The organism is Pseudomonas syringae CC1557 (genome assembly GCF_000452705.1).
Classification (GTDB): Bacteria; Pseudomonadota; Gammaproteobacteria; order Pseudomonadales; family Pseudomonadaceae; genus Aquipseudomonas; species Aquipseudomonas syringae_F.
Map to the genome: position 1 here is coordinate 3,597,501 of NZ_CP007014.1, position 57,671 is coordinate 3,655,171.

At 58.9% G+C, this 57,671-nt stretch carries 50 protein-coding genes (2 of these 50 cut by a window edge); 19 read left to right on the top strand and 31 right to left on the bottom strand.

All coding sequences use genetic code 11. The features are described 5' to 3' along the window. Together rhtA and N018_RS15830 are read left to right on the top strand one after the other, a co-directional pair. Nucleotides 1–661: the 3' portion of a threonine/homoserine exporter RhtA gene (gene rhtA, locus N018_RS15825; RefSeq protein WP_024645491.1), read on the top strand. 227 nt of this gene lie to the left of the window's left edge; only the last 661 of its 888 coding nucleotides appear in the window; the start codon falls outside the window, past its left edge; it ends in the stop codon at nt 659–661. A 165-nt stretch (nt 662–826) separates the two neighbouring features. Then, complete coding sequence (locus tag N018_RS15830) at nt 827–1,141, top strand: hypothetical protein (protein WP_024645492.1); 315 nt, start codon at nt 827–829, stop codon at nt 1,139–1,141. A gap of 26 nt (nt 1,142–1,167) precedes the next feature. Here the strand turns inward: N018_RS15830 and N018_RS15835 are convergent, their stop codons facing one another. Continuing rightward, nucleotides 1,168–2,976, bottom strand: a complete 1,809-nt coding sequence (locus tag N018_RS15835; RefSeq protein WP_025390178.1) for an aminopeptidase P family protein — start codon at nt 2,974–2,976, stop codon at nt 1,168–1,170. 57 nt (nt 2,977–3,033) lie between these two features. Next, nucleotides 3,034–4,227 (bottom strand): cysteine desulfurase family protein, encoded by a 1,194-nt coding sequence (locus N018_RS15840; RefSeq protein WP_025390179.1) that lies wholly within the window; start codon nt 4,225–4,227, stop codon nt 3,034–3,036. Between the two features lie 438 nt (nt 4,228–4,665). Here N018_RS15840 and ssuE point away from each other — a divergent pair, with 438 nt between their 5' ends. Further along, nucleotides 4,666–5,247, top strand: coding sequence for an NADPH-dependent FMN reductase (ssuE, locus tag N018_RS15845; RefSeq protein WP_024645495.1), 582 nt, complete (start codon nt 4,666–4,668; stop codon nt 5,245–5,247). A 37-nt stretch (nt 5,248–5,284) separates the two neighbouring features. On the opposite strand, the gene N018_RS15850 is transcribed toward ssuE, so the two are convergent. From N018_RS15850 to N018_RS15860, 3 genes are all read right to left on the bottom strand, one after another. Further along, a complete protein-coding gene (locus N018_RS15850; RefSeq protein ID WP_024645496.1) occupies nt 5,285–5,893 on the bottom strand; it encodes a LysE family translocator in 609 nt (202 codons plus the stop codon). A 123-nt stretch (nt 5,894–6,016) separates the two neighbouring features. Beyond that, nucleotides 6,017–6,298: a hypothetical protein gene (locus tag N018_RS15855; protein ID WP_024645497.1), complete on the bottom strand. Its 282-nt coding sequence runs from the start codon at nt 6,296–6,298 to the stop codon at nt 6,017–6,019. 88 nt (nt 6,299–6,386) lie between these two features. Then, a complete protein-coding gene (locus N018_RS15860) occupies nt 6,387–7,277 on the bottom strand; it encodes a LysR family transcriptional regulator (protein ID WP_024645498.1) in 891 nt (296 codons plus the stop codon). A gap of 128 nt (nt 7,278–7,405) precedes the next feature. Between N018_RS15860 and N018_RS15865 the strand changes: the two genes are divergently transcribed. From N018_RS15865 to N018_RS15875, 3 genes are all read left to right on the top strand, one after another. Further along, entirely contained in the window at nt 7,406–8,107 is a 702-nt protein-coding gene (locus N018_RS15865) for a CoA transferase subunit A (RefSeq protein WP_025390180.1), read from the top strand. Nucleotides 8,108–8,152: 45 nt separating this feature from the next. After that, nucleotides 8,153–8,809 carry a CoA transferase subunit B gene (locus tag N018_RS15870; RefSeq protein WP_024645500.1) on the top strand — a complete coding sequence of 219 codons (657 nt, stop codon included), beginning with the start codon at nt 8,153–8,155 and terminating at the stop codon, nt 8,807–8,809. Nucleotides 8,810–9,044: 235 nt separating this feature from the next. After that, nucleotides 9,045–10,463, top strand: coding sequence for a short-chain fatty acid transporter (locus tag N018_RS15875; protein WP_025390181.1), 1,419 nt, complete (start codon nt 9,045–9,047; stop codon nt 10,461–10,463). A 2-nt stretch (nt 10,464–10,465) separates the two neighbouring features. Here N018_RS15875 and N018_RS15880 read toward each other — a convergent pair whose 3' ends face one another. The 3 genes from N018_RS15880 to N018_RS15890 form a co-directional block, all read right to left on the bottom strand. After that, complete coding sequence (locus N018_RS15880) at nt 10,466–10,795, bottom strand: antibiotic biosynthesis monooxygenase family protein (protein ID WP_025390182.1); 330 nt, start codon at nt 10,793–10,795, stop codon at nt 10,466–10,468. Further along, nucleotides 10,792–11,529: a CTP synthase C-terminal region-related (seleno)protein gene (locus N018_RS15885; protein ID WP_025390183.1), complete on the bottom strand. Its 738-nt coding sequence runs from the start codon at nt 11,527–11,529 to the stop codon at nt 10,792–10,794. The genes N018_RS15880 and N018_RS15885 overlap by 4 nt, the downstream gene beginning before the upstream one ends. Before the next feature lie 106 nt (nt 11,530–11,635). Next, complete coding sequence (locus N018_RS15890; RefSeq protein ID WP_024645504.1) at nt 11,636–12,568, bottom strand: 2-hydroxyacid dehydrogenase; 933 nt, start codon at nt 12,566–12,568, stop codon at nt 11,636–11,638. Between the two features lie 258 nt (nt 12,569–12,826). Here N018_RS15890 and N018_RS15895 point away from each other — a divergent pair, with 258 nt between their 5' ends. Continuing rightward, nucleotides 12,827–13,969: a glycerophosphodiester phosphodiesterase gene (locus N018_RS15895; RefSeq protein WP_024645505.1), complete on the top strand. Its 1,143-nt coding sequence runs from the start codon at nt 12,827–12,829 to the stop codon at nt 13,967–13,969. Nucleotides 13,970–14,014: 45 nt separating this feature from the next. On the opposite strand, the gene N018_RS15900 is transcribed toward N018_RS15895, so the two are convergent. Then, the gene (locus N018_RS15900) at nt 14,015–16,201 is read right to left on the bottom strand and encodes a TonB-dependent receptor (RefSeq protein WP_025390184.1); all 2,187 of its coding nucleotides are present in this window, start codon (nt 16,199–16,201) and stop codon (nt 14,015–14,017) included. An 806-nt stretch (nt 16,202–17,007) separates the two neighbouring features. Here N018_RS15900 and pssA point away from each other — a divergent pair. Then, nucleotides 17,008–18,351 (top strand): CDP-diacylglycerol--serine O-phosphatidyltransferase, encoded by a 1,344-nt coding sequence (pssA, locus tag N018_RS15905; RefSeq protein WP_024645507.1) that lies wholly within the window; start codon nt 17,008–17,010, stop codon nt 18,349–18,351. A gap of 75 nt (nt 18,352–18,426) precedes the next feature. On the opposite strand, the gene ligD is transcribed toward pssA, so the two are convergent. Further along, on the bottom strand, nt 18,427–21,018 hold the full coding sequence (gene ligD, locus N018_RS15910) for a DNA ligase D (protein ID WP_025390185.1): 2,592 nt from the start codon (nt 21,016–21,018) through the stop codon (nt 18,427–18,429). Nucleotides 21,019–21,054: 36 nt separating this feature from the next. Further along, complete coding sequence (locus N018_RS15915) at nt 21,055–21,966, bottom strand: Ku protein (protein ID WP_024645509.1); 912 nt, start codon at nt 21,964–21,966, stop codon at nt 21,055–21,057. A 291-nt stretch (nt 21,967–22,257) separates the two neighbouring features. Here N018_RS15915 and ssuD point away from each other — a divergent pair, with 291 nt between their 5' ends. Both ssuD and N018_RS15925 read left to right on the top strand, forming a co-directional pair. Further along, entirely contained in the window at nt 22,258–23,397 is a 1,140-nt protein-coding gene (ssuD, locus tag N018_RS15920) for an FMNH2-dependent alkanesulfonate monooxygenase (RefSeq protein ID WP_024645510.1), read from the top strand. Next, the gene (locus tag N018_RS15925; protein ID WP_024645511.1) at nt 23,397–24,503 is read left to right on the top strand and encodes a sigma-54 interaction domain-containing protein; all 1,107 of its coding nucleotides are present in this window, start codon (nt 23,397–23,399) and stop codon (nt 24,501–24,503) included. The genes ssuD and N018_RS15925 overlap by 1 nt, the downstream gene beginning before the upstream one ends. Before the next feature lie 601 nt (nt 24,504–25,104). Here the strand turns inward: N018_RS15925 and N018_RS15930 are convergent. After that, nucleotides 25,105–26,517 (bottom strand): FAD/NAD(P)-binding protein, encoded by a 1,413-nt coding sequence (locus N018_RS15930; RefSeq protein ID WP_025390186.1) that lies wholly within the window; start codon nt 26,515–26,517, stop codon nt 25,105–25,107. A 68-nt stretch (nt 26,518–26,585) separates the two neighbouring features. After that, nucleotides 26,586–27,155 (bottom strand): helix-turn-helix domain-containing protein, encoded by a 570-nt coding sequence (locus N018_RS15935; RefSeq protein WP_025390187.1) that lies wholly within the window; start codon nt 27,153–27,155, stop codon nt 26,586–26,588. 111 nt (nt 27,156–27,266) lie between these two features. Between N018_RS15935 and N018_RS15940 the strand changes: the two genes are divergently transcribed. From N018_RS15940 to N018_RS15970, 7 genes are all read left to right on the top strand, one after another. Then, a complete protein-coding gene (locus N018_RS15940) occupies nt 27,267–28,190 on the top strand; it encodes a DMT family transporter (RefSeq protein ID WP_025390188.1) in 924 nt (307 codons plus the stop codon). A gap of 163 nt (nt 28,191–28,353) precedes the next feature. After that, nucleotides 28,354–31,272 carry a monovalent cation/H+ antiporter subunit A gene (locus N018_RS15945; RefSeq protein WP_025390189.1) on the top strand — a complete coding sequence of 973 codons (2,919 nt, stop codon included), beginning with the start codon at nt 28,354–28,356 and terminating at the stop codon, nt 31,270–31,272. Next, nucleotides 31,272–31,616 (top strand): Na+/H+ antiporter subunit C, encoded by a 345-nt coding sequence (locus tag N018_RS15950; RefSeq protein ID WP_007251310.1) that lies wholly within the window; start codon nt 31,272–31,274, stop codon nt 31,614–31,616. The genes N018_RS15945 and N018_RS15950 overlap by 1 nt, the downstream gene beginning before the upstream one ends. Then, nucleotides 31,613–33,298 (top strand): monovalent cation/H+ antiporter subunit D, encoded by a 1,686-nt coding sequence (locus tag N018_RS15955; protein WP_024645516.1) that lies wholly within the window; start codon nt 31,613–31,615, stop codon nt 33,296–33,298. Before N018_RS15950 ends, N018_RS15955 begins: the two co-directional genes overlap by 4 nt. Continuing rightward, complete coding sequence (locus N018_RS15960) at nt 33,295–33,783, top strand: Na+/H+ antiporter subunit E (RefSeq protein WP_025390190.1); 489 nt, start codon at nt 33,295–33,297, stop codon at nt 33,781–33,783. Before N018_RS15955 ends, N018_RS15960 begins: the two co-directional genes overlap by 4 nt. After that, complete coding sequence (locus N018_RS15965) at nt 33,780–34,058, top strand: K+/H+ antiporter subunit F (protein ID WP_024645518.1); 279 nt, start codon at nt 33,780–33,782, stop codon at nt 34,056–34,058. Before N018_RS15960 ends, N018_RS15965 begins: the two co-directional genes overlap by 4 nt. Next, nucleotides 34,055–34,435: a Na+/H+ antiporter subunit G gene (locus N018_RS15970; RefSeq protein WP_024645519.1), complete on the top strand. Its 381-nt coding sequence runs from the start codon at nt 34,055–34,057 to the stop codon at nt 34,433–34,435. Before N018_RS15965 ends, N018_RS15970 begins: the two co-directional genes overlap by 4 nt. 18 nt (nt 34,436–34,453) lie before the next feature. Here N018_RS15970 and N018_RS15975 read toward each other — a convergent pair whose 3' ends face one another. Beyond that, on the bottom strand, nt 34,454–34,921 hold the full coding sequence (locus N018_RS15975) for a hypothetical protein (RefSeq protein ID WP_024645520.1): 468 nt from the start codon (nt 34,919–34,921) through the stop codon (nt 34,454–34,456). Between the two features lie 460 nt (nt 34,922–35,381). On the opposite strand from N018_RS15975, the gene N018_RS15980 reads away from it, so the two are divergent. Next, nucleotides 35,382–35,618 (top strand): DUF2789 domain-containing protein, encoded by a 237-nt coding sequence (locus tag N018_RS15980; RefSeq protein ID WP_024645521.1) that lies wholly within the window; start codon nt 35,382–35,384, stop codon nt 35,616–35,618. A gap of 3 nt (nt 35,619–35,621) precedes the next feature. On the opposite strand, the gene N018_RS15985 is transcribed toward N018_RS15980, so the two are convergent. The 15 genes from N018_RS15985 to N018_RS16055 all read right to left on the bottom strand — a co-directional run bounded on the left by N018_RS15985 (nt 35,622) and on the right by N018_RS16055 (nt 55,165). Further along, a complete protein-coding gene (locus N018_RS15985; protein WP_025390191.1) occupies nt 35,622–37,106 on the bottom strand; it encodes a T6SS phospholipase effector Tle1-like catalytic domain-containing protein in 1,485 nt (494 codons plus the stop codon). Between the two features lie 258 nt (nt 37,107–37,364). Next, entirely contained in the window at nt 37,365–38,978 is a 1,614-nt protein-coding gene (locus N018_RS15990; protein ID WP_024645523.1) for a methyl-accepting chemotaxis protein, read from the bottom strand. Between the two features lie 183 nt (nt 38,979–39,161). Continuing rightward, nucleotides 39,162–39,566 (bottom strand): TraR/DksA family transcriptional regulator, encoded by a 405-nt coding sequence (locus N018_RS15995; RefSeq protein WP_024645524.1) that lies wholly within the window; start codon nt 39,564–39,566, stop codon nt 39,162–39,164. 314 nt (nt 39,567–39,880) lie between these two features. After that, nucleotides 39,881–40,906 (bottom strand): ABC transporter permease, encoded by a 1,026-nt coding sequence (locus tag N018_RS16000; RefSeq protein ID WP_024645525.1) that lies wholly within the window; start codon nt 40,904–40,906, stop codon nt 39,881–39,883. Nucleotides 40,907–40,966: 60 nt separating this feature from the next. Continuing rightward, complete coding sequence (locus N018_RS16005; protein ID WP_024645526.1) at nt 40,967–42,514, bottom strand: sugar ABC transporter ATP-binding protein; 1,548 nt, start codon at nt 42,512–42,514, stop codon at nt 40,967–40,969. A 68-nt stretch (nt 42,515–42,582) separates the two neighbouring features. Next, nucleotides 42,583–43,512 carry a sugar ABC transporter substrate-binding protein gene (locus tag N018_RS16010; RefSeq protein ID WP_024645527.1) on the bottom strand — a complete coding sequence of 310 codons (930 nt, stop codon included), beginning with the start codon at nt 43,510–43,512 and terminating at the stop codon, nt 42,583–42,585. A gap of 481 nt (nt 43,513–43,993) precedes the next feature. Next, nucleotides 43,994–45,013, bottom strand: coding sequence for a Gfo/Idh/MocA family protein (locus N018_RS16015; protein WP_025390192.1), 1,020 nt, complete (start codon nt 45,011–45,013; stop codon nt 43,994–43,996). 58 nt (nt 45,014–45,071) lie between these two features. After that, nucleotides 45,072–45,932, bottom strand: coding sequence for a sugar phosphate isomerase/epimerase family protein (locus N018_RS16020; RefSeq protein ID WP_024645529.1), 861 nt, complete (start codon nt 45,930–45,932; stop codon nt 45,072–45,074). 52 nt (nt 45,933–45,984) lie between these two features. Beyond that, a complete protein-coding gene (locus N018_RS16025; protein ID WP_024645530.1) occupies nt 45,985–46,995 on the bottom strand; it encodes a Gfo/Idh/MocA family protein in 1,011 nt (336 codons plus the stop codon). A 62-nt stretch (nt 46,996–47,057) separates the two neighbouring features. After that, nucleotides 47,058–48,995 carry a 3D-(3,5/4)-trihydroxycyclohexane-1,2-dione acylhydrolase (decyclizing) gene (iolD, locus tag N018_RS16030; RefSeq protein WP_025390193.1) on the bottom strand — a complete coding sequence of 646 codons (1,938 nt, stop codon included), beginning with the start codon at nt 48,993–48,995 and terminating at the stop codon, nt 47,058–47,060. Nucleotides 48,996–49,039: 44 nt separating this feature from the next. After that, nucleotides 49,040–49,870: a TIM barrel protein gene (locus tag N018_RS16035; protein ID WP_025390194.1), complete on the bottom strand. Its 831-nt coding sequence runs from the start codon at nt 49,868–49,870 to the stop codon at nt 49,040–49,042. Nucleotides 49,871–49,922: 52 nt separating this feature from the next. After that, nucleotides 49,923–51,425 (bottom strand): CoA-acylating methylmalonate-semialdehyde dehydrogenase, encoded by a 1,503-nt coding sequence (locus N018_RS16040; RefSeq protein WP_025390195.1) that lies wholly within the window; start codon nt 51,423–51,425, stop codon nt 49,923–49,925. 27 nt (nt 51,426–51,452) lie between these two features. Next, a complete protein-coding gene (iolB, locus tag N018_RS16045; RefSeq protein WP_025390196.1) occupies nt 51,453–52,262 on the bottom strand; it encodes a 5-deoxy-glucuronate isomerase in 810 nt (269 codons plus the stop codon). Between the two features lie 13 nt (nt 52,263–52,275). Beyond that, nucleotides 52,276–53,181 carry a myo-inosose-2 dehydratase gene (gene iolE / locus N018_RS16050; protein ID WP_025390197.1) on the bottom strand — a complete coding sequence of 302 codons (906 nt, stop codon included), beginning with the start codon at nt 53,179–53,181 and terminating at the stop codon, nt 52,276–52,278. Nucleotides 53,182–53,227: 46 nt separating this feature from the next. Beyond that, nucleotides 53,228–55,165, bottom strand: coding sequence for a bifunctional 5-dehydro-2-deoxygluconokinase/5-dehydro-2-deoxyphosphogluconate aldolase (locus N018_RS16055; protein WP_025390198.1), 1,938 nt, complete (start codon nt 55,163–55,165; stop codon nt 53,228–53,230). Nucleotides 55,166–55,435: 270 nt separating this feature from the next. Between N018_RS16055 and N018_RS16060 the strand changes: the two genes are divergently transcribed. After that, nucleotides 55,436–56,344, top strand: coding sequence for a MurR/RpiR family transcriptional regulator (locus tag N018_RS16060; protein WP_025390199.1), 909 nt, complete (start codon nt 55,436–55,438; stop codon nt 56,342–56,344). Nucleotides 56,345–56,469: 125 nt separating this feature from the next. Here N018_RS16060 and N018_RS16065 read toward each other — a convergent pair whose 3' ends face one another. Both N018_RS16065 and clsB read right to left on the bottom strand, forming a co-directional pair. Beyond that, nucleotides 56,470–57,468 (bottom strand): lysylphosphatidylglycerol synthase domain-containing protein, encoded by a 999-nt coding sequence (locus N018_RS16065; protein WP_024644077.1) that lies wholly within the window; start codon nt 57,466–57,468, stop codon nt 56,470–56,472. Next, nucleotides 57,465–57,671 carry the 3' portion of a cardiolipin synthase ClsB gene (gene clsB / locus N018_RS16070; protein WP_025390200.1) on the bottom strand. The gene runs 1,041 nt beyond the window's last position, so the window shows 207 of its 1,248 coding nt (coding positions 1,042–1,248); the start codon falls outside the window, past its right edge — the gene reads right to left on this strand; its stop codon occupies nt 57,465–57,467. Before clsB ends, N018_RS16065 begins: the two co-directional genes overlap by 4 nt.

Sequence of the window (57,671 nt, forward strand, 5' to 3'; positions counted from 1 at the left end):
TATATACGGCGTTGCGTTGGGCAGCATGAATCTCCTCTTCTATATGTCCTTGCAGACCGTCCCCCTGGGTATTGCAGTAGCGCTCGAATTCACCGGCCCGCTGACAGTCGCGCTGCTCTCATCACGCAAGCCCATCGACTTCCTGTGGGTAACACTCGCGGTAATCGGCCTTCTTCTGTTAATACCTCTGGGCAACTCCAGCGCGTCGATCGACCTGCTCGGCGCGAGTTACGCGCTGGGTGCCGGTGTGTGCTGGGCCATCTACATCATGTTCGGACACAAGGCCGGGGCAGACAACGGCGTTCAAACTGCGGCTCTGGGGGTAATCATTGCAGCAATCTTTATCGGACCTGTCGGCGTGGTTCACGCAGGCTGGGCGTTGCTGGACATTTCACTGATACCCGCCGCACTCGGTGTTGCCATCCTGTCGACTGCCCTCCCCTATAGTCTGGAGATGGTCGCTTTGACGCGTATGCCAGCGCGAACGTTCGGCACACTGGCTAGCCTGGAGCCGGTCTTCGCAGCGCTATCAGGATTGATCTTTCTGCACGAAAACCTGTCATTGACCCAGTGGCTGGCAATCGGCGCGATCATCATCGCTTCCATTGGCGCGACACTGAGCTCGGCACAAGAGAAACCTCAGTTGGTTCCGGCTGACTGAACGACGACTGGGGGCAAGAAACGACATGGCACTAGCATTTGTCACGCGCTTGAGCCATGTTAAACACCTGATTGATCTGTTTAAGATTTTTGCGTTGGGGTCTCATCGGCTTGCGAGTCACCCTCGGAGGGGACCGCAACCCCTATTGACCGTCTAAGGACAGGAATGAAATTCATTTTTATCGTATTGGCCATGCTTGTTATGGCCGGCTGTGCGGCGACATCCAAACCGGTCATGCAAGGCAAGCGCGGTATTCATATCAATTGCTCGGGACTTTCATCGTCGTGGGCAAAATGCTACGAGTTGGCGACCAATGCCTGCACATCGAAGTCCTTCAAGGTCATCGCCAAATCCGGCGACGTCGTAGAAGAGCCCGAGGATTATCCGTTCGGGCTCAATCCGGCAGGCTACACCAGTCGCAGCATGATCATTGTCTGCAGAAAACGCGCGCCACTGGCTGATCCACTGCCGCAGGACTGAAGCTGCGGCAATGTCAAAAGCCTTTTCTAGACCGCTATGGTGCGCGCCTGCAGCCAGAGTAATGCAGCGCCCTGCAGAAGCGGGCTCAGTCTGGCCCTGACGTGAGCATGGTAACTGTTCAGCCAGTTGCGCTCCTCTTCGTTCAACAGTGATATCTCAATGCAGCGTGTATCGATCGGGCACAAAGTCAGGGTTTCGAAGCGCAGAAACTCGCCGAACTCGGTGCTGCCTGCCGGTTGATTGATCACCAGGTTTTCAATCCGTACACCCCAGCGACCCGGCCGATAGGTCCCAGGCTCTATGGACGTAATCATTCCCGGTAACATCGCTGTCTGAGGCGTCGCGGGTGCCTGATAGGCGATGACTTGCGGACCTTCGTGGACGTTCAGGAAATAGCCTACGCCGTGCCCGGTGCCATGCCCGTAATTGACGCCTTCCGTCCACATGGGAGCGCGCGCGATCGCATCCAGCAACGGCGAAAGAATACCCTTCGGAAAATGCGTTCGAGACAAGGCAATTACGCCCTTGAGCACCCGCGCGCAATCCTGCTTCTGTTCAGCGCTTGGCGTTCCTATTGCGACCATGCGGGTGATATCGGTTGTGCCGCCCAGGTATTGCCCACCTGAATCGATCAGCAAAAGTCCATCACCCTCGATGCGCGCGTGCTCTGCCTCGGTCGCGCGATAATGCGGCATCGCCCCGTTGGCATTGAAGCCTGCGATGGTGGCAAAACTGGGTGATACGTAGCCCGGACGTCGCTCCCGCGCTTGCGTCAGCATTTCATCGATGGTCAGTTCGCTGACGGGCTGGCGACCCAGGGCACTGTCCAGCCAGGCGAAGAACTCGCACAGCGCCGCGCCGTCCTGTTCCATCGCCTCTCGGATATGAGCCGTGTCGGTTTCAGTCTTCTGCGCTTTCAGAAGTGTGCTCGGGTTCAGCCCTTCGACCAGCGTAACTTCACTGTCCAGATAATCGAGCAGACCACAGGTGACTCGCGCCGGGTCGACCAACAGCCGGGCTTCTTTCGGCACCTTGCGCAGGGCTGAGCCTATCTGCGTGTACTCGGCGATGTTGACCCCGTCACGTTGCAGGCTGGAACGGACGACTTCCGGGACTTTCTTCGAATCGACGAACAACGTGACGCCGGTAGGCCCGATGACAGCGAAGGATATGAACACGGGATTGTAGGAAACATCAGAGCCACGCAGATTGAACAGCCAGGCAATGTCATCCAGTGTGGCGATGAAGTGCCAGTCAGCATTGCGTTCGGCCATGATCGTGCGCACCTGAGCGAGCTTTTCAACTCGCGCCAGGGAGGCCTGCGGCGGCAAGTGTTCATACACCGGAAGCGTCGGCAACGCAGGACGATCCTGCCAGAGTTCGATCAGCAGATCGATGTCTGTACGCAGCCGCGCACCACGCTCATAAAGCTTGCTGGCCAGCGTGCGCGAAGAAGCGACCGCCAGAACGGCGCCGTCAACAGCAACCACGCTTTCGGCCTGAGCCTGCTCAGCCAGCCATTCCAGAGGGCCTGGCTGACCGGGTAACAGCTTGACCAGCTCAATACCGCTGCCAGCCAGTTCCTTGGTGGCCTGCTCCCAGTAACGACTGTCAGCCCATACGCCTGCGAAGTCATGGGTGATGATCAGCGTACCGACCGAGCCGTGAAAGCCGGACAGCCATTGGCGACCCTGCCAGTAACCGGGCAGGTACTCGGAGAGATGAGGGTCCGCTGACGGTACCAGCCAGGCATCGATGTGCTCCCGCTTCATCAAGGCGCGGGTTTGCGCCAAACGTTCTGCCACGTCTGAACTGGCACTGGATTGCGTACTCATTGAGTCTCCTGCTGAACCGGAAATTGACGGCTGTCGTGGGTTCAGATAATGGAGCACTCATCGAGCCTGAGCAACCGCCCAGAACGATGGCTGGGCAAGACAGTCCCGAACAGACTGGGCGGCATGCTCTATATCCTGATCTCGCGTGAAGCGCCCAAGGCTCAGGCGAATGGTCTGACCCGCCTCCTGCGGGCTGAGTCCCAGAGCCAGGAGGACATGGGATGGTGCGTTTTTCGCCGAATTGCAGGCCGAGGTGGACGAAAACGCAAGCCTGTCGCCCAACGCCTTCACATCCAGATCACTGTTACCAAACGTGAGGCTGAGTATGTTGGCAATCCGCTGCGCGGGACTGCCGTTGATACACAATCCGGGGATATCAGCGAGGCGTTCGCATAAAAGCCGGTTCAGCCGTTTTGTTTCAAGAATCTCCTCGTCAAGCGCATCGGCAGCCAGCGCAAAGGCTGCGCCCATTCCAGCAATCTGGTGCGTCGCCAGCGTGCCCGAACGCAGGCCGCATTCGTGCCCGCCGCCATGTATCTGAGCCAGCACACGTTGTTGAGCACGCGGCCCGACGTACAGAGCACCGATCCCCTTGGGCCCGTAGATCTTGTGTGCCGAGAACGACATCAGGTCTACCGCAAGCTGGCTCACGTCGATCGGCAACTTGCCAGCACCCTGCGCTGCATCCACATGCAACAGCGCGCCGTGTTCACGTACCCGCTTACCGGTCTCGACGATGTCGTTGACCGTGCCCAATTCGTTGTTGACCAACATCAATGAAACCAGAAATGTATCGTCACGCAATGCAGCACTGACAGCATCGGGGCTGATCAGACCTTCGCTGTCCGGGGCAAGCCAGGTGACGTCGATACCCTCCTCTTGCAATTGACGGGCAGTATCAAGTGTTGCCTTGTGCTCGATCTGGCTGGTGATGATATGACCGGTTACGCGTCCACCGCCTGCCGCAAGGCGCCTTGCGCGTTCGTGAGCCACGCCCTTGATTGCCAGATTGCTGGATTCGGTAGCGCCTGAGGTCCAGATAATCTGCGTAGCCTGCGCACCGACCAGGTTCGCAACCTGCTGGCGAGCCTGCTCTACCGCCAGGCGGGCTCTTTGTCCGAACGAATGAGAACTGGAAGCAGGGTTGCCGAAGTTGCCCGACATGCCCAGGCAATCAACCATCACCTTGATGACTCGCTCGTCCACCGGCGTGGTGGCCGCATAATCAAAGTACAGCGCTGACTCTTTCATGAGATTTCCTCTGAATGGCACAGTATGGATGCCCTGCTCGCATCAATGGACATTGATCTGAGCGTGCGCAAACGGCGCCTGGACGCAGTGCCATCACTAACGGACCATGAGCAGATAGTGCATCAGTCGACATAGAACTAAAAATTCTGATTTAGAATTTATATATATCATTATCGAATATATGGACCAATCGAGAACAGGCCTGAAGAGTGTGTCCGATGTTCCCATCGCTACCGGCCAGGATCTGATAAAACAGCAATCGACTGTTGCTACAGCAACAGCCGTTCAACAGTTATCAGCTGGGGCATCAGTTATTTGGGTCATCAGAAGTTTGCTAGCACACACCTGGCGCCCGGAGCACCGGGCGATCTGGAAGGTTCTGTGAGGCTGGCACACTAGCTGCTTGGCAGGGTGACGCTTATCGCAAGGAATTCCCGCATGCTCGTTGTTTCACTTTCCGGCAGTCCGTCCCTCAAATCCCGCTCGGGTGTTGTTCTCGCCCACGCCGCCAGTTGGTTGCAAAGCCACGGCGTTGCAGTAACCACATTGCGCATTCGCGACTTCAATGCCGAAGACCTGCTGTTCGCTCGCTTCGACAGCCCACAAGTGATGGAGTTTGTCGAAGCCGTCAGGCAGGCTGACGGTCTACTGATCGGGACGCCGGTGTACAAGGCATCATTCTCCGGCGCGCTGAAAACCCTGCTCGACCTGCTGCCGGAACGTGCCCTGCACGGCAAAGTGGTGTTGCCACTGGCAACCGGCGGCAGCATTGCTCACATGCTGGCGGTGGATTACGCGCTCAAACCGGTGCTTTCAACCCTCAAATCCCAGGAAGTGTTGCATGGCATCTTTGCTATCGATACGCAGATCAGCTACGGCGACAACGAAGAAGGCGGGACACTGGACGAGGTCCTGATCGAACGCTTGCACGAAGGGCTGGAACACTTCTATCACGGCCTGCAACGCCGATTGCAGGCGCGTCATAAACAGGCAGGCGGACATTTGCAATTGGCGCTATAGCATCGGGCGGGCCTCTAAGGATCCGTTAATGCCAGATTTAGTGCTCGACAAACAAGGGATACAGCGATGCCACCAGCAATGCGGCCATCACACCGTTGAAAATCCTTAGACCGACGGGATCGCGCAATACGTTGCGCAGCAGACTGCCGAAACCTGCCCATACGCCGACGCTGGGCAGGTTGATCAATGCGAATACCGCCGAGATCACCACCACGTTGTAGAAATAGCCCTGCATCGGCGTGTAGGTGCTGATTGCCCCGATCGCCATGATCCATGCCTTGGGATTGACCCACTGAAAAAGTGCAGCGCTCATAAAGCTGAAAGGCTTGCCTTTGCTTTCAACGTTTTCGGCGGCAGGGCCTGACGTGGCGATCTTCCAGGCAAGGTACAGAAGATAGGCGGCGCCCACATAGCGCAGGACGGCGTAAAGCATCGGCCATGCCTTGAACACGCTGCCGAGCCCGAAGCCGACGGCCAGCACCAGAACAAAGAAACCGACGCTGATGCCCAGCATGTGCGGAAGGGTGCGACTGAAACCAAAATTGACGCCTGACGCTAGCAGCATCATGTTGTTCGGACCTGGCGTGATCGAGGTCACGAAGGCGAACAGCGCGAACGCCAGCAGTAAATCAAATGAAAGCACCATCAAGACTGTCCAGATCAATGAGTCAGGCACTCACCCTATCGAACGCTCGACAGGAAACACACGGACAGTTGGACGAAACTTCAAGCCATACAGTTCGGCGAAAAATGCAAATGACGCAGACTGTCAGCCTTGTGGCTGCAATGTTTGCGAACCCAGATCAACGCTGACTTCACCGTGCGCGTCGAACTCATGTGCCTGCTGAATCTGCGGATCTGCCAGCAGTTGCGCTTTGCGTGCCTGGTACTCATCAAACGAGAGACCACGACGGTTCAGGTCTTCGAGGGCCAGTTGATGGCTTTCCTGAGTACTGAACGGGCGCTGCTCCGCTGCGTGATGGGTGGAACAGCCAGAGAGCAGCGCTACGCTGAATGTCAGGACGAGCGCAAAGGCGAACAACTGGTTCATGTGGGGGCTCCGGGCGGGCTTCATGTCGGGAATGAAGCAAGGTTACGCTCGCCCCTGCCGCAGCAAAAATCAACCGCCGTGATAGTGGCTATCGACTTGCCCGAGCATTTTCGATCAACACCTCACGCAACGCCTGCGCGGCTGCCGACAGCTTGTGATCGGCCAGCATCATCAAACCGATACGACGTTCAATGCGCGGTTCGACCAGCCCGATGCAACGCGCACCCAGCTCCTGCATCTGCCTGATGCACAGCGACGGCACGGCGCTGACGCCCAGACCGTTGGCGACCATGCGGCCCACCGTAGAAAGCTGATGACTTTCAAACGCCACCGAAAGCTTGCCATGCCGAGGCTCGATGGCCTGCTCCAGCAACAGGCGCACAGCGGAAGGTCGTTGCAGGGCAATGAAATCTTCGCATAGCAAATCCTCCCATGACACTTCACTGCGTTCGGCCAAGGGCGAATCCTGCGCAACCACAGCCACGAAGCGATCCATGTAAAACGGCGTAAACAGCAAAGCACTGCTGGACTCGGGTTCGAAGCCGATCCCCAGTTCAACACGCCGATGACGCACCATCTCCAGCACCTGCTCGTTGACCACGTCATGCACCGCGACATTGACCCGTGGGTAACGTCCGCGAAAAACCTTCAGCGCTGCGGGCAGCAGGTTGCCTGCAAACGACGGCATCGCTGCGATGGAGACCCGGCCCATTTGCAGGGTGAAGCGCTGGCGCAGCAGTTCCTCGGTGTTGTCCCAGTCCGCCAACAGCTGGCGCGCCAGGGGCAGCAGGGTTTCTCCTTCGGGCGTCAGGCCAACGTTGCGCGTCGTGCGTGTCAGCAACTGGCCACCCAAGTCTTCCTCCAGCGCCTTGATCGTCAGGCTCAGCGCCGGTTGCGACACATTCAGCCGCTCGCCAGCCTGAGCAAAACTCAGGTACTGCGCGACAGCCAGAAAAGCCCGAAGCTGCTTGACGTTCATATATTCGTTTTTCTTATCAATTATTCAGAAAAACAAAATTAACAAATCATTGATATCAAGAGAAGATGCAGCCGTACGATCCTTCGGCGATACGACTGCCGGTTAACAACTATAAAAGGCGGATCATCATGGCTGGCATCGACAAACGCGTAGCGACCTACGAAGAAGCCCTCGCCGGGCTCACTGACAACATGACCGTGCTTTGCGGCGGTTTTGGCTTGTGCGGTATTCCCGAGAATCTGATCGCGCAGATCAAACGCATGGGCATCAAGGGCCTGACCGTAGTTTCCAACAACTGCGGCGTCGACGGTTTCGGTCTGGGCATCCTCCTCGAAGACCGACAGATCCGGAAAATGATTTCGTCCTATGTCGGCGAGAACGCTTTGTTCGAGCGGCAACTGCTCAGCGGCGAACTGGAAGTCGAACTCACCCCGCAAGGCACCCTTGCCGAAAAACTGCGCGCAGGCGGCGCAGGCATTCCAGCGTTCTATACCGCGACCGGTTACGGCACCCCCGTGGCAGAAGGCAAGGAAACCCGCCAGTTCAATGGCCGCAATGTGATTCTGGAAGAAGCCATTACCGGAGATTTCGCACTGATCAAGGGCTGGAAAGCCGATCATTTCGGTAACGTGATCTATCGTCATACAGCGCAGAACTTCAATCCAGTCGTCGCGACGGCGGGCAGAATCACAGTGGTCGAAGTCGAAGAAATCGTCGAGCCGGGCGTGCTGCTGCCGACCGAGATTCACACGCCGGGCATCTATGTGGACCGCGTGATTCAGGGCACCTTCGAGAAGCGCATCGAACAGCGCACCGTCAGAAAATCGTGATTGCGAAACCTCTTCTGACCTACAACAACAAAGAGATTTCAGACCATGGCACTTTCCCGCGAACAAATGGCTCAACGCGTCGCTCGTGAACTCAAGGACGGCTATTACGTCAACCTCGGCATCGGCATTCCAACGCTGGTCGCCAACTACGTGCCGGACGATATCGACGTCATGCTGCAATCGGAAAATGGCCTGCTGGGCATGGGAGCGTTTCCGACCGAAGACACCATCGACGCCGACATGATCAACGCGGGCAAGCAAACGGTAACCGCACGTATCGGCGCATCGATTTTCTCATCGGCTGAATCCTTCGCCATGATCCGCGGCGGCCATGTCGATCTCACGGTACTGGGCGCTTTCGAGGTGGATGTCGAAGGCAATATCGCGTCGTGGATGATCCCCGGCAAACTGGTCAAGGGGATGGGCGGCGCGATGGACCTGGTGGCGGGTGCCGACAACATCATCGTGACCATGACCCATGCGTCAAAGGACGGCGAATCCAAATTGCTGCCGCGCTGCACCCTGCCACTGACCGGCGCAGGCTGCATCCGCAAGGTGCTGACCGACCTGGCGTACCTGGAAATCGAAAACGGCGCCTTCATCCTCCGTGAACGCGCACCGGGTGTCAGCGTGGAAGAAATCGTCGCCAAAACCGCAGGCAAACTGATCGTGCCGGATGACGTGATCGAGATGAGTTTCTGAGGGGTTGCGCCTCTCGATCCTATGCCACCGCAGCGTTGTGACGCAGAGCGTCACCCAATGCGTTCCGACGCGGAGCGTCGGAACGAGAAATGTATCTGAGTACGACTCTCGCTCCCACGCTCCAGCGTGGTAGCGCTGTTCCGGACGCTCTGCGCCCGATCTGCAGTGCACGGCTGCGTGTCAACACCGCTTTGTGATCTCCCCCACTAATAATTACAAAAAAGAGGTGCCTCTGATGGCCGCCAACATCGAAGAAAGTCGTTCTGCCCGATTTGCCCTGCGCTGTGCCGCCTGGGCTGAGCGCTGGTTTCCTGATTCCTGGGTGTTCGCCGCACTGGCAGTTGTCATCGTCACGCTGGCAACGCTGGCCATCGGTGCACGTCCGGCCGAGGCTGCCAAGGCGTTCGGCGATGGTTTCTGGAGCCTGATTCCGTTCACCATGCAGATGGCGTTCGTGGTCATAGGCGGTTACGTGGTCGCCAGCTCGCCGCCTGCCGTGCGGCTGATTGACCGCCTGGCCAGGGTGCCACGCAACGGCCGCTCGGCAGTGGCCTGGGTGGCGCTGATTTCCATGCTCGCCTCGCTGTTCAACTGGGGGCTGTCGCTGGTGTTCGGTGGTTTGCTGGTTCGCGCCCTCGCCCGCCGCACTGACCTGCGCATGGATTATCGCGCTGCCGGCGCCGCTGCCTATCTCGGGCTGGGTGCTGTGTGGGCACTGGGGCTGTCATCTTCGGCAGCGCAGTTACAAGCCAATCCGGCCAGCCTGCCACCGTCGATCCTCTCGATCACTGGCGTGATCCCGTTCACTGAAACCATCTTTCTCTGGCAGTCCGGTGTCATGCTCGCGGCGCTGGTGGTCATTTCGCTGATCGTCGCTTACGCCACCGCACCCGGTCCCAACAGCGCCCGCGATGCGAAAGCCTGTGGCATTGACCCGGCGTTCAATCTACCGCCGCTACCAGCCCGTACCCGTCCCGGCGAATGGCTGGAATACAGCCCGCTGCTGATTATCCTGATGGTCCTGCTGGGCGCCGGCTGGCTGTTCAGCGAGTTTTCCAGCAAGCCGGCGATCACGGCCATTTCCGGACTGAACACCTACAACTTCCTGTTCATCATGCTCGGCGCACTCCTTCACTGGCGGCCACGCAGTTTTCTCGATGCCGTGGCGCGTGCCGTGCCGACCACTACCGGCGTGCTGATCCAGTTTCCGCTGTATGGCTCGATTGCCGCGTTGCTGACCACCGTCAAAGGTGGCGACGCGCATACCCTCGCGCATTACATCTCGACCTTCTTCACCAGCATTGCCTCCCACGACACCTACGCGATCCTGATGGGCGTCTACTCGGCTATTTTGGGTTTCTTCATTCCGTCAGGCGGCGGCAAGTGGATCATCGAAGCGCCTTATGTCATGCAGGTGGCCAACGACCTGCAATATCACCTCGGTTGGGCCGTGCAGATCTACAACGCCGCCGAAGCCTTGCCGAACCTGATCAACCCGTTCTACATGCTGCCACTGTTGGGCGTGTTGGGCCTGAAGGCCCGGGACCTGATCGGCTTTTCGTTCGTGCAATTACTGGTCCATGCACCGCTGGTGCTGTTTCTGCTGTGGGCGTTGGGCACGACGCTGACGTACACGCCACCGGTCATGCCCTGACGTTAAAGCTGGCCGAACGAGTAGTCGCGTTCGACCTTGCAGACCCGCGTGGTAAACGCCTGATACCAGCGCACGCGGCCCTGTTCGCGGACCGTAGCGTGTTCGGCCTGCTGTTTCCAGGCCAGAATCGCGGCTTCGTCGGTCCAGTAAGACACAGTCACCCCCAGCCCGTCGTTGTCGCGCACCGACTCGACACCGAGAAAGCCGGGTTGCTGGCTGGCCAGCTCGACCATTTGCTGTGCAGCCTCGCCATACGCCTGGTAGTCATCAAGCGAGCGTAGCGAGGTGAACACTACTGCGAAGTAAGGCGTGGGAAAGCGTGCGGCGATCACGATTTGTCGCTCTGAACAGGCGAGATGCAAGCGCGCAGAAACGCCTTGACCACAGGCGGAATTATGCCCGACAGCGCAGCACGCTCCGGCTGGAACAGTGAGGCGACAAAGAACGGGTGACCCTGTAATTCCATGCAGCGCACTTCGCCTTCCGGCCCACGCCCGCTGATTCTCAGTGCAGCACCGAACAGCGACGCTTCCAGCTCGCGGCGCAGGCCATAGCGACAGTGATAACGCTCTTCGATGTTCAACGTGCCATAAGCGCGAGCGATCAGCGTATCCGGCAATAAATGAATGGGCGCCAGCGCATCGACCAGCGAGCAACTGAGCGGCTCGATGATCACGTTGGCTGCGTCGGGGGCGGTTTCGCCATGCTCGGCGTCCGCCCAGCCCAGGCAATTTCGTGCGTACTCGACCAAGGCATGCTGAAAACCACCGCACGTCCCCAGAAACGGAACATGCTTTTCGCGGGCGAAACCAATGGCTGTCAACGCACCTTGCATGTCCAGATACGGACTGCCCGGAACGCACCACAAGCCGTCGAACTCGCCAAGACGCGCACCGTCGCCAATCTGAGCCGTCGGTAACCAGGTAACCTCAACCCGCGCCTGCAACGCGTCGGCGGCCATCTGCAATGCCAGCGGAATCGCCTGATGGGCTGGCACCTCAGCGATGAAATCCCCTACCAGCCCGATGTGCAACTGCTTTACCGCTACCTCTGCTACTGCGCCCATGCCCTGCTCCCTGTCCGGTTTTTGTGAAATCCGACCGGACTATAAACAGGCAGAAACGCAATCAGAATGGGCGACCAGGCAAGTCATAGATGCAACGCCGCACTGTTTATTCGTTGACCGGCGTCAGTACCGGCTGCCCGGCAAAGAACGCCAGCAGGTTCTCGTTGACCATTTGCACGCTGTCTCTCGACGCCTCGGGCGACAGACCTGCAACGTGCGGCGTAAGCACGACATTGTTCAGGGTCTTGAGCACGTCCGGCACGTTGGGCTCGTCGTCGAATACGTCCAGCGCCGCCCCGGCAATCTGCTGGTTCTCAAGCGCCCTGACCAACGCATGAGTATCCACGACGCTGGCGCGAGCGATGTTGACCAGAAAACCTTCCGGGCCCAACGCTTCGAGCACCTGTGCATCGACCAGATGTTGCGTGCTGTTGCCACCGGGCGTGGCGATCACCAGCACATCCGACTCGGCCGCCAGCGCCTGCGCCGTGGCATGCCAGGTGTAGCTGCAGTCGTTGCGTGGCTTGCGGTTGTGATAACCGATGACGATGTCGAACGCGGCCGCCCGTTTGGCGATGGCCAGCCCCACAGCACCCAGACCGATGATGCCGAGTCGCTTGCCTGCCAGTGACGGGCGCACGGCCTTGCGCCATTCGCCGCGCCGCACCGATGCATCGGCCTGCGGAATATCGCGCACCAGGGACAGCAAAAGCGCCAACGCATGATCAGCCACTGTGGCGGCGTTGACCCCGGCGCCATTGGTGACCGTGATGCCTCGCGCTCTGGCGGCAGACAGATCGACCTTCTCGTAACCCGCCCCGCTTACGCAGATGATGCGCAGATGCGGCAGAGCATCCATTTCCTCGGCAAAAAACCCCAACGGGCCCCGCGTGACAACCGCGCTGATGCCTTGACCATGAGTGGCAATAGCCTCGGCACGCTGCTCGGCCGTCGGCGCACGAATCAGCTGGAAACCGCTGCTTTCAAGAATTGGCAGATACGTGCCCAGGTTTTCAACCAGCACCAATACCGTTGTCATGTACGCTCCCATTCGATCCGTAAAATACTGACAGTAACGCGAGTCGACGCGCTTGTGCAGCGCCAATGGCGCTCGCTTTAAAAAAAGCCCCCACGATAAGGCCAGTCGTTCATAAAGTGGACGCATTTGCCGGACAGACTAAGACTCAAACGACCTCGACAACACAATAGTGCGTTATCGTTGCTCGCATCGACGCGACCAGTGGCACTCTCGGCTGGCGCAACCGAACGCACTCTGCAAACAAGGAACCACCCGCCCATGCAAGGATTTTCCACCACGCTGTTAAAACGCACGCTCTTGGCCGCAGCTGTCATGTCGAGCTTGATGTTGTCATCGGGCATGGCATCGGCAGCGGAAGCGCCGGGCAAGCTGTTGAGCGAGAAATACGGCCTGCCATGGCCTGCCGTAATCGCCCATCGCGGCGCCTCGTTCGATGCCCCGGAAGAGACCATCCCGGCATACACCGTGGCGCGGGATCTGGGCGCGGACTATCTGGAAATGGACATCCAGCGCACCAGGGATGGCGTGCTGATTGCGCTGCACGATGACGTGCTGGAGCGCACGACCAACATCGCTCAAGTGTTCCCGACACGGGTCAAGGACCCGGTCAGTTCCTTTACTCTGGCAGAGCTCAAGCAGCTGGACGCAGGCTCATGGTTCAACAAGGCCTACCCGGACCGGGCCCGCGCCAGCTACGCCGGGTTACAAATCCTCACGCTCGACGAAGTCATCGACATCGCTGAGGGCGGCGCCAACAAACCGGGGCTGTACATCGAAACCAAGGTGCCGAACAAGTTTCCGGGTGTCGAAGCCGACCTGAAGAAGGCACTGGCCAAGCGCGGCTGGCTGACCGAACGCCCAGCCGCCGCAGCGGGACACGTCAACGTCGCGCATATGCCCGGGCGTGTGGTCTTGCAGACCTTCGAGAAACAAAGCCTGGAACTGCTGCAGAAAGAAATGCCGAACGTGCCCAAGGTCATGCTGTTGTGGATTGGCGAAGGCTCGATCGAGCCCAAATCCAGCGTCGCGTTCAAGGATTCCGGCTTCAAGGATAAAGCCAGCTATTACGGGGCGCAGGAAGTCAAATCCCCGGAGGAATTCGCGCAGTGGATTGACTGGGCAAAAGCCCACGGGGCCATCGGCACCGGCCCTTCGTCAAAACTGGCGCAAGGCGGCGACCAGAGCTACATGGACCTGGTCAAGCCCTGGATGAACAACCTGACGCATGAAAAAGGCATGGTGATCCACCCTTATACCGTGGACGACGAAGCCGACTTCAAGCGGATCAGCAAAGACGGTGCCGACGGTTTCTTCACCAACCGTACCGCCGAACTGTTGAAGTTCTACGGCCGGCCAGCCAAAGAAAGCATCGACGCGATTCTGAAGCGTAACGGCTACTGACCGAATGACAGGCCGCATCCCGCGATGCGGCCTGTTATCGATTCATCAGAAATCGATGGTGCCCGACAGTTTCAAAGTGCGTGGCTCACCCTGAGTCAGGTAGCCGCCATTGGCTGATGCCCAGTAGTCCTTGTTCATCAGGTTCTCGACGTTGGCACGCAGGGTGACGTCCTTCTGCGCAACGTTGAAGGTGTACCGTGCGCCCAGATCGAAGCGGTTCCAGGTCGGAATGCTCAACTCGTTGGCGGCGTCGACGTACTGCCCACCTGTACGCAGCATGCGCGCGCTGACCGCAGCGCCCGCGATGCCAGGCACGTCCCAATCGGCACCTGCGTTGAACTGGAAGGTCGGCACGCCGATGGCCCGGTTGCCGTCGTTGCTGCCGCCCGAGGTGCCGCTCACCTCGGTGTCCATCAGGGTCAAACCGGCCAGCAGGCGCAGGCCGCTGACAGGCTCGCCAAAGACGTTCATCTCCACGCCACGGTTACGCTGCTGACCATCGCGGACATAACGAGAATCGGTGCCTTCCAGCACCTGGTAGCCGTCAGCCGGTTGCTCGATGCGGTACACGCCCAGGCTCGCGCCAAACGTGCCCATGTCCAGCTTCACGCCCGCCTCTAGCTGCTTTGAACGCGATGGAGGGAAAACCTCACCGGGGTTGACAGTCACTGTATCGGGAGCCGTCGGCCCTTGCGCCAGACCTTCGATGCGGTTGGCGTAGAACGACACATGCTGCCAAGGCTTGAACACCACCCCATAGACCGGCGTCGTGATCGCCTCGTCATACAGGGCATTGCGCGGGCCACTGCCGTATTGATAACCCTGCACACGCAATTGCTGACGACGCAGGCCTGCGGTCAACAGCAGTCGATCATCGAAGAAACCCAGCGTGTCGGAAAACGCGACACTGCGCATACGGCTCTTGCCAACGATGCCGGGGTCATTCAGGTCGCCTGCGGTGAAACTGTCGAGTGCCGGACGCTCCTGCGAAACAGGGTCGTAAAGGTTGTTGCTGGAGGTGCCGCCGAAGAGATACGCACTGCGCTGCTCGGTCCAGATCCCGGACAGCCCGAAGTTGACCTTGTGGCTGACCGCGCCAGTCTGCAACTTGCCATTGATACCGGCCATGGCCGTCTTGTTGTCTTCGCCGTGCGGGATGAAAGACGGTGCGGCCGTGGTGTTACCTGCGGCATCGTGGACGGTCGGCGAGCCATAAACGCCCACCTCGCGCGTGTGCTTCGCGCCCACTGCGGCATACAGCGTCCAGTCTTCGTTGAGGTCGTACTCGGCACGGCTCATGCCGAAGGTGTCTTCGGTTTCGGTCCAGGTCCAGTTCGGGGCGTAATTGGTATCCGAGTCCGGAGCGTGCGGCACGCTGGTCAGGGCGCTGTCGACAAACACCGTGTTGCGGCTCTGATTGATACGTTGTTTCTGGTAAGCGAAGTCGCCGGAGATGCGGAAGTTATCACCCCGATAATCAAGCCCCAGGGCGAACAGCTTGCTGCGATGCTCTTCGTCCTCGACCCCGGTTTCGCCTTCGCGCTGAGACAGGTTCAGCCGTGCGCCGAAACGGTTGTCTTCGCCGAAACGCTGACCGAGGTCCAGGTGCTCGCCGACCCGGCCGTCGCTGCTGATGTCGGTGCTGAAACGACGCGTCGGTGTGTCCTGGGCACGCTTGGGCTGCAGGTTGACGCCACCGCCGATGCCCGAGCCGGTTGGCGTTACGCCGTTGATGAACGCATTTGGCCCTTTGAACACCTCAACCCGTTCCAGCGCGTCGGTGGATATGAGCTGACGTGGCAGTACGCCGTACAGGCCGTTGTAGGAAATATCATCGGTGGTCAGTTTGAAGCCGCGAATCACGAATACTTTCGAGGCGTTGGCATAACCGGATGACTGGCGCACCGATGAATCATTGAACAGTACATCGCCGACGTCTTCGGCCTGCTGATCTTCGATCAGTTGCTCGGTGTAGCTGGTCATGGTGAACGGCACGTCCATGATGTCGGCATTCCCCAGAACGCCGAGCTGTCCGCCACGTGCCACTTGCCCGCCTGCATAGACGGGTGGAAGGGCATGCGGGTCGGCCTTGTCGGCACTGATATCGGTCTCTCCCAGCACCATCGGGCCGTCCTGCTGGCTGGCAGCAGCGGTAGCGGCCCAGGCCGGAGAACCAATGGAACAGCAAAACGCGAGCAACGTGAGGCGCATCGGAAACGATGGGGTGTGCATGAAGAGATCCTGCTAACGGGGTAAGCGAGATCGGATGAGACCTTCCTGGAGATGACCGACTCAGTGGATGCGAAATGCTATCAGATGTTACTGGGAATGGTTATCGTTTATTTTTCTGCGAGATGTTACAGCGTGGAACTTGCGACTATTCTCGCTCCCACGCTTTTACGGCCATAAGCCTGAGAACCCGATTTTTCGGGCTCTTCAAGACTTGTGTATAACGATGAGTGCTTTGCGTGGCGATGCATTTCGTGACGTTCCGCGTCACAGAGTTCTGCGATATCAGGGAGATTCAGGTTCGACTCAGGTCACCTTTTCGCCCCTCGGCGACTCACTTTGAAAGGGCCAAAGTGAGCAAAGCCCCTGGCTCCGTTTCCGGCCCGACTTCGTCGGGTTCCTTCGTCCTGCCCCTGATCCGGGGGTCGCCGCAACGGGCCATCCATGGCCCGGTGCGGCTAACTCGGCGTCCTTGCCGAGTTACCCCCGGATCAGGGTCAGGACTCAGCCGTCACTTACGTCGCAATCGGTGTCGTCAGGGCTATCGCGATCGAAAAAGCAAATCTAAAGCACATCTAAAGCGCATCTAGAGCAGTGGCTTCAGGCGAAACATGACGTTTTGACGTGACGGGGATTTGGGAGGCGGAACGTCGTGCACTGCCTGTCGATGCACAGTGGCATGGGGGTTGAGCATTTGTTTGGCGCGATAAGCACCCACCCGGCAATGCTTTGAAACAGGTCGGCGACAGCCACCTGCCCCCTACTCTCGTGTAAGCTCACACGCTATTGGTTTTCCCATCGAGAGGCCTATGCAGTCCACTTTCCGACGCTCGACCCTGGCAGCGCTTCGCGGTTTTGCCTTGCCGAGTGATGCTATCTCCATTGTTTCTTCCGCGGCCGATTATCGGCGCTGTCTGCTGGAGAAGATTGCTTCGGCCACGCGCCGTATTTACATCACTGCGTTGTACCTGCAACAGGATGAGGCAGGCCAGGAGGTGCTCGATGCCCTGTATGCCGCCAAAGCAGCTCGGCCAGAGCTGGATGTGGCGGTGCTGGTGGACTGGTTTCGTGCGCAGCGGGGCCTGATCGGGGCCGGACGGCAGCCGGGCAATTCGACCTGGTATCAGGCGCAAAACCTCGAATATGACGAAGAAGTGCCGATCTATGGTGTGCCCGTGCAGACCCGCGAGCTGTTCGGCGTATTGCACCTCAAGGGCAGCGTGGTCGATGACTGCGTGCTTTACACTGGCGCGAGCATCAACAATGTCTATCTGCACAAACTCGATAAGTACCGCCTAGACCGTTATCACCTGATCGAAAGCGCACCGCTGGCCGACTCGTTTGTGAATCTGGTGCAGCAGGAAATTCTGCCGTCGCCAGCAGTGCATCGTCTGGACCTGCAATCGCCACCGAGTTCGCGCAGCCTGCGTAGCGAGATTCGCGCGTTTCGCGGTGATCTGAAGCGCGCTGCCTATGACACCTCGGTGGGCGACAAGGAAAACGGCGCGTTGCGAGTGATCCCGTTGCTGGGCGTCGGCCCACGCAACAAGCTCAATCGCGTTATCTGCGACCTGATCGCTTCCAGCAAGATTCAACTGACCATCTGCACGCCGTATTTCAACCTGCCAGTGGCCGTGACTCGCGAGATCAACAGGGCACTGAAGCGTGGGGTACAGGTCGACATCATCATTGGCGACAAAACCGCCAACGACTTTTTCATCGACCCGGACGAGCCGTTCAAGGTGATCTCGGCCCTGCCCTATCTGTATGAGATCAGCCTGCGACGCTTTGCGCAAAAACACCAAAAGGCGATCGCCCAGCAGCGCCTGAACGTGCATTTGTGGAAGCACGGCGATAACACCTTCCACCTCAAGGGTATCTGGGCTGATCAGCGCTATACCTTGCTGACCGGCAACAACCTGAACCCGCGCGCGTTCAATCTTGACCTGGAAAACGGTCTGCTAGTCGATGACCCGCAGGGCCAGTGGACTGATCCCCGCGAGGCAGAGATCGCGCATTTGATGCGCAACACCCAGCGCGTCAACCAGTACGATGAACTCGACACTCTGGCCAACTATCCCGAAGGCGTGCGCAAGTTCCTGCGCAGGGTCAGTCGGGTCAGGGTCGAACGCCTGCTGTACCGGATTCTATAGGCGTTCACTTCAGCGGGTGCCCAGCTCTTCTTCAGACCTGAGCGCCCGCTGACGGCACTGTTCACCAACCCGCCCTCAAGGCTGTTTGGCACCCAACTGCTTCCACATCTTTTGCGTGATTTTTCGGCGGTTGCTGTAGCCCGCCCAAGGGTCATCCTTGAGCGTGCTTAAACGCTGCTCAAGCGTGGTGATGTCCCACTGCGCCGACGACGTCAGACCCGCCAGCTCATCCAGTGCAATCGGCACCGAGACCGGTAAACCCGGCCGGGCGCGTACCGAATAGGCGGTGACTGTACTGCCGCCGCGACTGTTGCGCAGGTAATCGACAAAGATCTTCCCGACCCGGTTTTTCGGCCCCATGGTGGCCGTAAAGCGCTCGGGCAGTTGCCGACTGACAAACTCGGCAATCGCCTTGGAAAACGCCTTGACGGTGTCCCAGTCGGCCTGCCGCGCCAACGGCACGATGATGTGCATGCCCTTGCCGCCACTGGTCTTCAGAAAAGCTTCCAGGCCCAGCTCATCAAGCACGGCAAGTACCATCTGGGTGGCCTCGATCATGCTCCGCCAAGGCAGCGCCGGGTCCGGATCGAGGTCGAGTACCAGGTGATCAGGCGTCTCGATTTTGTCGCGGGTCGCGCCCCAGGTATGCAATTCGATGGCACCCATTTGCGTCGCACCGACCAGCGCCTGCACCGAGTCGATTTCCATCAGCGCGGCATGACCGGGGTCCAGTGCGCGATCAAGCTGCTTGATATTTGGAATGGCCAGATGCTCGGCGTGCTTCTGGAAAAACTGCTCGCCATCGATGCCTTCAGGACAGCGCAAGAGTGCCACCGGACGCTTGTTCAGATAAGGCAGAATCCATTCGGCAATGGACGCGTAAAACTGCGCGAGTTCAATCTTCTGCGTACCGGTCTTGCTGTCGATGACCCGATCCGGATGGCTGATGCCAGTTCCTGATACGTCGACTTTGCCCTGAGCGGTTTTTTTACCCGTTTTGGGAGCGGCTGAAGCGACCTTGGTTTTGCTGACAGCCTTCGCCGGCTGGGCCTGTTCATGCACCACATCGCTTGCAGGCTTGTCAGTGCGCAAGCCGACGAATGCGGCCTGACGCAGAATACCCTCGCGGGTCCACTGGGCAAACTCTGCTTCGCAGACCAGCTGTGGCTCCAACCATTGCACACCTCGCGCCTGCGCTGCGCTCAGTTTTTTTGCCAGCGGCGAGGTCTCGCGCTGCAACGGCTGTAACTGTTTGTGCAATTGCTTGAGTGTCGCTTCGTTGAAGCCAGTGCCGACCCGCCCGGCGTACACCAGGCCTTGCTTGGCGTCATTGACCGCCAGCAACAACGCGCCGAACGCCGAGCGGCTGCCCTGCGGCGCGGTATAGCCGACGATCACAAACTCCTGACGCAAACGGCATTTGAGCTTGATCCAGTCGGGATTGCGCTTGCTCACATAGGCGCTGCCGGCACGTTTGCCGATCACCCCTTCGAGGCCCATTGCAGCGGCGCTGGCAACAATGTCCTGATGCCCGGCCTGAAACGCATCGGAGTAGCGCAGCACGCGGCTGCGCTGGCTGCCGAGCACCTGTTTCAAGGCGTCACGACGCTGTTCCAGTGGCACTTCGCGCAAATCTTCGCCACTCAGAAACGGCATGTCGAACAGGTAATACAGGATGTTCTTGCTTTGCCCCTCATCAAAGGCATTCTGCAGGCCCTGAAAGTCGGGCAACCCTTGTTCGTCGAGCACCACCACTTCGCCGTCGAACCAGCTGTCCTGCAACTTCAAGCCTTTAAGGGCCTTGACCAGTTCAGGCAGTTGATCGGTCCAGTCATTGCCGTTACGGGTGAACAGACGCACTTCGTCATCCTGGATGCGCGTGAGCATGCGGTAGCCGTCGAACTTGATCTCGTACAGCCACTCACCTGCGGGCGGGGCATCCACCAGCGTTGCCAGTTGTGGCGACAACGCATCCGGGATCGCTGTTTTGGCTCTTTTCGGCTCGGCTTTTGATGCTGCAACTTTTGGCGTTGCAGCCTTGGCCTTACTGGTTGCATTGCCGGGCTTGGGCTTGGGCTTGGCAGACGCTGCACGCCCGGCCCCGACATGCGCGCCGCTGATCACGCTTTGTGGTTGTTCCTGGGTGATGTCGTACTCGTCGGCGGGTCGGGCAATCGAGTCCTTTTCCTTGATCAGCAGCCATTGTTCCTTACTGCCGCTGCCTTTGAGCCGCGTGCGTACCAGCGCCCACTCGCCGCTGAGCTTCTCGCCGACCAGCGTGAACTTGAGCTTGCCTTCCTCGTAAGTCTTTTGCGGATCGCCATGGGGCTGCCAGATGCCCCGATCCCAGACAATTACGTCGCCTCCGCCGTATTGCCCTTGCGGAATGCTGCCCTCGAAACCGGCGTAATCCAGCGGATGATCCTCGACATGCACCGCCAGACGCTTTTGCTTCGGGTCCAGGCTTGGACCTTTAGGAACCGCCCAGCTCTTGAGCGTGCCATCCAGTTCCAGGCGGAAGTCGTAGTGCAGATTACGCGCATCGTGTTTTTGAATCACAAAGCTCAGCGCGCTGGACCGCGCCTTGCCTTTGCGTTTGCTCTCGGCAGGCTCTGAGGTGACATTAAAATTGCGCTTGCGTGTGTATTCACTGGCTGGCTTGGCCATGGCCGGTTTCTCCAGAAGGATAAAGGGGCTTTTGGCTCAAGACGCTTTGCCGGTTTTCTTGCGCGGGGCGGGCCGCTTGGGTTTGCTCTCGTCCTTGGCCGCAGTCTTGCCAGCAGCTTTGCCAGCGGGTTTACTCGCCCTTGCCTTGCCAGCGCCGCCCTTGCCCGCCAGGCTGCGGCGCAGCAGATCGGTGAGGTCGATGACATCGGCACTTTTGCGTTCTTCCTCTCCCGGATCGGTCTCGACATCTTCGATCTTGCCTTCGCTGGCCTTGGTTGCGACCAGTTTCATGATCTTCTCCTGGAAGGTATCGCGGTATTTTTCCGGCTCCCAGTCTGCGCTCATGTCCTTGACCAGCCGCTTGGCCATGTCGCGCTCGCTCTTGTTCAACTGCGCATCAGTCACTGCTTCACTCAGCTCCAGCGCATCGAGCTCGCGCACGTCGGCGGGCCAGCGCAGGATCACCATCACCAGCGCCGATTCCAGCGGCATGACCGCCGCCAGGTGCTCACGGGTGTGCAGCACAACGTTGGCCAACGCGACCTTTTTGGTTTCCATCAGGGTTTCGCGTAACAGCGCGTAGACTTTTTCACCACGCTTGTCAGGGGTCAGAAAATAAGGCGTGTCGATGTTCTGCAAGGGAATCTGCTGACTGTCGACGAAGGCGAATATGTCGATGGTCTGCGTCGACTTGGGGTGCGAAGAGCGTATTTCCTCTTCGCTGAGCACCACATAACGATCTTTCTCGTGCAGTACACCCTTGACGATATTTTCCTTGGTAACTTCCTTGCCGGTGACCTTATTGATCCGCTTATAGCCGACCGGGTCCATGCTGCGTTTGTCGAGCCAGTCGAAATCCACGCTGTTCGACGTCGTCGCAGACACCAGCGCGACGGGAATATGCACCAGTCCAAAGCTGATCGCGCCTTTCCAGATTGCCCTTGCCATGGTCTGACTCCTGTTGATCGTGAACAGGTGACCGGACAGGCCCGAGAAAAGTTTCGGCAGCCTGACGAGCGCTGCCAAACGCTTGCACCAGAAGGCTCTACACGCAATTACCGAGTGCCAGCCAAGCTGACATATTCCTTAACGATCTAAAAATATGGTTTAACGATCTTTTGCGGAATAAATCAGACGTTCTATAAATGGCCCCACCTCGAACGCTGTTGGCAGACTGTCTGCACTCCAACAGTAGGTCCCGTCAGCTCTGACCGAGCTGATCACTCCCAAGGATTTGTCATGAACGTTTTCTGGTTTCTTCCGACTCACGGCGACGGCCACTATCTGGGCACCACCAAGGGCGCGCGCCCGGTCACCCTGAATTACCTGAAGCAGGTGGCGCAGGCTGCCGACGATCTGGGCTACTACGGGGTGCTGATTCCTACGGGCCGCTCCTGTGAAGACTCATGGGTGATCGCTTCGGCACTGGTGCCGCTGACCGAGCGTTTGAAGTATCTGGTAGCGATCCGTCCGGGGATCATCTCGCCAACTGTTTCGGCGCGTATGGCCGCCACGCTGGATCGTTTGTCGGGTGGCCGCCTGCTGATCAACGTGGTGACCGGTGGCGATCCGGACGAAAACCGGGGTGACGGCAGCTTTCTTGATCACAGCGAGCGCTATGAAGTCACCGACGAGTTCCTGCAGATCTGGCGTCGCGTATTGCAAGGCGAAGCAGTCGACTTCGAAGGCAAGCACTTGCGCGTAAAAAACGCCAAGGCGCTGTACCCGCCGATCCAGAAACCTTACCCGCCGCTGTATTTCGGCGGTTCTTCGGATGCAGCACATGATCTGGCCGCTGACCAGGTGGATGTCTACCTGACCTGGGGCGAGCCGCCAGCAGCCGTCGCGCAGAAGCTGGCCGATGTGCGGGAACGTGCAGCACGCAAGGGCCGTACCGTGAAGTTCGGCATTCGTTTGCATGTGATCGTCCGGGAAACCAGCGAAGAAGCCTGGAAAGCCGCCAGCACGCTGATCGAGCACATCAGCGACGAAACCATTCAGGCGGCGCAGAAGTCCTTCTCGCGCTTTGACTCGGAAGGCCAGCGACGCATGGCGGCACTGCACGACGGGCGCCGCGACAATCTGGAAATCGCCCCTAATCTGTGGGCGGGTGTGGGCCTGGTTCGTGGCGGCGCGGGCACAGCGTTGGTCGGCAACCCGCAGGAAGTGGCGGAACGCATCAAGGAATACGCGAACCTGGGCATCGAAAGCTTCATCTTTTCCGGCTACCCGCACCTCGAAGAAGCCTACCGTTTCGCCGAACTGGTGTTCCCGCTGCTGCCTGAGCCTTACGCCAGCCTGGCCGGGCGTGGCATCACTAATCTGACGGGGCCGTTTGGCGAAATGATCGCCAACGATCTGCCCCCGCAGGCCAAGTGATGTCAGGGCAACTGCTGACCTTACCGCACTCGCCTGCGCTGGCGACCTCGATCAGGGCCACTGCGCAGGTGTTCGAAGACCCGAAGTCGAGGGCCCTGCTCGCCCACGTACGCCAGGTTGCACCAAGCGATGCCAGCGTGCTGATTATTGGTGAGACCGGCACCGGCAAGGAGCTGGTCGCAAGGCATGTCCATGAGCTGAGCGCCCGGCGTGACAAGCCGTTTGTGGCCGTTAACTGCGGGGCCTTTTCCGAGAACCTGATCGAAGCCGAGCTGTTCGGCCACGACAAAGGGGCTTTTACCGGCGCAATCAGCGCCAAGGCCGGCTGGTTTGAAGAGGCCAACGGCGGCACGCTGTTTCTTGACGAGATTGGCGACTTGCCCATGACCCTTCAGGTCAAGCTGCTGCGTGTGCTTCAGGAACGCGAAGTGGTGCGGCTGGGCTCGCGCAAAAGCATTCCGATTGATGTGCGCGTGCTGGCGGCCACCAATGTACAACTGGAAAAGGCCATCAACGCAGGACATTTTCGCGAGGATCTGTATTACCGGCTGGACGTGGTCAACCTGGAATTGAGCCCGTTGCGCGAGCGGCCCGGCGATATTCTGCCGCTGGCCCGACACTTCATCGAGGTCTACAGCCAGCGCCTGCGGCATGGCCCGGTACGGATAAGTCCCGAGGCCGAACACAAGCTCAAGACCTACAGCTGGCCGGGTAACATTCGTGAGCTGGAAAACGTTATTCATCACACCTTGCTGGTCTGCCGTGACGGCATCATCCAGCGTGATGATCTGCGCATGTCCAACCTCAGAATCGAGCGTCAGGACGAATACAGCCAAGCTGACGAATCCGCCGAGCAGTTGCTCAATCGCGCGTTCCAGAAGCTGTTCGAGGAACAGGCAGGCGCCTTGCACGAGAAGGTCGAGGACACGCTGCTGCGAACGGCCTATCGCTTCTGCCATCACAACCAGGTGCACACCGCCAGTTTGCTGGGCCTGACGCGGAACGTGACGCGCACGCGTCTGATCAAGATCGGTGAACTGGCGGTCAACAAGCGCAGGCCGGGTGAGAATGTGCAGGGTGACCGGATGCTGCATGTGTCGGTGTGAGCGTGGGAATGCAGTTCTTAACGCTCAGCGTCACACAGAGGTTTTGCGAGGTCGGTTAGATATGTTTTCGACTCAAGGCACCTTTTCGCCCCTCGGCGACCTACTTTGATGGGGCCAAAGTAGGCAAACCCCCAGGCTCCGTTTCCGGCCCGACTTCGTCGGGTTCCTTCGCCCTGTCACTGATCCGGGGGTCGCCGCAACGGGCCATCCATGGCCCAGACTGTGTAAAAACGATTTTCGGCGAGATAGGCATCTAAAAACGACCTGAAAATCGCGTCCCTGCGCAAAATCTGTATCTGCTCACATACCGACAAATTTCAGATTTAACGTAGAAGCGCGCACTTCAGTTTTGGCACAGCGTTTTTACGCAGTCTGGGCCCGGTGCGGCTTGCTCGGCGTCCTGCCGAGCATCCCCCGGATCAGTGTCAGGGCTCAGCCGTCACTTACGTCGCAATCGGCGTCGTCAGTGCCATCGTGGTTGAAAAGCACATCTAAAGCTAAAGCATTATCACGGATATGTGACGCAGAGCGTTACAACGGGCATTTACATGCTGAAGCGTGAGCAACGAGAGGTGTCTGGAAGAACACTTATCATGACTCTTCAGGTCAGGGAAGCCAGGCGCATTGCCAGCGCTTTGGCCTGAATCGCTACGTCGGTGACTGCAGTGCTTTCCCACCACATGCCGCGCAATGGCGGGCCCATGGCGAACAGGCGGGAGGCGTACCGACCTTGTTCATTGAGCACCGCGCCACCTGCGTCGGCGGCGATGCCCAGTGCCAGTGGGCCGGGTTGAATCAGTCCTCGTGCCAGCAACTGGCGAGGCAACGGACGGTCCACGCGACGCCAGTCGTATTCGATGCCGGTGGAGTTTATCAGCGCATCACCTGATAGCTGCGAAGGCTTACTCTCACCCCGATAGCGGACGTTGATCTGTACCTGCCCGGAAGGCAGAGTTGCAACTGCCTGCAACGATGCGGCCTCAATGCTCAGCCTTCCCTGCCTGACCAGCCTGGCCAGCAGCGCGGCACTCGGCGGCGGCGAGCGATGGTGGTGGCTTTCCCACCACGGCCGCACGTGGCGTACGAACTGTCGACGCTGCCTGTCGGTTGCCTGGTTCCAAAGCCGACCGACGTTCGCGCGCACGGTATCCAGCGGGGCCTGCCAATCGATCCCGCTCTCGATGGCCAGTTCGCATTGTTCACGCACTTTGCGCAACAACTGTCGAGTCGTCCGGATACTGGTGTCCTGGGCCAGAAAGTCGGGCCACTCCGGCGGCTGGCGGCGCACGTGAGGCAGCAGACCGTGGCGCGAAAAAACCTGAATCGGGCCGCGATGCCCGGCTTTTTCAAGCGACACCACCGCGTCAACCATGGTCAGCCCGGAGCCGATGATCATGACCTTCGCCTGCGGATCAAGCTGGCGCATGGCAGCCACATCCCAAGGGTCCAGACCCGCTGTATTCAGCCCGTTCGACTCGCGCAACGGGGTACGTGAAGCGGCATACATGCCGGTGGCCAGCACTGCACGACTGCCACTAAGCACAGAGCCGTCCGCCAATGTAATACTGACACCGGTATCGTCAAGCTGCAGATCGACCGCTTCAGCTTGCACATGCTCCACCGTCGAGCCATGCACCGCTCCGACGGCCTTGGCCTCACGCAAGCGCTGCTGAACGTAGAGACCGAAAACACCACGCGGCGGAAACAGCTCGGCCACCGGTACTTTCTGCTCTACGGATTCGGGCCAGCCGCCCTCGGCCAGATACCCGGACAGCCATTCGGTGAGGTCATCGGGGTTATCCGGATCAACGCTCATGCGCGCCGCATTGCCATTGAGCGTGTGCCCCGGCTCGGTCGCGCTGTAGGCCTCGCCACGACCCAGCTCGCGGCGGGTCTCTATGATCAGGACCCGGCGCTGACCCGGTCGGCGTAATAGCTGCACAGCCAGCATGCTGCCGCTCAAGCCGCCACCGATGATCAGAATATCGGCCGTTTGGTAGTGCTCATCGCTCATCGAACAGCGCCTCGGTCGGGTTGTAATAAAGTCGGATTACTCGTCGGGTGTGCTGAAGGGAAAGCGCGCTACAGCACCACGTTGCGCACAAAGCGCAGTCGCACCGCGCCTTCATTGCAGTAACGGTGCGGCTGATTGCTGGGAAACATGAAGAATTCACCCGGCCCGATATGTTGCGCGGCCCCCTGCTCGGCCAGACGCAACGTCAGGTGCCCTTCTACCACATACACCTGCTCGCTCCAGCCGTCGGGGTCGGCTTCCGATGCGTAAGCGTCTCCGGGTTCAAGACAGAACTCCCAGAGTTCGACTTCGCGCCGGGCAATCGCCTTGGCCAGCAACACTGCTTTGCTGCCAGCAATCGTACCCTCCCAGGCCAGTTCGTTGATACGACTGTGATCACGGCTGTCAGGGGCCTGAATCAGATCACTGAATGCAACTCCGAGCGCTTCAGCGACACGGTCCAGCGTCGCCAGACTGACGTTCTTCTCTCCGGCCTCGATGGCCACCAGCATGCGTCGGCTGACACCGGATTTATCTGCCAGAGCGGTCTGGCTGAGGTCTGCCGCATTGCGCAGACGCCGAACGTTCTGGCTGACATGTTGCAGCACAGGCGCGCGTCGAGGGTTTTCTTTGTGCATGGAAGTGCTCACGTGAAACCGCTGCGCAGTATACTGCCCACTTTAAGGAGACTGTCAAAGCGTCCCGTCTCTCATCATACCCAACGCAATGAACAGGAATCCGGAACTGACATGAAGTCTATCAGCCGCTTGCCCCGTATCAGTAAAGCAGAAGCTGTATTGATTCTGATCACTATGCTCTGGGGCGGCACGTTCCTGCTGGTGCAGCACGCGATGACGGTCAGCGGCCCGATGTTTTTCGTCGGCCTGCGCTTCGCCGCTGCGGCAGTGATCGTCGCGCTATTCTCGATGAACGTACTGCGCGGGCTGACATTGCTGGAGCTCAAGGCAGGCGTACTGATCGGCACGTCGATCATGCTGGGCTACGGCCTGCAAACCATCGGCTTGCAGACCATCCCCAGCAGCCAGTCGGCCTTCATCACCGCTCTTTATGTGCCCTGCGTGCCGTTGCTGCAATGGCTGGTGCTGGGGCGGCGGCCCGGGCTGATGCCGACCCTGGGAATTGTTCTGGCCTTCATCGGCCTGATGCTGGTTTCAGGCCCACAAGGCTCGTCCATGAACCTGAGCTCAGGTGAAATCGTGACGATGATCAGCACAGTCGCCATTGCTGCTGAAATCATCATGATCAGTGCCTATGCAGGCAAGGTCGATGTGCGTCGGGTGACGGTGGTGCAGCTGGCAACCGCTTCGGTGCTGGCGTTTCTGATGATCGTGCCAACGCAGGAAAGTCTGCCGGGGTTTTCCTGGTTGCTGGTGCTCAGCGCGGTGGGCCTGGGGGCGATGAGCGCTGCGATTCAAATTGCCATGAACTGGGCGCAACGTAGCGTCTCGCCGACCCGCGCGACCGTGATCTACGCGGGTGAACCGGTCTGGGCCGGGATTGTCGGAAGACTGGCCGGTGAGCGCCTGCCGGGAATTGCCCTGCTCGGCGCGGCGCTGATCGTGGCGGGAGTGATTGTCAGCGAGATGAAACGACGCTCACCCGCCACGGAAATCGCCGACACCGAGCAGAATCGTGTACGAGAAACTCACTGATGAGGACTTGTCCGTTGGTGAAAAATGATTGTTTAGCGCAACCTGGATGTACTGATGTAAAAATTTTCAGACACTTTTTGTAGGAAATTTCGAAACGTGTTCGTTTGGTATTGAGTTCTCTGGCACGTATGATGCTTGACATTCTCCTGCAGATTAGAAGCCTATGTCCCTGATAGTTCTACTGCTTCTGCCTTTTATCGGCAGCTGTCTGGCGGCCTTTTTGCCGCACAACGCGCGTAACGCTGAATCCTTTCTGGCGGGTCTGGTTGCCTTGGTCGGCGCAATCCAGATGGCGTTGTGGTTCCCGCAGATTGCCGATGGCGGCGTGATTCGGGAGGAATATTTCTGGCTGCCCAGCCTGGGAATGAATTTTGTCCTGCGCATCGACGGCTTTGCCTGGATGTTCTCGATGCTGGTGCTGGGCATCGGGGCGCTGGTCTCGCTGTACGCCCGTTACTACATGTCGCCGGACGATCCGGTGCCACGCTTCTTTGCATTTTTCCTCGCATTCATGGGCGCCATGCTGGGCCTGGTGATGTCCGGCAACCTGATCCAGATCGTGTTTTTCTGGGAACTGACCAGCCTGTTTTCCTTCCTGTTGATCGGCTACTGGCATCACCGCGCCGATGCCAGGCGCGGTGCCTACATGGCACTGATGGTGACCGGTGCTGGCGGTCTGGCTTTGCTGGCGGGCATGATGATCCTCGGGCATGTGGCTGGCAGCTACGATTTGGACCGCGTACTGGCATCCGGTGACATGATCCGTGCCCACGCCCTGTACCCGGTGTTGCTGAGCCTGATTCTGATCGGCGCACTGAGCAAAAGCGCCCAGTTCCCGTTCCACTTCTGGCTACCCCACGCGATGGCGGCGCCGACACCGGTGTCGGCGTATCTGCATTCGGCAACCATGGTCAAAGCCGGTGTGTTTCTCATGGCCCGTATGTGGCCCTCGTTGTCAGGCACCGAACAATGGTTCTGGATGGTCAGCGGCGCAGGTGCCTGCACGCTCATTCTTGGCGCCTACGCAGCCATTTTCCAGAATGATCTGAAGGGGCTGCTGGCGTACTCGACCATCAGCCATTTAGGCCTGATCACACTGTTGCTCGGCCTGAACAGCCCGCTGGCGGCCGTCGCCGCCGTGTTCCACATCCTCAACCACGCCACGTTCAAAGCCTCGCTGTTCATGGCCGCCGGGATCATTGACCACGAAAGTGGGACGCGGGATATCCGGCGGCTCAGCGGGCTCGTCAAACTGCTGCCCTACACCGCGACGCTGGCGATGGTGGCCAGCGCGTCAATGGCAGGCGTGCCGCTGCTCAACGGTTTCCTGTCCAAGGAAATGTTCTTTGCCGAAACCGTCTTCATCTCGGCCACGGCGTGGGTCGAAATGGCACTGCCGGTGGTCGCGACCATCGCTGGCGTATTCAGCGTTGCCTATTCGTTGCGATTCACCGTCGATGTGTTTTTCGGCCCGGCCGCCAAAGACCTCCCGCGCCTGCCCCATGAGCCACCGCGCTGGATGCGTGCGCCGGTCGAGTTTCTGGTCCTGACCTGCGTAGTGGTCGGTATTTTCCCGGCACAATCGGTTGCGCCACTGCTGGCAGCGGCCGCCCGGCCGGTGGTGGGTGGCACGCTGCCCGAGTACAGCCTGGCCATCTGGCATGGCTGGAACGCGCCGATCATCATGAGTCTTGTGGCCATGGCGGGCGGCATCATCCTGTATCTGTTTTTGCGCAAACCGCTCAAGCAGGAACGTATCACCGCCCCGCCACTGGTGGGCAGACTCAACGGCAAGCGCGTGTTCGAGCGCAGCCTGGTGGTGGTGATGCACTGGGCACGCCGTTTCGAGCGCAAGGTCAGCACCCGTCGCTTGCAGCCGCAGTTGTTTCTGCTGGTGCTGGCTGCTGTGCTGGGCGGTTTCATTCCGATGTATTTCAGCGGCCTGACCTGGGGTGACCGACCCAAGATTCCGGGCTCAGGGGTGTTTGTCACGCTGTGGCTGATCGCGATCGCCTGCGCGCTGGGCGCCGCATGGCAGGGCAAATATCACCGTCTGGCGGCGCTGGTCATGGTCAGTGTGTGCGGGTTGATGACCTGCATCACTTTCGTCTGGTTCTCGGCCCCTGACCTGGCCCTGACGCAGTTGGTGGTGGAAGTGGTGACCACGGTGCTGATCCTGCTTGGCTTGCGCTGGCTGCCGCGACGCAACGAAGACGTCGCCCCGCTCAGCGCCCGCCTGCGCGCTCGCACCCGGCGTATTCGCGACTTCGGCCTGGCGGTTCTGGTCGGCCTGGGGATGGCGACATTGTCCTACGCCATGTTGACCCGCCAGACGCCCAACGCCATCTCGTCGTTCTACCTGAGCCGTGCGCTGCCGCAAGGCGGCGGCACCAACGTGGTCAACGTGATGCTGGTGGATTTCCGTGGTTTCGACACGTTTGGCGAAATCACCGTACTGGCAGCCGTGGCGCTGACCGTGTTTGCCCTGTTGCGGCGCTTCCGCCCGCCCAAGGAAAGCATCCTGTTGCCTGCGCAGCAGCGCTTGCTGGCGCGCGACGTGGTGACGGACCTGATCAACCCGCGTGGAGCCAGTGACACGGCGCTCGGTTTCATGATGGTCCCGGCGGCGCTGGTCAGGTTGCTGCTACCGATCGCTTTCATTATTTCGATGTACCTGTTCGTGCGCGGCCACAATCAGCCTGGCGGCGGATTCGTTGCCGGGCTGGTGATGTCGGTGGCGTTCATTCTGCAGTACATGGTTGCCGGTACTCAGTGGGTGGAAGCGCAAATGAGCCTGCGGCCGCTGCGCTGGATGGGCACCGGCCTGCTGTGCGCGGTCCTGACCGGCGCCGGCTCCATGGCGCTGGGTTATCCGTTCATGACGACCCATACCGCGCATGTCGATTTACCGATTCTGGGTGACATCCATATCGCCAGCGCACTGTTTTTCGACGTCGGCGTGTATGCCGTAGTGGTCGGTTCGACCCTGTTGATTCTCACCGCGCTGGCTCACCAGTCGGTGCGCAGTCATCGCCCGACCCAACTGCCCAAGCCTGTTGCCAATCCGCAAGGAATTCTCTGATGGAAGAAGTTATCGCAGTCGCCATCGGTGTTCTCGCCGCGTCGGGAGTCTGGCTGATCCTGCGTCCGCGAACCTTCCAGGTAGTCATGGGCCTGTGTCTGCTGTCGTACGGGGTCAATCTGTTCATTTTCAGCATGGGCAGCCTGTTCATCGGCAAAGAGCCAATCATCAAGGACGGCATTCCGCAGGACCTGCTCAATTACACTGACCCGCTGCCGCAGGCACTGGTGCTCACCGCCATCGTCATCAGCTTCGCCATGACCGCCCTGTTTCTGGTGGTGCTGCTCGCCTCCCGAGGCCTGACCGGCACCGACCACGTCGATGGCCGGGAGCCCAAGGCATGAACGGGATGACGCAACTGATCATCGCGCCGATCCTGCTGCCATTGCTGACCGCCGGGCTGATGCTCTGGCTGGGTGAAAAGCACCGCCCGCTCAAAGGGCGTATCAACCTGCTCTCAAGCATCCTCGGGCTGGGCATCTCCGTGGTGCTGATGCTCTGGGTGCAGCACACCGGCAACAGCGGATCGATTGGTGTCTATCTGCCGGGCAACTGGGGCGTACCGTTCGGTATCGTGCTGGTCGTCGATCATCTGTCGGCATTGATGATGGTGCTGACCGGCATCGTCGGTGTCTGCGCGCTGCTGTTTGCCCTGGCGCGCTGGGATCGCGCCGGTGCAAGCTTCCACGCCTTGTTCCAGATCCAGCTCATGGGCCTGTACGGCGCGTTTCTGACTGCTGACCTGTTCAACCTTTTCGTATTTTTCGAAGTGCTGCTGGCAGCCTCCTATGGCCTGATGCTGCACGGCTCCGGACGGGCACGCGTGTCGGCAGGCCTGCATTACATTTCGATCAACCTGCTGGCCTCGTCGCTTTTTCTGATCGGCGCAGCCTTGATCTACGGCGTGACCGGCACACTTAACTTCGCAGATCTGGCGATCAAGATTCCTCAGGTATCAGAAGCTGATCTGGGTCTGCTGCATGCCGGTGCGGCGATTCTGGCAACGGCGTTTCTGGCCAAGGCCGGTATGTGGCCGCTGAATTTCTGGCTGGTTCCGGCCTATTCCTCCGCCAGCGCGCCAGTTGCAGCAATGTTTGCGATCATGACCAAGGTAGGCATCTACACCTTGCTGCGCCTATGGACGCTGCTGTTTTCAGGGCAGGCCGGCGCCTCTGCCTTCTTCGGCGGCGAATGGCTGATCTTTGGTGGCATGGCAACCATCTTCACTGCGGCGATAGCAATCATCGCCGCCCAGCGTCTGGAGCGCCTGGCCAGCCTGAGCATTCTCGTATCGGCAGGCATCCTGCTGTCGGCGATCGGCTTCGCACAGCCCAGCCTGACGTCGGGCGCACTGTTCTATCTGGTCAGCTCGACGCTGGCATTGAGTGCGATGTTCCTGTTGGGCGAATTGATCGAGCGCTCGCGATCAGCCAACGAAATCCCTTTGGAAGAAGACGCGGACCAGTTGCCGCGTGCCATGGAGTCACTGCATCCGCCGCCCGGCACCAATCTGGACGACGAACAAAAAGTCGTGGTCGGCCAGGTGATTCCCATGACCGTGGCCTTTCTGGGCTTGAGCTTTATCATCTGCGCGCTGCTGATCATCGGCATGCCGCCGCTTTCCGGGTTCATTGGCAAGCTGACGCTGCTGAGTGCCCTGCTCAATCCGCTGGGGCTGGATGTCGCCCAGGACGAAGCATTGCTGACGCGCTCCTGGATGCTGATCGGTCTGCTGATCTTTTCCGGACTGGCATCGCTGATCGCTTTTTCCAGACTGGGCACCCAGCGCTTCTGGACACCCCACGAGCGCCCCTCGCCGCTGTTGCGGCGCAACGAGTGCCTACCGATCATTATCCTGCTGGGCCTGTGCATAGCGTTGACCTTCAAGGCAGAGTCGCTGCTGCGCTATACACAAGACACCGCCGCAGCGCTGCATGAGCCCAAGCAATATGTGCAATCGGTGCTCGCCACACGCCCCATACCCGGCCCGACCAGTCATGAAGTCAATCCGGAGGGGCAACCATGAAACGTGTGTTTCCGGCACCCTTGCTCTCTATGGCGCTGTGGGCGCTGTGGCTGGTACTGAACCTTTCTGTCAGCCCCGGCCACCTGTTGCTGGGCGCCTTGCTGGGCTTTCTGGCACCGCTGCTGATGGCGCCCTTACGTCCGCTGCCGGTACGCATTCGCAAACCAGGGACGATCCTCAAGTTCTTCTGGCTGGTAGGGCGTGATGTGGTGGTTTCCAACCTCCAGGTCGGTCTGAGCATCTGGCGGCTAAAGCGTCGACCACCCCGCTCGGCCTTCGTGCGAATCCCGCTGGACCTGCACAATGCCCACGGCTTGGCGGCACTGGCAATCGTGACCACTGTAGTGCCCGGCACGGTCTGGTCAGAACTGGCGCTGGATCGCAGCGTGCTGTTGATGCATGTCTTCGATCTGGAGAACGAGGCGCAATTCATCGAGCACTTCAAGACTACCTATGAGCGTCCATTGATGGAGATCTTTCAATGAGTAATCTGCTCGACAACGCCATTCTGATCAGCCTGCTGATCTTTGCCCTGGCCATGGTGATCACCTTGCTACGCCTGATCAAAGGCCCTTCTGCGCAGGACCGGGTACTGGCGCTGGATTACCTGTACATCATCGCCATGCTGATGATGCTGGTGCTGGGCATCCGCTACGCCAGCGACACCTATTTCGAGGCAGCCATGCTGATCGCCCTGTTCGGCTTCGTCGGCTCATTCGCACTGGCCAAATTCCTGCTGCGCGGAGAAGTGATCGAATGAACGAATTACCGGTTTCCGTACCTTTCTGGGCTGAAATACTGACGGCCGGGCTGCTGATCGCCAGCAGCCTGTTCGCCCTGACCGGGGCGCTGGGCCTGTTGCGTCTGAAAGACTTCTTTCAACGCATGCATCCACCGGCACTGGCTTCGACACTGGGTGCCTGGTGCGTGGCACTGGCATCGATCATCTACTTCTCGGCACTGAAATCCGAACCGGTCATCCATGCCTGGCTGATTCCGGTGTTACTGGCGATAACGGTGCCTGTGACCACCCTGCTGCTCGCGCGCACTGCGCTGTTCCGCAAACGCATGGCCGGTGAAGATGTGCCAGCCGAGGTCAGCAGTGGCCGTGTCGATGGTGAGTCGAACGCAGGTTGAAGACGGTGTGCGCGAGCGTTATTCGCTGGCTTTGAAGGTCAGTTCGCCCTTGCGCCATTTCGCGGCTTTGCCAACCGCAGTTTTCAGGACCTTGCTCATACCGGTCAGCAGTTGTTCTTTTGCGGCAAAGACCATGACCACACCATGCCCTTCCTTGAACACGATTCCGTGGCCTTCGGGCGTATCGACAAAAGCATATTCACCCAATCCGTAAACGGTGACCTTCACCTCACGGAATTTCAATTCAAGCTTTCCACCTTCACGACTCGGCAGCACAGCCGCGCGAAAATGGTCGCCGACCTTGAGTTCCAGACGCGGCTTGTCATCGACCACCAAGGCAGTCTCGGTGTCAATTTCAGCGATGTAGATGCCTTCGGCTGATTGCTCGGTGATGTAGACAAAACGGGATTGAAATTGCTTGACCAACTGTGCGCGAAGATCGCCGAGCACGAACAAAGCATGGGTATCCAGGTTACTTACAGCCAAAGTACAAACCCTCAAACATGAAAAATGAGGCTGCCTGATGTTCAGGCAGTCAATAAGTGACTCATTCACAGGCCGAACGGCACGGCCAGATACCTGCTGACGCGCTGCACGCGGGAACGATGAATCGGCTACCGCTGAACTGTGCAGGCTGGAGGCGGATTCTACCGGCTCATTGCCTTCACGGGATATATTCCTTTTGTACACATCAATGTCACAAGGAGGACACGGCAAGGGCACTGGCGCCTGCTCGACACATGAATCAGGGACTGTCCAGAGGCTCTGGGTGCGCTCCAGGCCGCGGTCGCACTGACATCTGGCACCGTGGAAACATAGCATTAACCTAAGGAGCAAAAAAGATTGCCGTTTGCAGACCGGTAAATGCATCGAACTCTTGCAGACAGCTGTCACTCCCATAGAGAACTGATGACAACACGGGGATCCCCCTCGTCTAGGAGATGACATGGAACCGACCACAACCACCCTGAATGACCTTTTCGCTCAACTCGGCCTTGAGTCCGACGATGACAGCATTGAAGCATTCATCGCCAGCCATCAGTTGGCTGACGATGTGAAGCTGATCGACGCCGAATTCTGGAGTGAAAGACAAGCTGACTTCCTTCACGAGCAGTTGCATGAGGATGCCGAGTGGGCGCCCGTGGTCGACGACCTTAATGCCCGCTTGCATAAAAAGCCTTGAGACTCACTGCGGGTAGCCGGGCTGCACGACATTGGGGTGCAGTATCCGGCCACCCGGCGCTGGAGCGTGAACGAATACCGCATCACTGAGGCTGCCCGTTCGGCCGAGTGCCGCGCTCCAGTGCGCAGACTGATGAATGTAGCGCCAGCGCAGGATCTGCTCTTCCTCGCCCGTCAACGTATAAGAGCCACCTCGCGCATAGTCGATCAGCTTGCGCGCAATCACCTCCAGTTCGGGAGGAAGCTGTAAGTGAGGCGCATGCGGAACGGGACCGAACGGCACGCCCTCATCACAGGCCAGCGTATGCATGATCTGCAACGAAACCCGTGAAAGATGGCCAAAAACCTGCCGATGCATGCACACCGCAGCCACGATAACACCAGCACTGGAGAGCGTTTTTTTGCAGATATTGCGGCTGCTTGCGCATGACCGGACCTGCAACGACGCCTGACTGTCGAGCGGATCGATCCATTGACTGAAATCCATTTTGGCCAACTCCACCTGCGCTTCCTGCCAGCAAGTCGCCGTTTCCGGAGGACTGCCACGCCGCACAGCGCTCATACGCGGGCGAGTCATTAATACGTTTTCCTCCATCTGTGGCGGGTAACCACCACCGATATCGGAATGGGCCCCCGGCAAGGTTATTTCCTCAGGCCAGCCGGGCGTAATGCTATTGAGCGCAAAATTGCGTCGATTTTCATCACGCGCCACCAGATGCAGCACTTGCTGGGCGCATCCTGGCGGCAGATACAGGTTGACGCGTCGATTGCAGGCGTCACTCGTGTTGCCCAGATCCTTGACACTCCCGATGGCCGCAACGGTATCGAACAGCCCGATGACCTTGAGCACCACACTGTCGTTGCTCCAGATAAAGTTTTCGCTCAACCGCACTTTACGGCTACGGAGTATCGGCTCAAGCATGCCGATATCACGTTTGAGGATTTCGTTGACGAAATGTCTCGCCGACGCCGCACCACGGCTGAAGCCGAACACGTCAAATTCCAGCGCCCCCAGCACGCAATCCGGATTATCCCCGGGGAAGGTCTTGAGTAGCGCACCCAGCTTTCCAAACGCGTTTTCCACCTTGGAAACCACACCCGTGACGCCACGACCAAAGCTCTGCCCCGGCCATACAGAATCACGCTCACCGGATGTCGTACCGGCACCGCTTATATAAATCGGGTAATAGATTCTCAAACCCTGCCCGTCATTGGCGGCGACCGGTTGATGACGATAAAGCGCCACCAGCAAGGCGATGTTACTTAGCTCATTGCTGTAACTACTGCCCGGATCAGCATGTCGCCCGGCGCACTCCTTGATGTGCCTGCCTTCGTTGACTTCCAGCAATGCCCGGCAATCGGCGCCGATCTGACTGTTGACCCGATTATTACCGGTGCCGTCAAAAAATACGCCTATACGCGCGGTAACCTGCAAAGCTGCCACGCCCGAAAACGCGGCAGACTGTTTGACACTCCGTGTACTGTCCATAACTCTTCCGTCCATTGAGGCGCCCTTGGCAAGGTCGCACTTAAATCAAAAATCAATACCAATGATTTAAGAGATTGCTCAACGTAAACAAACAGTCAAGTCATGCACAGTTATTCAGATTATTCCTACACACTACGCAGCACTATTTAAAATATTATATAAATAAATACCTACACACCATTGCGTATTTAACGTAAAGAAGATTGACTGTCCAAACACAACCAATCTTTCCGTTGTATGACAAATGCACTATTAAAACTAGTGGCTCGAACTGCCTTGAGGTTTGTAACCCAGGCGCAGACCACCCCAATGACGCCCCTTGACGATAATGGGCACTGACAGGTCATGCATCAGCTCTCCCGTGTCCCGCGTATAGGTCTGCAGCAGTACCGGTTGCTGATGGCTGCCGCAGCGAATACCGGTCCGGTCATCAAACTTGCGCTTGCTGCGATTGCGCGCATTGTCCACCGCTGCGTCCCCGGTCAGCGGCTGATTGAACGCGCTGTTATGCGTAGGTACGTAACCTTGCTGGGTGCAGGCGATGGCAAACACCAGGCCTTCATGCCGTGCGAGCAACGGTTCTTGCAACGCCGGGAGTACCTGATCGGTGTAACGATCAAAGCGCGTGGTGAATCGGGTCGGTGAGGTATTCGCGACCGGTTTGTAATTGCGGTCGAACAGGTCATCCAGACTGACGCGCCCCTGTTCGATATCGGCTTCGAACTTTTCGCCAATCAGCCGCGCACCTTCACGGGCCAGATCGTAAATCCGCTGATGGTAGTCATCCAGACCCACCTCAGCCAGACGCTGACTGATAGTCTCGGCCTGCCCTTCCATCTGCACCGCAGCGCTGGCCAGTTGTCGGGTTTGCTCGTCGCTGACGGCCAGGTCGCTGCGCATGTGTTCGACGGCCTCGAACAGGCTCGCCAACTGGTCCTGATTGCTCTTGGCACCTTGGGATATTTCGCTGACCTGGCTCTCGACCTCGACCGCAAGGCGGGCAATGTTGCCGAGGTGCTCCCCGGTCAATTCGACCTGCTCGACACCAATGTCCAGGTCGGCAGACAACTGGCGGATCTGCTCAACGACCTGCACAGTGCGCTGCTGGATATCGGCCACCATCTGCCCGACTTCCCCGGTAGCACTCGCGGTCCGGCCGGCAAGCCCGCGCACTTCATCAGCCACCACGGCAAAACCACGCCCGTGTTCGCCGGCGCGGGCAGCCTCGATGGCTGCGTTGAGCGCCAGCAGGTTGGTCTGACTGGCAATCGACTGGATCACCATGGTCACCCGCTGGATCTCCTCACTGCGCTGGCTGAGCGCCTCGATCAGCTCCCGACTGGTGACTGCCCGATTACTCAACTGGTGCATCCGCTCGATGGACTCATTCAATGCGCCACTGCCCGCCTCGCTACGCGCCCTCGCCTCGCTGGCGGCCACCAGCGCCTGCTGGCTGAGCTGGGCGGTCTGCTGCTCGGTAGTGATCATCAGCTCGGCGCTGCTGACCACCTGCTCGGCAGCACCGAGCTGCGATTGCACACGGCCTGCCAGCTGACGCACAGAAAACGCTACCTGGGCGGCCGACAGCGCGTTGTGGCTGGTGGTGCGGGAGAGGTCACGGGTGAGACGGGTTATGTCGGCGTCTACCGACTCGGCCGACACTGCCGCAGGGCCAGGGAGCAACCATCGCGGCAGCCAGATCAACAGCAATGTGCAAGGCACAACAACATAGAGGGATATCCCGCTGACCGTCATCGCGGCCAGTAACAGGCACAACGCAACACTTTGTACCGCTGGCACCCACCACTTCAATGCGGTACCTGGCGCACTGGCCAGCGGCAATCCAGCTGCCATGGAAAGGTTCTCGGCCATGTTGCGTTACCCCGTCTGTATTTATCGTTATTGCACCTATTAAACGTCAGATAACGGCGATGTGCCATGCGCTAATGGTATTAGCGATCAGCGTTGCTGATTTCGATAAATCTCAGGCACAACAAAACCGGGAGGCAATTACTCGCCTCCCGGTCTGGTCACTCAGCCCCTGTTGCCTGGAAATCAGGCCTGGCGCTGGTGCTTGTCGATCTGCTCGTGGCGCTCTTGCGCTTCGATGCAGTACTTGGTGGTCGGGCTGATCAGCAGGCGTTTCAGGCCGATTGGCTCACCACTGTCATCACACCAGCCAAACGTATCATCGGCAATGCGCGACAGGGCCATTTCCAGTTGAGGCAGCATACGCTGATCGCGATCGATCACGTTCACCAACCAGTGACGCTCTTCTTCAACCGACGCAGCGTCGGCCGGATCGGCAGGCGTGTCCAGGCTTTCGATAGCAATGCGGCTTTGCTCGATTCGCTCGTGGATCTCGACCTTCATGCCCTGCAACAGCTCGACGAAGAAAGCTTGCTGCTCGGCGTTCATGTAGTCATCGGCCGGCATGGCCAGCAACTTTTCCTTTGTCATTTATTTCTCTATAAAAAAACGTGCATTGAGGAGCGGCTTGACGTTGTCGTAAAGCCAATAATCTCCAAGCGCCACCTGGCACTCAATTTACGAGGGGCGGCAGTCTAAGGCCGGCTTGCAGGCTCGGCAACACAAATTGAAGGGTTTTCGTACAACAATCACAGTAAAACCCCTTGGAACGCGGTTATAAAACCCACTCACGTGCGGCGTGATGAGGGTCTGACCGATGTGGAACCGATCGGTTCCTGCAAGTTTCCCGCAATATGAAACGCACAAAAGGGCCTTATAAGGCCCCTTGTGTCACGTGTATCGACTCAGCGCTTGGTCTTGCGCTTGTTGCGATATTGATCGATTACCACTGCAACTACAATGATCAAGCCCTTGATGATGTCCTGCACATAGGCATCCACCCCGATAAAGGTAAAACCGCTGGCCATCACCCCAAGGATCAGCGCACCGATCACCGTGCCGGTGATTCGTCCTACACCACCCGCAAGGCTGGTGCCGCCAATCACTGCAGCAGCGATGGCGTCCAGTTCATAGGACATGCCCATCCCGGCCTGACCGGTGGCGGCGCGTGCCGAAGCGACCACCCCTGCCAGCCCGGCGAGCAGCCCGGCAATGCTGTAGACAATGACCAGATGGCGCTTGACGTTGATCCCCGAGGTGCGTGCAGCCTGCATGTTGCCGCCGATGGCGTAAGTGTATTTGCCATATTTGGTGTAGCGCAGGGCAATGTGAAAGATAACCGCCACCACGAGAAAGATGATCACCGGCATCGCACCCTGACCAATTGCGGTGTAAGAATCAGAAAGCATGCTGACCGGCTGGCCTTCGGTGTAGAAGCGTGCCAGGCCGCGCGCAGACACCATCATGCCCAGCGTCGCGATGAATGGCGGGATGCCGGTGATGGCGATGATGCTGCCGTTGATAGCGCCGGCCAGCAGCCCGACGCCCAGCCCCACCACCACCGGAATCCATACGGGCAGATCGGTCAGTGAAGGGAACACGGCACGGGAATAGTCCGAGGTTTGCGCCAGGCTGGCAGCGATCATGGCCGACAACGCCAGAACCGAACCTGATGACAGGTCAATGCCCGTCGTGATGATCACCTGAGTCACGCCGATGGCCAACATCCCGATGATCGACACCTGAAGGATCATCAGCACCAGACGCTGCGAATTAAGCAGAAAACTCTGATCGCGCATGACCCAGCCCAACAGCTCAAACACCAGGCCGATGCCGATCAGCACCAGAAAAATGCTCAGCTCGGTGGGCAGCCGCCGTTTGCTTCTGGTCGGCGCAAGTGCCGGTTTGTTTTGCAAAATCGCGTTGCTCATGTTCGTAACCCTCTTGTTCTTTTTTTACGAGTTCCATTTACCGAACTGCGTGCTGCGCACTCAATGAACCCGGTGACCGGAGGCAAGGTGCATGACTTTTTCCTGGGTCGCCTCGCTGCGGTCGAGGATGCCCATCATTTCGCCTTCGTGCATAACCATGACCCGGTCGCTCATGCCGAGCACTTCGGGCAGTTCCGAAGAGATCATGATGACGGCCATGCCTTCGCTGGCCAGCAGCGAGATCAACCGATAGATTTCTACCTTGGCACCCACGTCGATGCCGCGCGTGGGCTCGTCGAGAATCAGCACCCGCGGGTTGGTCATCAGCCAGCGCGCCAGCAGGGCTTTTTGCTGATTGCCGCCCGACAGCGTGTCGATGCACTGCTCCAGTGACGGCGTCTTGACCCGGAGTTTCTTGCACATGTCTTCGCACAGGGCGCGCAGGGCCTTCTGTTGCACGAAGCCATTCCCCGCGTAGTTGGCCAGCACCGCCATTTCCATGTTTTCCATCACCGACAGACACGGAAACAGGCCAGTCAGCTTGCGGTCTTCGGTGAGCAATGCAAACCCCAGCTCGATGGCCTGGTGCGGATCGCCGATGCGTACCGGCTTGCCGTCGAAGTGAATCTCGCCGCTGTCACTGGGCGTGATGCCGAACAAAGTCTCGGCGACGTTGGTACGGCCTGACCCCATCAGGCCGGCAATGCCCAGAACTTCCCCGGCGCGCAGGTCGAACGACACGTCCTTGAAAATACCGCGCAGACTCAGATCGCGAACTGACAGCAGCACATCACCCGCCGGTTTGTCGCGCTGCGGAAACAACTGGGTCAGCTCGCGGCCGACCATCATTGAAATAAGGCTGTCGCCGTCCAGACTGTCAGCGCGCTGCAAGCCGATGTAAGCGCCATCGCGAAACACTGCCACTTCATCGGCGATCTCGAAGACTTCGTTCATCTTGTGGGTGATGTAGATGATGCCTTTACCCTGAGCACGCAGGTCCCCAATGATCGAAAACAGGTGTGCGACCTCGGTTTCGGTAATCGCCGAGGTCGGCTCATCCATGATCAGCACATCGGAATCGTAGGAAACGGCCTTGGCGATCTCCACCATCTGCCGCTCGGCGATGCTCAGGTTGCCGACCAGCTCTTCGGGATCAAGCCTGATGCGCAAGCGCTCCAACAGCTCGGCTGTACAGCGGTGCATTTCCCGATGATCAACCATGTGCAGTCCATTGAGCTGCTCGCGGCCGATCCAGATGTTCTCGGCAATGCTCATGAACGGCATCAGGTTCAGCTCCTGATGAATCATGGCAATACCGGCCTGCAAGGCTGAAAGCGGTGTTTCAAAGCGCACCGGCTTGCCGCGCAAACGAATTTCACCCGCGTCGGGCTGATAAATGCCTGCGATGATTTTCATTAACGTCGACTTCCCGGCCCCGTTCTCGCCCATCAGCGCCAGTACGCTGCCCGGACGCACACGAAGCTGAACATCATCGAGCGCGACCACGCCCGGAAAACCTTTGCTGATATGGCTGATTTCCAGCAAATAAGGAGACTGGGTATCTACATCACGTTGTGCGGGCGGGTGGGCAGTGGCAGAAGCGGACATGATCACAAACTCCTCAAGCGGCAGGCATGGGGAAGATCGCGGGATCCTCCCTGGCCTGTCGACTGTTGTTATTTGAACGTGGCGACATTTTCAGGTGTGATCAGGCGGTAAGGGATGACGATTGCCTGAGGCTCGACCTTCTCTTTCTTGGCCAGCTTCACAGCTGCATCGATCGCCCCGTCGGCCTGCCCCTTGGCATCCTGATAAACCGATACGGCCAGTTCGCCTTTGGTGACCGCGTTGAGGCCATCGGGTGTACCGTCTACACCGGCAACAAATACCGTGCCTTTATCAACACCGGCCTGCTTGAGCGCCATCGCGGCGCCGATGGCCATTTCGTCGTTGTTAGCGAGAACCGCATTGAATTTTCGACCTTGAGTCAGCCAGTCGTTGGTCAGGTCCATGCCTTTCTGGCGCAGCCATGTGCCGGTCTGCTCCTGATCGATCTTGATGCCAGGGTACTTGGCCAACACCTCTTTGACGCCCTTGGTGCGGTTTTGCGTGGAGTTGTTGGCCAGGTCACCCAACAGGATCATGACGCTGCCCTTGCCGCCCATCTTGTCGGCGATGTACTGCGCCTGCATCCGGCCTGCCTCAGTATCGTCCGAGGTCACGGTGGCAACGCCTTCAGGCAGTTTCGCTTCATCCGGGCGGCGGTTGACGTAAACCAGCGGGATACCGGCGGCAACGGCCTCCTTGGTGATCCGGGCGGTGGCAGCAGTGTCCACCGGATTGACGATGAGAGCGTCGACTTTCTTGTTGATGAGCTCCTTGACCTGATCGATCTGTTTATTGACGTCGGCCCGGGCGTCTACAAACTGCAGCGTCACGCCGTCAGGCATGCCCTTGGCCTTCGCTCCCATGTCCTGACGCAGGTAGGTCAACCAGGTGTCATCGAACTGCGACATGGCCACGCCGATCTTGATATCGGCCAACGCGGCACCGCTGCCCAGCATCAGCGCCATGGCCAGTGAGGTCAAAACAGTCTTGGTCTTCATGAGGATCTGTCTCCAAATTCTTGTTGTTGTTCGGATTGGGTAAAGACGTGGCGATCAGGTGGATCATTGGTGCAGGCGAATCCCGGTGGCGCCGGGAATGCAGAACAGTTGCGCGTCCTTGTGGCGCACGCACATACCGTAAGCGACGACGGTAAGAAATCGCTCCATGAGCCGGATCCAGAATGACGGGGTGACAGAATGCTTGGCGGTCAGGCCAGAGGTAGGGGTTTTCATCGACAGTACCTATCTTTTGTTTTGTTTTTGTTGGCTTGCTTCCCGTGGCCTGAAAATGATTTCAACGCCCGGTGATTCGATAGTCGGTAACCTGAAAACGACTCTATTGGAAAATATTTTCCAATTCAACTCATTTTAGAATTTTATTCCATTTCATTTTTTGTCGTTTGCAGAGATGCAGAAGCCCGACGCTTGCGAGGCGTTGGGCCGTGATGGATAGGTGTACCGCCTCGGGTCAAATATGCATCTACATCACCACAACCCGCCCTTCCTTTGCGCTCAGGCGCGCAGCGTCCATGACCTGCGCTGACGCTATCGCCTCGTGAGGGTTGACCGGGTTGGTGCCCTGCTCGTCCACGGCACATTGCAGTTGCCGGTAGAATTCAAGCCAGCAGCCGCGCTCCGAAGGCACTCGCTCACGGTGGTCGCCGTGCTCGAACCAGCCCCAGCGCCGGTGCTCTTCGACGCCCCAGCGTTCGCCCTCGGAGCGTGGCGTGAGGCCCGCAAATGCCGCTTCTTCCTGACCGTCGAGGCCGTCGACGCTGTAACAGCCTTGCGAGCCACTGACCCGGAAGCGCGGTCTGGGGGTGTTTTGCAGACAACTGCCGGACAGGTGCGAAACCACGCCATTGGCATGGGTCAACGCGACGAAAAACGTGTGATCCAGCTCGTCGTCCCGGGTGGCGAAGCGCAATTCGGCATACACCCGCTCGACCGGCCCGAACAGCACCAGCGCCTGATCAACCAGATGGCTGCCCAGATCACGCAGCATTCCCCCACCGCTGGCCTTGCCGACGGACCGGGGCGAGTAGCGTTCGATGCTCGACTCGAAGCGGCTGACGTCACCCAATACCTGGTTATCGATCAGCTTGCGCAACGTCAGGAAGTCGGAATCCCAGCGCCGATTCTGATAAACACTGAGCAGTACGCCGCGTCTCTCGGCCGCTTCTACCAGCTCACGCGCGTGCGCAGCGTCACTGGCGAAGGGCTTGTCGCTGACCACTCCGACGCCCAGCTCAATGGCCTCCAGAATCAGCGCCCGCCGAGAAGCCAGCGGAGTGGAAATGACCACCACATCGACCCCTGCGGCAACCAGTTCAGCCAGCGTGTCGAAGGTCGGCAGGCCAGGAAGATCTTTGGCCACTTCCTGCTTGCGCTCAGGTGAGCGGGTCACCACACCGACAAATGTAGCACCGGGCAAACTTGAAATAAGCGTCGCATGAAAGTAACGCCCCCCTTTGCCATAGCCCACCAGCCCTGCTCGCATGTCTATCTCCTGTGGTCCATGAGCCTCGGCCGCCATGCAGCCGCTTGATACCACTGTATCAGCGCAGCAACTCGCTTTTCACGCGCTCCAGCATGAACCGGCTTGACGCGTCGGCGCGCTCTTCCCAGGCGAAAACCGCCACGGTGGCTATGCCGTCGAACTTGATGTCCCTGAGCGTCGAGAAAAACGCGTCCCAATTGACCTCACCCTGGCCGATGTCCAGATGCTGGTGCACCGTCGCCGTCACGCCGGGTGGGTTGACGATATAACGCAGGTTGGAGGACGCACGATGATTGTAGGTATCGGCGATGATCAGGTGAGTGAGCTTGTCACCGGCATACCTGAGCATGGAAGCAATATCTCCCACGCCGTCATCGTAGAAAAAAGTGTGCGGCGCGGCGTACAGGTAGTTGATCCAGTCGCGGTCAAGCCCACGAATGATGTCTACCGACTCGTTATTGCGCTCGCAGAAGTCATAGGGGTGTGCCTGGATATCGAGCTTTATACCTTCGCGCTCGAAATGCGGCATCAATTCGTCCATGGACTTCATGAACTGATTTTCACAGACCAGTGCGTGATCGGACTGCCCGCTGAACTCAGTGTTCATCAGATCGCAGTCCATCTCCACGGCCACTTGAATGGCTCGCTTCCAGTTGCGAACCGCTGCAATACGCAGGTCTTCGTCCGGCGCCGCCCAGTGGTACAACGGCAGCAACGAAGAGAGTTTCACACCCGCATCACTCAGGGCTTTGCGAAACTCCCTGATCCGCGCCCTGTCCACGCGCGGGTATTTGTAAAACGGCATGAAGTCTTCACGCGGCGACAGTTCTATATAGTCGTAACCCAGCTCCGCGGTTTTATCGACCATCGCCCGCAGGGGGAGATGGCGGTACATGTAAGGGTCCAGTGCAATTCGCATGATGCCTCCCTTTTATTCTTGTCGAGAGATGTCTCTATTGGCGGAAAAACTGTCAGCCATAAAATGCCGGGCGCACCTCCAGCGTGACCGGCACCACGGCACCACTGTTCTGCGCCAGCACACAGGCATCGGCGGCCACGGCAGCGGCGTAGCCGTCCCAGGCGGAAGGCCCGTAGATTGTTCCTGCATTGACACCGTCGATGAAGTCTTGCAGTTCGACGTCATAGGCCGCGATGAAACGGTCCTTCCAGTCCATCAGGATCGCGTTCGACAGCTTGGCTTCGCTGCGCAGTTGCACCTGTGAGGGCTCTGGCAGTCTGGCAATGCCGCTCTCGCCCACCACTTCACACTGGATGTCGTAGCCGTACTGACAGTTGACGAAAACCTCCACGTCGATGCGTGTGCCTCTGGCGGTTTCAAGCATCACGATCTGCGGGTCTTTCATGTGCGCCAGGGCTTTGCTGGTCTTGCGCGGGAACACCACCTGCACTGACACGTAGTCGTCGTTGAGTAACCAGCGCAAGACATTCAATTCGTGGATAAGGGTGTCGGTGATCGCCATGTCGGTCTTGTAATTCTCGCCCACACGCGGGTTGCGGTGGGCGCAATGCAGCATCAGCGGCTCGCCGATCTGGCCGCTGTCGATGACCGATTTGAGGGCCCGATAGCCTTGATCATAGGGGCGCATGAAGCCCACTTGCACCAGACGTCTGCCACTCGCAATCTCGGCTTCGACAATGTGTCGGCAGCCTTTGGCAGTGACCGCCAGCGGCTTTTCGCAGAACACCGGTTTGCCCGCCGCGATGGCAGCCAGCACATACTCTTCATGGCTGGGCCCCCAGGAGCAGACCAGCACCGCCTGGACATCCGGCGCGGCGATCAGCGCATGACCATCAGCGTACACCTCGGCGCTGATGTCCAGCTCGCGGACCACCTTTGCGGCCTGCTCCAGATTGATGTCGGTAACGGCCACCACCTGACTGCCGACCAGTGTCTTGCTGCAACGCCGGATATGATCCTGACCGATTGCGCCTGTGCCGATAACGCCGAGTTTCAATGCCATTTTTATTGTCCTTTTTGGATATAGTCTTGAATGAGTCAAGCGGTCTGAACGGGCAACGCTGATCAGTACTGGCGAGCCTTGGCCAGCTCACGATTGAGCGTGTCGTACACCTGAGCGGTAGTACCGGTGGTCGACACTTCGGCAACACCGACCCGCCACCACGACAGGTATTTATGAATCATGGTCTTGGGCAGGACCTTGATATCGATCAGCGTCGATACGCTCTGGCGCCGTGCGTCGGCGAGCGCCTGATGCAACTGCTCGGCGGTACTGACCTTGTAGGTCTTGCAACCATAAGCAGCAGCGCTCATGGCGAAATCCACCGGCACAAAGTCGCCATCGAGCTTGCCTGTGTCCGGGTTGCGGAACCGGAACTCGGTGCCGAAGCTGTTCATGCCATGTTCCATCTGCAAATTGTTGATGCAGCCGAAGGTCATGTTGTCCAGCAACACCACGTTGATCTTGCGCCGTTCCTGAATCGAGGTCGCCAGCTCGGAATGCAACATCATGTAGGAGCCGTCGCCGACCAGCGCGTAGACTTCCCGCTGTGGTGCAGCGAGCTTGACGCCCAGTGCGGCATTGACCTCGTAGCCCATGCACGAGTAACCATATTCGACGTGATAGGTGTCGACCCCCGTGCTGCGCCAGGCCCGTTGCAGGTCCCCCGGCAAGCTGCCTGCGGCGGCAACAATGACCGCATCGGCGGGCAGATTCTGATTGAGAATGCCCAGTACACCGCTCTGGGTCAGGCATGAACCGGTCAGCTCAATGAAATCTCGCAACACGGCCGGGTCCATGTGGTCATTGATTTCCGGGACGAACCCCTCGTTCTGATACTCAACTGCATAAAGGCGGTCGACCTCTGCATCCAGTTCCGCACGGGCTGTCTGCGGCGCATCACCCCAGCCAGCACGATAACCGCTGGCTTGCAGGCTTTCGCTCAACGCCTGCAACGCCACCTGTGCATCGGCCAGCAACTGCACGCCATCAAGCTTCTGCGCATCGAAAGAACCCACGTTGATATTGAGGAACTGCACATTCGGGTTCTGGAACAGCCATTTGGACGCGGTGGTGAAGTCGCTGTAACGGGTGCCGACACCGATAATCAGGTCAGCCTCTTTCGCCAGCCGATTGGCCGCCACTGTGCCGGTTTCGCCAATACCGCCCATGTTCAGCGGGTGCGCCGAAACGATGGCGCTCTTGCCTGCCTGGGTCTCTGCGAAAGGAATATCGAAGCGCTCGGCGAAAGCTTGCAGTGCATCAGCCGCGCCGGAGTAACGCACACCACCGCCGCAGATCAGCAAAGGCTTGCGGGTGCTGGCCAAGAGCGCCAAGGCGTCGTCGAGCATGGCCTGGCTGGGCGGGCGGCGGTCGATGCGATGCACGCGTTTTTGCAGAAAACTGTCGGGGTAATCGTAAGCCTCGGCCTGCACATCCTGCGGCAGCGCCAAGGTGACAGCGCCCGTCTCGGCCGGATCAGTCAGCACGCGCATGGCATTGAGCGCCGCGCTCATCAACTGCTCGGGTCGGTTGATACGGTCCCAGTATTTGCTCACGGCCTTGAAGGCATCGTTGGTGCTGATGCTCAAGTCATGGAATTGCTCGATCTGTTGCAGCACCGGATCGGGCTGACGGCTGGCGTAGACATCACCTGGCAACAACAGTAACGGAATACGGTTGGCCGACGCGGTGGCAGCCGCAGTGATCATGTTGGCCGCACCCGGACCCACCGAGGAGCTGCAGGCGTAGATTTTGCGACGCAGATGCTGTTTGGCAAAACCGATGGCGGCGTGGCACATGCCCTGCTCGTTACGGCCTTGGTGAACAACCAGTTCGCCGCTGTCCTGTTCCAGTGCCTGCCCCAGGCCCAGCACGTTGCCGTGGCCAAAGATGGTAAAAATGCCAGCGACGAACTTGCTCTGCACGCCGTCGACTTCGACATACTGGTTATCGAGAAACTTTACCAGGGCCTGAGCCATGGTCAGTCGGGTTGTACTCATGTTCGCACCTTGTTCTTGTTTGAGGTGGTCTGGATCAGCTGAATTCAGGGGCGGTGAGCAACCGCGCGGGACACATGTGCCATGCTCGCCGAGATCGCCGGAGCGATATCGTCCAGCGCATGGACACTTTCGGCAAACGGCTCAAAAGACAGGTGTCCGTGATAGCCGCCGTCCAGCAAGCGCTCGATCTGCGCGGCATTGCCCAGGATGTCAGCGTCCCCCACCAGCACGCGATGACCGTCGCGAATGCTGTTGAGCGGAGCCTGTGCATCCTCGACCCCGGAAATATGCACCAGCCCGGTCAGTTCCGGGAACAGCTCGACTTCGCCGGCCAGATGATGATGGAAGGTGTCATGCACCAAGCGGTAGACATCCAGCCCGCCGACGGCCCTGATCGCGTCTACCGCCTGACGCTTGAAGCGCAACGCGCACTCCTCGAAGCCCAGCGGTTCGACGAAGCCGAGAATGCCGTGATCCCGGAGGATCGGGGCCAATGCGGTCAACGCCGTGCGTAACCCCGAAGCGCGCTGCGCAGCGTTACGCGGATCGGAACGGTCATTGAGCGGGCACAGCACCAGCCCACGCGCGCCGCAATCACGAGCGTATTGCGCCAGCTTTATTGCCTGGGCACTGCGTTCGTCATCCCAGACATCAAACGGGTACAGCGCATTGATGGACAGAACCTGCACGCCTTTGCGCGCACATGACTCGCGTACAGTCTCAGGTGAGGTACCGTCCTCAATCTCGATGCCGTTGAGGTCGTTGCGAATCTCGATGGCGTCGGCACCGAGGCTGACGGTCATGTCTAAAAAGGCCTCCAGCGAAAGGCGCGGTGCAACCATTCGGTTCAGGGCGAAGCGCAGGGGTTGATTCATTATTTTTGTTCTCCGCAACATTCCATTGATAAAAACCACCCGTTGGTAAACGCTACTTGGCAGTAGGCATACTGAATTCCGGCCCTTTGGCAATACTGTCCGGCCAGCGCTGCATGACGCTCTTGTAGCGGCTATAAAAGCGCAGGCCTTCTTCGCCATAGGCATGGTGATCACCGAACAGTGAACGCTTCCAGCCACCAAACGAATGCCAGGCCATGGGCACCGGAATCGGCACGTTGATACCGACCATGCCCACTTTGATGCTGCGGGCGAACGCACGGGCCACGCCGCCATCGCTGGTGAAGCACGACACACCGTTGCCGAACTCGTGGGCATTGATCAGCTCGACCGCGCTGGCGAAATCCGCCACGTGCACAATGCCCAGCACCGGGCCAAAGATTTCTTCCTTGTAGATCTGCATCTGCGGCGTAACGTTATCGAACAGCGTCGCCCCGACGAAGAAGCCCTGCTCGGCACCAGGCACACTGAAATTACGGCCATCGACAATCAGCTTCGCACCCTCTTTTACGCCCTGATCGATGAAACCCTCGACCTTGGCCTTGTGTACGGCAGTCACCAGCGGCCCCATGTCCGAATCGGCCTGCATGCCATTGCCGACCTTGAGCTGCTCGATGCGCGGCAGCAGCTTGTCGATCAATTGCTGGCCCACGTCACCCACCACCACGGCAATGGAGATGGCCATGCAACGCTCGCCGGCCGAACCATAAGCCGCGCCGATCAAGGCGTCGGCGGCCTGATCCAGGTCCGCATCGGGCATCACGATCATGTGATTCTTGGCCCCGCCCAGCGCCTGCACGCGCTTGCCGTGGGCGGTACCCTGCTGATGGATGTACTCGGCAATCGGGGTCGAGCCGACAAACGAAATCGCTTCGATGTCAGGATGCTGCAGCAAGGCATCGACCGCCACCTTGTCGCCCTGTACCACGTTGAATACACCGTCAGGCAACCCGGCCTCTTTCAACAGCCGCGCCATCAAAAGGCTGGCGGATGGATCACGTTCGGACGGTTTGAGAATGAAGCAGTTACCGGTTACCAGCGCCATGGGGATCATCCACAGCGGCACCATGACCGGGAAGTTGAACGGCGTGACCCCAGCGCAGACGCCCAGCGGCTGACGCAGGTTCCAGTTATCGATACCACCACCAATGTTGTCACTGAAATCACTTTTCAGCAGGCTCGGGGCACCGCAGGCAAACTCGACAATCTCGATGCCGCGTACCACTTCGCCACGTGCATCGGACAGCACTTTGCCGTGCTCGCGACAGACGATTTGCGCCAGTTCATCGTGGTGCCGGTCCAGCAATTCCTTGAACTTGAACATCACCCGCGCCCGGCGCAGTGAAGACTGATCGGCCCAACCTGGAAAGGCCGCTTTAGCCGCTGCAACCGCGTCGTCCACCGTCTGGACGCTGGCCAGCGCTACTCGTGCCTGAACCGTGCCGATAGCCGGGTTGAAAACCTCGCTGTAGCGCTGCCCATCGCCGTCGTTCAGGTGCCCGTTGATGTAATGGCCAATCACCGGTGACTCGCTCATGTGCATGACTCCGAAGCAAAAAGAGGATTAAAGATCCAGCAGCCAACTGTGCTGCGGATCGTTATTGAACTGCCAGGCGCGCGTGGGGCCAGCCATGACGTTCAAGTAATAGGATTCGTAACCATAAGGGACGGAAACAGGGTGATAGCCCTTGGGCACGGTCACCAGATCGTTGTTTTCCACGGCCATCGCCTGATCGATGCTGCGATCGTCGGTGTAGACACGCTGGAAAACGAAACCCTGAGGCGGGTTGACCATGTGGTAATAGGTTTCTTCGAGAAAGCTCTCGTGCGGCAGATTGTCCCTGTCGTGTTTGTGCGGCGGGTAGCTGGAAGAATGCCCGGAAGGCGTTCGCACCTCGACAACCAGCAGCGAATGCGCCGGTTCGGTATCCGGCAGAATGTCGCACACGTAGCGGGTGTTAGCGCCTTTGCCACGTACGCTGCGCTTCATGCTGCCGGGCAGGATCAAGCGTGCCGGGAGCTGTTTGCCCGCATCACCCGGAGCGCGGCACACCCCCAGATGCACGGGCCCGCGAGCAACCACCTCAACCTGACTGTGCGGTGGCAGGTAAACCGCAAACGGTGACTTTTCTTCAAACACAGACTCTCGGTCGCCGATGTTTTCCCAACTGAACGCGCCCTGCCCAGGTGCCTCGCCACTGACACTGACGTGACCGCCGAGCAGCACCACGCACAGCTCGTTTTCTTCGGCGCTCAGAGATAAGCGCTCGCCACCCTCCAGCCGATAGGCAGCAAAGCCCACGTATTCAAGGGCGCCTGGTGCAAGCGCCACGATGTCGCGGCCCTGGGGTTTGCTTTTGGTCAGCAGACTCATGATTCAATCCTCCTTATCGCGCATCCGCCAGCAACTGGCGCAGGGTGTCATAGCCTTTTTTGGCGTACACATAGCTGGGCGCTACTGCCGGGTCCTGCTCGGCCTCGACCACCAGCCAGCCGCTGTAGTCCGCCTGAAGCAGCACCTTGAGCAGCGCCGAAAAATCGATGTCGCCGTCGCCCGGCACGGTGAAAGTGCCGTTGATGATGCAGTCCGGAAAGCTCCACAGATTGTTGCGTGCCAGTTGCACCACCGGCTTGCGCACGTCCTTGAAATGCACGTGACAGACGCGCTCGATATGTTTGCTCAACACCTGCAAGGGCTCACCGCCGCCCATGTAGCAATGCCCGGAATCGAACAGCAGCCCGACTTCAGTGCCGGTCAGCGCCATCAGTTTGTCGATGTCCTGGGGCGATTCGATGTAGGCGCCCATGTGGTGGTGATACGCCAGACGCACCCCGTGCGACAGCGTGAAACGCGCCAGCTCGGTGAGTTTTTCAGCGTACTCGCGCCAGGCTTGATCGCTGTGAAAACGCGGTCGTTCGACCAAGGGAATACGCTGGCCCTGAATCGAATCGGCCACTTCGCCATACACCAGCACCGACGCGCCGTTTTCGGCGAGCAACTGCACATGCGGAGTAATGGCTTCGATTTCTTCGGCCACCGAACGCCGCGCAAGACGGCTTGAATACCAGCCCGACACCAGCGCCAGGTCGTAGGGCCGCAGCACATCGCCGACGCCCTTGGCGTCCTTGGGAAACTTGCCGTTGAGCTCGAAACCTTCATAACCGATGGCTTTGCCTTCACTCAGCGCGGTGCTTAAAGGCGTCTCTCCGCCGAGGGCCGGCAAGTCGTCGTTGCTCCAGGAGATCGGATTGATGCCGATACGGATCTTGGGTGTGGAAGCTGAAACAGGCATGGCTGCACCTTTTTTGTTGTTATCGCAACATCAGTTCGAGAAAGGGTCAGGCGCGGCTTTCGCGCCATGACTCGATCAGCCAGTTGAACGTGCCTTGTACACGGCTGACCAACGCTGCATCGTCGATTTCTCCGGCCATCCAGGCCCGGCTGGGCTCACGAAAAATTGTCCGGCCCACAGCAAAACCCTTGCAGGTATGGCTGTTGCGAGCCTGTGCAAACCCTTCTGCGAGTTCTTCAACCGGTGCGTTGAGCCCCAGCAGCACCACGCCACGGCAATACGGATCGCGCTGTTGGATCAGTTCGTCCAGTTGCTGCCAGACCTCGGCACTCTGCGCCTCGATCTTCCACCATGCGGGGTAGATACCCAGGTTGTAGAGGCGCTTCACGGCACGAACCATTACATCCGGATAGGGCGACGGATGATCCTTGGGCGGGATGATCTCCAGCAGCAACTCATGGCCGCTGACTTTCGAGGCGTCGTACAGCGCCTTGATCTGCGCTTCCTGTTCCAGACGCAGCATCGGTTCGTCGTCAGGGTGATATTGCACCAGGCACTTGATGATCTGCTCCTGCGGCCAATTGATCAGATTGCTGCCGATGGAGCGCCCATGCTCGAAGGCCAGCGGTCTTGAACCCTGCACTTCCACAGGCCGCGCGATCCACCAGCCTCGCCCGGTAGCAGCGTTGAGTGCATCCTGGCCGAAGCGTTGATCAGCAAGCACGCCCACGTCAGCTTCGATACCCCGTTTGTGCAAGTCGGCTTCCACTCGCTCAACCGCTTGTACAAACAGTTTTTTGAGCTGGCTGATGCTGTTCAGATCACGTCCGGCCTGCTGCGCCAGTTCGACCAGCTGGCCGCGGTGATCGAACGCGAATATGAACAGTTGCTTCCATTGTTTGCGCGCCACGCTGACCTGATGCAGGCGTTGCAAGGCGACATCCTGATCCGGACGGGTAATCGGCTCGGGGCTGTTGAACAGGTAATCGAGTTCGGCAGGCGTTGGCATTGCAGGCGCACACGCATGGCGTGAGACCACCAGCCCGCCGCAAGCATTGGCCAGTTGGCAGCAACGCTCATCACTTGCATCGTTGAGCCAGCCACTGAGAAAACCGGACATGAACGCATCGCCAGCGCCCAGTACGTTAAGTACTTCAACCCGAACCCCCGGGTAGATAGCACCGTCTTCAAGCCGCGCAGGAATGGCGCCGTGAAGCACCGTGCAACCTTGCGGACCGAGCTTGACCACCAGCGTCGCGGCGGTGAATTCACGCACGGTGCGCAAGGCAGTGAGCAGGTCGTTGGCACCGCCGGCGATCAAAAATTCTTCTTCGGTGCCGACGATCAGGTCGAAGCGCGGCAGGATGCGCTGCACATGCTGGCTGACGTGCTGATCGGCGACAAAACGCGTCTCGCCATCGGCCTTGCCTGCCAGCCCCCAGAGCACCGGACGATAGTCGATATCCAGAACGCGTTTGACGTTGTGTTTTTCCGCGTAATCCAGCGCTTGACTACTGGCCTTGAACACCTGCTCAGTGGAGAAATGTGTGCCGGTGATCAGCAATGCCTTGCTGGAGGCGATCTGTTGCTCATCGATGTCTTCTGCGCGCAGGGCCATGTCGGCGCAGTTCTCGCGGTAGAACACCAAAGGGAACGTTTCACGGTCTTTCAGACCCAGCAGTACCATAGCGGTCAGACGTTCGGGATCTCGTTTTATAGCACTGACATCACAGCCTTCACGCGCCAGCGACTCGATCAGAAAGCGCCCCATGTGGTCGTCGCCCACCCGGCTGAGCATGGCTGTTTTCAAACCCAGCCTGGCCGTGCCGAAGGCGATGTTGGCGGATGAGCCGCCGAGGTACTTTGCGAAGCTGGACACATCTTCGAGTGGTGCGCCTACTTGCTGCGCGTAGAGATCGACGCCCAGGCGTCCGAGGCAAATCAGATCCAACTGACGCCCAGTGGCAAAGCGAGTCTGGCCCATGGTGGCTCCTGTTATTTTTATCAGCCTGGAGCGCGCACATCAGGTGCACGCGCTGCCGTTGTGAATGCAGCCTAAAACGTCGCGAAGCATCAATCAATATTTATTCTATAATTATTTTTAGTGGAATATTTTTTCTACATCAAAGGTCATGCGCTGTCACAATCTGCCAGCAGGTGAGATATAGTCGCCAGTGCTGCTGAAAACAGCCTCTATCAGCAGGGACATGAACCGATGCGTGCCCCGAAAAGAACAAGCAGAAAGGATTTGAATATGACCAGCGCCGATCCGCCTACTCTTGCCGAGGCGAGTGTCGACATGCCGCCCAGCAGTGCCGAAGGTCTGCTACGGTTGATCACCGACGAGTACGAAAGCCTGCCCCGCCAGCTCAAACGCATCGCCAGTTACATGAGCCAGCAGAGCGACCGGATCATGGTCGACCGGATCAGCGATATCGCCCGTGAATGCGAGGTTCATCCGTCGGCTATCGTGCGCTTTTCGCAGCGCTTCGGGTTCAGTGGCTTCAGCGAAATGCAGACGCTGTTTCGTGAGGCTTATACGCACAAGACCACGCCGGTACAGAATTACCAGCAGCGCATCCGCAGCATGATCGCCAACAAGTCGCAAAAAGCCAGCGCAGGCGATCTGGCCCGCGAATGTGTGGATGCGACCCTGTCCGGGCTGGAACGCCTGAGCGCCGAACTGGATGACATCGAGTTTGAAAAGGCCGTGGATCTGGTGGTCAACGCCGACAATATCTATGTGGTGGGTGTCCGGCGCTCGTTCGCGGTGGCGGACTATCTGGTTTACAACCTGCAACACACCAACAAACGCATCCACCTGATTTCAGGGCTGGGCGGCAGTTATCGCGAGCAGATGCGCAGCGTGCGTGCCAATGATCTGGTGATTGCGATCAGCTTTACGCCCTACGGCAAGGAAACCCAGCACTGTCTGCGCATTGCCCAGCACCATCAGGCCAAGACCCTGATCATTACCGACAGCAACCTGTCGCCACTGGCCAAACGCGCCAACTCGGTATTGCTGGTCAACGAAGGCAGCTCATTTGCCTTCCGCTCACTGAGCGCGACACTGTGCCTGTGCCAGGCGCTGTTCATTGCCGTGGCGTATCGCCTGGAACTGAAAGTTGACGAGATACATGAGCAGGTGGGGTTTGATGATTGAAGGCAGGGATCAGTCTTAATGATCGGTTAGTCCGCCTTCGCGAGCAAACTCCCACAAGCAGCCGTGTGTAACCGGCACTTGTGGGAGTTCCACATTGTTTACGAAGCAGCAGCTGCACCCTGCACTCAGGACTTCGCTTCTTCACCCATCCGCTGCTGGTTCTTCTCGCCCATTTTCTTCGCGCGCTTTTCCAACACCAGGTACACCACCAGCGCCAGCAACAATGGCAGCAGGAAGTAGATGGCGCGGTAGCCGATCAGCGCAGCCAGCAGGCTGCCTTTTGAAAACTGATGCGAGAGCAAGGTGATGAACACTGTTTCCAGCACCCCTAGCCCGGCCGGGATATGGGTGATGACACCGGCGATGCTGCTGATCAACAGCACGCCCAGAATCGCCGGGTAAAACGCGCTGTCCGGCAACAGGGTGTAAATTACTGCTGCCATCAGTGACCAGTTCAGGGCACCCAGGCTTGCCTGCATCAACGCCTGTTTCATCGACGGCAGATTGAATTCCTGATCACGAATCGTCCATGAACGCTTTTTGGAAAACCGGCACGCCAGCAGGTAGGCGAAACACACCGCCAGCAGCCCGAAACCAATCAGTTGCAGGGTCGTGGTGCCAATCGACCATTCCTCGGGCAACTCCAGAAAGCGCATCGAAAACACAAAACCGGCCAGCAGCATGTAGCCCAGCCAGTTGGTGATCAGGCTCAGGCTGAGAATCCGGGTGATGGTCGAGACGTCGAGCCCCAGCCGCGAATACAGCCGATAGCGCAAGGCAATTCCGCCCACCCACGAACTGAGATTGAGGTTGAACGCATAACAGACGAACGTCACCGGCACGATCTGCTTGATCGATAATGTGTGGCGCGTGTAATAGCGCGCCAGGATGTCGAACCCGCAATAGGTCGCATAGCTGGCAAATGCGACAAAAGCGGCAATGGCCAGGGTGCTGGCCTTGTAGGATGCCAGTGCCTTCTTGACCTCCTGCCAGTCGAGGTTCTTGACCAGCAGAAACAGCAAGACCGGGACGGCAATGAAGAAAAACACATTGAAGACCCGCTTCGCCCATTTCCATTTGGCTCCGTGCGCACCTTTGGGCGCGCCGCTCGCGGCTTGGGTCATAAGGTTTTCTCCTGGTCCATCGGATGATTGTTCTGCTGCTCGATCACTTTCGCCTCCGGCACCACATCACCCGCCCGCAGCGGTTTGAGACGCACGCCATGGACTGGAAACAACCCGGCAATCGCCGGAAAACGGCGCAGAAAAAAGAAACTCAACACGATCATCGGCGCACGCCACCATTGACCGCGTGCCGCCCCTTTCAG

What these genes read in the sequence shown, in the direction of transcription:
- N018_RS15830 (WP_024645492.1), top strand. Translation starts at nt 827, where the DNA reads ATGAAATTCATTTTTATCGTATTGGCCATGCTTGTTATGGCCGGCTGT.
- N018_RS15835 (WP_025390178.1), bottom strand. Translation starts at nt 2,976, where the DNA reads ATGAGTACGCAATCCAGTGCCAGTTCAGACGTGGCAGAACGTTTGGCG.
- N018_RS15840 (WP_025390179.1), bottom strand. Translation starts at nt 4,227, where the DNA reads ATGAAAGAGTCAGCGCTGTACTTTGATTATGCGGCCACCACGCCGGTG.
- ssuE (WP_024645495.1), top strand. Translation starts at nt 4,666, where the DNA reads ATGCTCGTTGTTTCACTTTCCGGCAGTCCGTCCCTCAAATCCCGCTCG.
- N018_RS15850 (WP_024645496.1), bottom strand. Translation starts at nt 5,893, where the DNA reads ATGGTGCTTTCATTTGATTTACTGCTGGCGTTCGCGCTGTTCGCCTTC.
- N018_RS15855 (WP_024645497.1), bottom strand. Translation starts at nt 6,298, where the DNA reads ATGAACCAGTTGTTCGCCTTTGCGCTCGTCCTGACATTCAGCGTAGCG.
- N018_RS15860 (WP_024645498.1), bottom strand. Translation starts at nt 7,277, where the DNA reads ATGAACGTCAAGCAGCTTCGGGCTTTTCTGGCTGTCGCGCAGTACCTG.
- N018_RS15865 (WP_025390180.1), top strand. Translation starts at nt 7,406, where the DNA reads ATGGCTGGCATCGACAAACGCGTAGCGACCTACGAAGAAGCCCTCGCC.
- N018_RS15870 (WP_024645500.1), top strand. Translation starts at nt 8,153, where the DNA reads ATGGCACTTTCCCGCGAACAAATGGCTCAACGCGTCGCTCGTGAACTC.
- N018_RS15875 (WP_025390181.1), top strand. Translation starts at nt 9,045, where the DNA reads ATGGCCGCCAACATCGAAGAAAGTCGTTCTGCCCGATTTGCCCTGCGC.
- N018_RS15885 (WP_025390183.1), bottom strand. Translation starts at nt 11,529, where the DNA reads ATGGGCGCAGTAGCAGAGGTAGCGGTAAAGCAGTTGCACATCGGGCTG.
- N018_RS15890 (WP_024645504.1), bottom strand. Translation starts at nt 12,568, where the DNA reads ATGACAACGGTATTGGTGCTGGTTGAAAACCTGGGCACGTATCTGCCA.
- N018_RS15895 (WP_024645505.1), top strand. Translation starts at nt 12,827, where the DNA reads ATGCAAGGATTTTCCACCACGCTGTTAAAACGCACGCTCTTGGCCGCA.
- N018_RS15900 (WP_025390184.1), bottom strand. Translation starts at nt 16,201, where the DNA reads ATGCACACCCCATCGTTTCCGATGCGCCTCACGTTGCTCGCGTTTTGC.
- pssA (WP_024645507.1), top strand. Translation starts at nt 17,008, where the DNA reads ATGCAGTCCACTTTCCGACGCTCGACCCTGGCAGCGCTTCGCGGTTTT.
- ligD (WP_025390185.1), bottom strand. Translation starts at nt 21,018, where the DNA reads ATGGCCAAGCCAGCCAGTGAATACACACGCAAGCGCAATTTTAATGTC.
- N018_RS15915 (WP_024645509.1), bottom strand. Translation starts at nt 21,966, where the DNA reads ATGGCAAGGGCAATCTGGAAAGGCGCGATCAGCTTTGGACTGGTGCAT.
- ssuD (WP_024645510.1), top strand. Translation starts at nt 22,258, where the DNA reads ATGAACGTTTTCTGGTTTCTTCCGACTCACGGCGACGGCCACTATCTG.
- N018_RS15925 (WP_024645511.1), top strand. Translation starts at nt 23,397, where the DNA reads ATGTCAGGGCAACTGCTGACCTTACCGCACTCGCCTGCGCTGGCGACC.
- N018_RS15930 (WP_025390186.1), bottom strand. Translation starts at nt 26,517, where the DNA reads ATGAGCGATGAGCACTACCAAACGGCCGATATTCTGATCATCGGTGGC.
- N018_RS15935 (WP_025390187.1), bottom strand. Translation starts at nt 27,155, where the DNA reads ATGCACAAAGAAAACCCTCGACGCGCGCCTGTGCTGCAACATGTCAGC.
- N018_RS15940 (WP_025390188.1), top strand. Translation starts at nt 27,267, where the DNA reads ATGAAGTCTATCAGCCGCTTGCCCCGTATCAGTAAAGCAGAAGCTGTA.
- N018_RS15945 (WP_025390189.1), top strand. Translation starts at nt 28,354, where the DNA reads ATGTCCCTGATAGTTCTACTGCTTCTGCCTTTTATCGGCAGCTGTCTG.
- N018_RS15950 (WP_007251310.1), top strand. Translation starts at nt 31,272, where the DNA reads ATGGAAGAAGTTATCGCAGTCGCCATCGGTGTTCTCGCCGCGTCGGGA.
- N018_RS15955 (WP_024645516.1), top strand. Translation starts at nt 31,613, where the DNA reads ATGAACGGGATGACGCAACTGATCATCGCGCCGATCCTGCTGCCATTG.
- N018_RS15960 (WP_025390190.1), top strand. Translation starts at nt 33,295, where the DNA reads ATGAAACGTGTGTTTCCGGCACCCTTGCTCTCTATGGCGCTGTGGGCG.
- N018_RS15965 (WP_024645518.1), top strand. Translation starts at nt 33,780, where the DNA reads ATGAGTAATCTGCTCGACAACGCCATTCTGATCAGCCTGCTGATCTTT.
- N018_RS15970 (WP_024645519.1), top strand. Translation starts at nt 34,055, where the DNA reads ATGAACGAATTACCGGTTTCCGTACCTTTCTGGGCTGAAATACTGACG.
- N018_RS15980 (WP_024645521.1), top strand. Translation starts at nt 35,382, where the DNA reads ATGGAACCGACCACAACCACCCTGAATGACCTTTTCGCTCAACTCGGC.
- N018_RS15985 (WP_025390191.1), bottom strand. Translation starts at nt 37,106, where the DNA reads ATGGACAGTACACGGAGTGTCAAACAGTCTGCCGCGTTTTCGGGCGTG.
- N018_RS15990 (WP_024645523.1), bottom strand. Translation starts at nt 38,978, where the DNA reads ATGGCCGAGAACCTTTCCATGGCAGCTGGATTGCCGCTGGCCAGTGCG.
- N018_RS15995 (WP_024645524.1), bottom strand. Translation starts at nt 39,566, where the DNA reads ATGACAAAGGAAAAGTTGCTGGCCATGCCGGCCGATGACTACATGAAC.
- N018_RS16000 (WP_024645525.1), bottom strand. Translation starts at nt 40,906, where the DNA reads ATGAGCAACGCGATTTTGCAAAACAAACCGGCACTTGCGCCGACCAGA.
- N018_RS16005 (WP_024645526.1), bottom strand. Translation starts at nt 42,514, where the DNA reads ATGTCCGCTTCTGCCACTGCCCACCCGCCCGCACAACGTGATGTAGAT.
- N018_RS16010 (WP_024645527.1), bottom strand. Translation starts at nt 43,512, where the DNA reads ATGAAGACCAAGACTGTTTTGACCTCACTGGCCATGGCGCTGATGCTG.
- N018_RS16015 (WP_025390192.1), bottom strand. Translation starts at nt 45,013, where the DNA reads ATGCGAGCAGGGCTGGTGGGCTATGGCAAAGGGGGGCGTTACTTTCAT.
- N018_RS16020 (WP_024645529.1), bottom strand. Translation starts at nt 45,932, where the DNA reads ATGCGAATTGCACTGGACCCTTACATGTACCGCCATCTCCCCCTGCGG.
- N018_RS16025 (WP_024645530.1), bottom strand. Translation starts at nt 46,995, where the DNA reads ATGGCATTGAAACTCGGCGTTATCGGCACAGGCGCAATCGGTCAGGAT.
- iolD (WP_025390193.1), bottom strand. Translation starts at nt 48,995, where the DNA reads ATGAGTACAACCCGACTGACCATGGCTCAGGCCCTGGTAAAGTTTCTC.
- N018_RS16035 (WP_025390194.1), bottom strand. Translation starts at nt 49,870, where the DNA reads ATGAATCAACCCCTGCGCTTCGCCCTGAACCGAATGGTTGCACCGCGC.
- N018_RS16040 (WP_025390195.1), bottom strand. Translation starts at nt 51,425, where the DNA reads ATGAGCGAGTCACCGGTGATTGGCCATTACATCAACGGGCACCTGAAC.
- iolB (WP_025390196.1), bottom strand. Translation starts at nt 52,262, where the DNA reads ATGAGTCTGCTGACCAAAAGCAAACCCCAGGGCCGCGACATCGTGGCG.
- iolE (WP_025390197.1), bottom strand. Translation starts at nt 53,181, where the DNA reads ATGCCTGTTTCAGCTTCCACACCCAAGATCCGTATCGGCATCAATCCG.
- N018_RS16055 (WP_025390198.1), bottom strand. Translation starts at nt 55,165, where the DNA reads ATGGGCCAGACTCGCTTTGCCACTGGGCGTCAGTTGGATCTGATTTGC.
- N018_RS16060 (WP_025390199.1), top strand. Translation starts at nt 55,436, where the DNA reads ATGACCAGCGCCGATCCGCCTACTCTTGCCGAGGCGAGTGTCGACATG.
- N018_RS16065 (WP_024644077.1), bottom strand. Translation starts at nt 57,468, where the DNA reads ATGACCCAAGCCGCGAGCGGCGCGCCCAAAGGTGCGCACGGAGCCAAA.